Below are 57671 nucleotides of genomic sequence, written 5' to 3' on the forward strand. Positions count from 1 at the left end.
TGTCGTATACAGGATCCTGCCTCTGCAGAAGGTATACCCCAGGATGTCCATCCAGCCTCCAGCCGCTCCGGCGTATTCAAATTCGGTCTTCTTATCATAGAAGCGCAGTTTCGGCTGACAGGCAGCGATACGGTCATCCTCCATCATTTGAGCCACTACCGGCTCTATCCATCCTGGTTCAACTTCGACATCCTGGTTGAGTAATACATATATATCGGCACTGACGTGCTGCAGGGCCATATTATAGCCTCCCGCAAAGCCGTCATTGGCAGGATTCTGAATAATCTTAACTTCCGGAAAATTAGCACGCACAAACGCTACGCTGTCATCTGTCGAAGCATTATCCGCCACATACAGCTGCAGGTTTCCGTAAGTGGAACTACACACTGAAGGCAGGAACTTTTCCAGAAAACTACGTCCATTCCAATTCAAAATAACAACAGCTACCGATGGTAATACAGACAAAAGCACACTCTTTACGCGTGAATAATAATTTTTGCGTTACAAATATGCAACAAATTATAATAGCTTCGGATCAACTTACACTAATTGCGGTTTATGCTTAATTTAGATGCCAGTATGTTTAAACAGGTTATAGGCTGGAAGTTTGTACTGGTATCTACCGCGGTGATCATCATTGTGGGTACGATATGGTATGTAAGCAGCATCGCCAGCAAACTGGAAGAAGAAGAAACTAAAAAAGTAGCTACCTGGGTGGCCGCCAACAGAGAATTGCTCCAGGCTTCCGACGAAGCAAACCTCAACCTGGCAGTCGAGATCATTACAAATAATACCAGCATTCCCGTTATTATCACTAATGAAAACGGTCACATTATAGACTCCCGTAACCTCGATACCACCAGGCTTTCGGGCAATCCCAAATACATGGAAGAGGAACTGGCCACTTTCAAGAACCAGCACCCGCCTTTCATTATGGAGATCGATGCGAAAAACAACCTCTATAATTATATCTATTACGGGGATTCCCTTATCCTTAAGCAGGTGCGCTATTACCCCTATATACAACTCATTGTAGTAGCGCTTTTCATCAGTATTGTACTGGTAGCGCTCTCCAGCTCCAACCGCGCCGTCCAGAACCTCCTATGGGTAGGGATGGCCAAAGAAACTGCCCACCAGCTGGGCACTCCCCTCTCCTCTATAGAGGCATGGATAGAGATCCTCAAGGATAATGAAGCCAATGAACTGGTGGCTACCGAACTGCGAAAAGACGTGGACAGGCTGAAGCTCATCACCGAACGTTTCTCCAAAATAGGCAGCGTGCCACAGCTGGAAGAACGGGATGTAGTCAGCCAGGTGGAATATATGGTGACCTACATCCGGAAAAGAGCGCCGCAAAAAGTAGTGCTGACCATGCACTGCCAGGAACATGAGATCCCCGCCATGATCTCTCCGGCATTATTTGACTGGGTCATTGAAAACCTGTTGAAGAATGCGCTGGATGCCATGGAAGGCAAAGGCACCATTGATATTTATATTGAGAATCACCCGGCCAATATCGTCATAGATATAACCGACAGCGGAAAAGGCATCCCGAAAGCCAACTTTGAAAAGGTCTTCAAACCGGGGTTCAGCACCAAAAAGAGGGGTTGGGGATTGGGCCTTTCACTGGCAAAACGTATTATAGAAGAGTACCATAAAGGCAGGCTGACAGTGCGTTCATCCGAGCTTAACAAGGGTACGACCTTCAGGATTTTACTCAGAAAATGACAATACTTATTAATAAAATTTGTTGGTTATCAAAAAGCGATTAAATTTGCACCCACTTCAGCGCTGCGGAGGTGGCGAAATTGGTAGACGCGCTACTTTGAGGTGGTAGTGCCTGAAAGGGCTTGGGAGTTCGAATCTCCTCTTCCGCACGATTAAAACAAAGGAGTTATTTCTTAACGAAATAACTCCTTTGTTGTTTTATGGGTCTTATTAAATTAAGTCAGGCTAAAGTGGATTAAAGGGGATCAGGTTGAATTTCCGCAAAAAATCTTTCGTTGCGCCATTCATTGCAGTCATTGTGAACTTGACGATTTTACTAAATTTTCTGCATTGTTTATTCAGCAAATCCGCAACATCATTCTCTCCGAAACGCGTCAAAATCATGTCAGAGCAATCTTCCCTTTACATCGGCTTTAATGCACGAACAGAGATGCATACTGCGAATCAATCTGAAAATGCTTTACGCCCGCCGCTTTCAGACGTTCTGCCTGTGCTGTAGCTAGAGATGTTGTTTCTGAGCCATGAAACGCCCAGGCATTGATCACACCTATCACAAGTATATTATGACTACCTGCCCAATCGTTATCATCCTTACTGATCTTATCTGAAAAAAGATAATAGCTGGAAGATTTATAATCATCCCTGCGCATGTTATCCTCTAGCTGCTGGCGGGTACAACTGAGCCTGATCTTCCCTGTAAAAAACTCCGTAGATTCATCAGTACCGATCATCAATGCATTACTGTACAGATCATACTTTTTCAACAGTGAGATCAATTGCATCCAGACAGCGGTATCATTACCACTTAGCTTATTATCGATCATGACACCGAGTTTTCCCTTGCATTGTTGCAATACCTCCTCCAGTTTCAGCACACGGTAACCGTTTGCATTGCGCAGCTTACTGATGTTCTGCCATGTCATGGAAGATACAGCCGAATCGAGTCCGAAAGAGTTTTTGAAGGTCTTATCATGATGAGTTACCAGTACGCTGTCTTTGGTCATACGCATATCAATCTCCACCATCCAGTAACCTTTAGCGATCGCTTTGGTGAGCGCCTGCAGGCTATTCTGGTCTGTCGTACTATCAACAATACCTCCCCGGTGGGCAATCAGGCGGAAGCTTTTAGCTGGTGCAGACTGTGCATTGGAATGTATGCCAGCCAGCAGTAGATAACCAAACAGAATAGATACAATATACTTTTTCATGTTATAATGCTTTATACCCAGTGTTGGTACTACCTTAAAGGTTGTAACATTTTTCTTTCCATGCAAAATTAAAAGCGGTCGCTGAATATGATTCACGATCATTTCGTCTAAATAGATACAATGAAGTTATCAATTAATGCACGTCATATATAGATAAAATATTATATTGGCAGCCAAAATTCAAGGCAATGGAAAAACTATTGGCGAAAAAAGGGATAGAATTTCTATCGTATACCGATGAAGAAGGCTCTCAGATAAGCTACGCCTTCACAAACAACATGCTGAAACAGGGTATTATTGTCGTTTTGTCCGAATGGCAATATGAAGTAGAGGAAGAAGAGGAAGAATCCGAAGAATGGGAAGAAACAGTCGAGACTAACGGAGATGAGCAGGAGGCCTGGGAGGAAGACACTATTGAAGAAGGAGAAGCTGCACCAGATGCGCTTAACGAGACAACGGTTTCAGTAATATTAACTAAAGGCGGTGTTTCTTACGAATTCGGCATTTACGCAGATGACCGTGCAGTTGTACCTGTTATCTACCTCTATAGGGTTATTCTTGATTTGATTGACATTATCTCAGGTAGTGATGCTGACAGTCTGCTGGAAGCTCTCGAATCGGTTTCTACAACAGTTAGTTCATCTGATGATTATGTTGACGAGCCCGAAACCCGGAATCAGCTATATAATCTGACAGTGGAACATCTGGAAAAAGCAGCACGTTTATTAGCAGAAAGATAGTATTTAAAAAGACAGGCGCAACATAAACAAAAATGCCAGGCAGCCTAAACCCTGCCCGGCATTTTCACTTTTTCGCCTTTCTTAGTCACCACAAAGTGATATTCCTACCTAATTCTCACAAATCCCTATCTATTGATCAGTTCTTCTATTTCTTCCCGCGCAGCTGTTAATGCGGCCGACGAAGTCTCTTCACCATGCGCTGCACCATTCATTAAAACTATCTCGACATCATGAATACCCATAATACGGAATACGGTTTTCAGATAATTGGTCTGAAAATTCATGTGTTCAAAATATTCTCCTGGTTCGTAACCTTTATTTCCACGTACGAGTAATAAGAAAGCCTTCTTATTTTTCAAAAGTCCGGTATACGGATCTGGCTTTCCCGGCTCGATCAGTACCGTTTCATTTACACGGAGCACCTGGTCTATATAGGCCTTCAGCGAACTGGGAATTGACCAGTTATACATCGGTGTGCTTAAAACAATAATATCTGCTTCTTTTAATTCGTTGATCAGTATGTTACTAACCCCTAGTGCAGCTACATCTTCTTCTGTGCGTAAGTGCGCAGGTTTAAAAGCACCTGCTATCCATGCTTCAGAAACATGTGGGATATTCTCCTGCCCTACTTCACGATGTACCACACTATCTTCCGGATGCTTCTGCTTCCATTTACCAACGAATATTGCTGCTAAAATCCTGCTAAAAGATCTGTCTGTCCTTGCGCTTGCGTTAATGACCAATATTTTACTCATTCTCCTATATTTTTCTAAGATTTATAAATTCTACTTATTACCGATGCTCCACGCATACGTAGGAGAAGCAGCAAAGCTTGAAAAACTTACTACGTTATCGTCTTAACCGTTTCTCATTTTACGGGCACAAAAGTATAACGGCCCAACATCTGTGAGATGGACCAGAAGGCAATACACAGGTAGTCCAGCAGATATTGAAGTTTCAATGACAATTGTGCATCACTGCGGGTTTCACGATATTTCGCCATTTTGAATTCATCTGTTCCCTGCCTATCTTCGACCTGTGCAACGTGACAGATAAATTTTCAACTATGCTCCCTTACAAGAACCTCATAGTTATAAATAAAAAAAGTAGTGTAGCAGTATACCGGCAGCTTGCGCTTCAATTTATTAACCTGATCCAGGAAGGGAAACTATTGCCAGGCACTGAACTTCCCAGCACCCGTACGCTGGCCAATGACCTCCAGTTACACAGGAAGACTATCATGGCCGCTTACAATGCATTGGTAACGGAAGACTGGGTAGACAATCTGCCTCGTAAAGGTTATGCCGTATCGCCACGTTTACCGGTGGTCAGGCCCAGGTCGTATAATACAAACAGGCTGGGGGCGTATAAAGGGATCAGTGGGTTCATGTTTGAAAAACTTGAAACGGTATTTTACCCTTCTGTATCTCTTGCTAAATCGCGTATCGTTGTAAATGACGGTTTCCCCGATATTTCTCTCCTTCCCACGGAGGCGATCATAAAAGAATACAGGAGCGTCCTGGAGCATGCTACACTAAACAGGATCGGTACAGAATGGAATGCTGAAGGCTCGACCGATTTCAGGAAGTCGCTCTGTTCCTTCCTTAACCAGACACGGGGAATGGACATCGGCATGGAAAACCTGCTTACCTCCCGTGGTGCGCAAATGGCCATTTATGTTGCAGCATCATTGATCATCCAACCGGGAGATAAAGTGGTAGTCTGTGATCCCAGTTATTTACTGGCTAGTATGCTCTTTGAACAACTCGGAGCTGAGCTTATCCGCGTGCCGATAGATGAACAGGGAATGTGTACAGAACCATTGGAAGAGATCCTGAAAAACAATGATGTGCGATTATTGTATGTTATTCCACATCACCACCATCCTACCACTGTTACGTTGAGCGCCCAACGGCGGAATCACTTATTACAGCTGATAAAAGCCCATGATCTTGCCGTGATTGAAGACGACTACGATTATGACTTCCAGTTCCAGTATGATCCCTATTTACCTTTGGCAAGCGGAGATCATGGAGGAAATATCATCTATATCGGATCACTTACAAAAGTGCTGGGTACACCTTTCCGGCTAGGTTACATGATCGCGACACAGGAATTTATTCAGTCCGCAGCTAAGCTAAGAGCATTGATAGATCTGAGAGGGGAAGTGCTCATGGAACAAACTGTTGCCGGTCTTATAGACAATGGGGAACTGGCACGGCATATCAAAAAAGCGAACAGGCTGTATGCAGAGAGGTGCAATTTTCTGTCTGATCTTATCAACAATGAATTAAGTGATGTTGTCGATTTCACGAAGCCTACGGGTGGCATGGCCCTATGGTTAAAGTTCAGGCATGCGTATCCTCTATCTAAGATAATTAAGAAGGCTGGCACTATGGGACTGGCTTTCACAGGCAGTGTTTACAATGAAGAAATCAATGGCGGGCTCAATGCTTGCAGGTTTGGTTTTGCTTCTCTTCAGGACGAAGAAATGAAAGAAGCTGTTTCCATTTTAAGAAAGGCTGCGGATACTATTTAAATTGCCTGGTACATCCAAATAGTAGATATCTGGTCCCTGACGCACCTATTCTGTGCGTCTAAATTTGTGTTGTAAAAATTTAAAAGCAACGCAATATGCAAATTGTAAAAGCACAGACACCAGAAGACATCGAACTCGCAAGGGAAGCGATCCTGCAGTTCCGGCCGAACGTTGATCCGTTAACCCTAGTAGCACAGGTTCAGCAAATGATGCGGGATGAGTCCTTTGAACTTGTTCACATTCTTACAGAAGATGGTAAAAAAGCGGCGGCTTTTACAGGCTTCCGGACCATCCACCACCTCATGACAGGAAAGATAATTTACATTGACGATCTATTTACATTACCTGAATATAGAGGTCATGGTTATGCAGGAGCTTTACTGGACTATGTACATAACCAGGCAAAGGAAAGGGGAATAGAGAATGTTCACCTGGATAGTGGGTATGCGTTACATCCTGCGCACCGGTTATATCTCAGCAAAGGATATGTGATGGCGTGCCATCATCTGGCCAGGAAGACGCAGGCTTAATAATTAGTTTTTAACACACACAGACAGTAAGGAACCTCGTGCGTAAATGCGCGGGGCTTTCCAATTAAAGCAAGCACCATTTATGGGTTTCTTTTCCCACAACGAACGATTTTCAACATACGAGCTATTGGTTGATACCCTAATACCGGCAATAATATCGTTCCTGCCCGGCTTTTCATTGTGATGCAGACAATAGCTGTAAGTTACCCTCCAAAAGATACCTGAATTTTACTCTAATATTTCTTTTTATTAAAATATATAATATATTTGTTTCAGAATGAAAATCAAGTGCCTGTACCCTAAAGGGCCAGCGATTGTAGCGTGCAGGAAGGCGAAGGACATCGTTCATGAGATTTTCATACTATAGTGGAGACTTCCAAACCAATGCGGGCAGCATCCGGAGATGCCGACAGATCAAATCAATAGTTTACTCAGTTGCAATGTTGATATCGCCTCGTGTTCGCACTGAATACGGGGCTTTTTTATTGACAAAAGACTATATTCATACAATATTCCCAATAATACCTACGCTTTATGGCTGTATTTACCTTTATACTTCTGATCGTCATCCTTATAATGGTCTTCATTACCAGGAATGATCTCACAAGTAAAATAGATGAGATGAACCACAAATTGGATCTTCTCATGAGACAGCGGGAAAGAGTTGCCCCAACAACAAAAGAAGAAAAAACTACACCACCTGATTACGCCAGGCAACCAACAATGCAGCCCGAGCCTGCACCGCATATTCCACCGGCAGTGATACCGGAAGCTCCGACGCCTCCCGTTATTGAGGTGATCACTCCACCGCAACCGGAACCAGTGCAACCAGCACCCGTTCCGGAATTACCACAACCGGCAAGAGAGGCAGCATTTACTGCTCCGGTGGCAACACCTATAGCGGTTCGGGAACCGGTAAGACCGAAGGAACCCACCCCTACTTTCTGGGAAAAGAATCCGGATCTGGAAAAGTTCATCGGAGAAAACCTGTTCAACAAGATAGGTATCGCTATTCTCGTTATCGGTATAGGCTTCTTCCTGAAATATGCGATAGACAAGAACTGGATCAACGAGATCGGCAGGACCTTTATAGGTATCGTTTGCGGCGGCATCCTGATCGGTGTTGCACATCGCCTGCGGAAGACATTCACAGCTTTCAGTTCTGTACTGGTAGGTGGCGGTGTGGCAGTTCTGTATTTCAGTATTACCATCGCTTTTCAGCAATATCATCTTATTGGTCAGACACTGGCTTTCATTATGATGGTACTGATCACAGCCTTTACTGTTGTATTATCGCTCAGTTACGACAGGAAAGAGCTGGCCGTTCTGGCAATACTCGGCGGGTTCTCCTCTCCCCTGCTGATCAGCACGGGCGCAGGTAATGCAGCAGTACTGTTTACCTATATCCTGATCCTGAATGTAGGTATGCTGATACTGGCATATTACAAGAAATGGAATATCGTCAATATCATCAGTTATATAGCCACTGTTTTGCTTTTTGGCAGCTGGCTGTCTTTCAGTATTCAACAGGCAGCTACAAAGCCTGTTCCCTACGTTACAGGACTGGTATTTGCCACCTTGTTCTATATAGTGTTCTTCCTGATGAATGTGATCAACAACCTTCGGCAACGTGTCGGCTTTAAGGCAGGTGAGATACTGATCTTACTCAGTAATACCTTCCTTTATTATGCAGCCGGCATGATCATATTATCACATATACATGGAGGGGTTTTCCAGGGATTGTTTACGGCCTGCATGGCAGTATTCAACTTTATCTTCGCTTATTCACTATACCGTAATCAGCATGCTGACAGGAACCTGATCTACCTGTTGATCGGTCTTACGTTGAGTTTCCTGAGCCTTGCCGCACCGGTGCAATTAAAAGGCAATCACATTACGCTCTTCTGGGCTGCGGAATCTGTGCTGCTGCTATGGTTATACCAACGTTCACAAATAAAGCTAATGCAATATGCATCGGGGATTGTCTTCTTCATGATGAGTGTCAGCCTGATGGTAGACTGGCAACAGACATATGACGAATTCCGTTATGCGGGCGGTAGTCATATGTGGCCATTGCTTAACCAGGGATTTATTACCGGAATTGTATGCATCGCTGCCTTGTTCATCATAAGAAGATTACTCAAAAATGACCTGGGTAAGCAATACTTTATCGAGATCCCGGTATCAATGCTAAGGCAGGCGTTGGGGGTTTTTTCCCTTGTTATTATTTATATAGTGGGTGTACTGGAACTATATTATCAATCCCAGATTTACTGGCCTGCCGTTACGATTATTAACACAGGTATTTACAATTACCTTTTCATCTGTATCCTGCTTTACCTCAGCAGGAAAGAACATGTTATATTCAGAATATTCTCTGTAGGACTGTCTGCGGTCTTCATACTGGTATTCATAGTGCTGTATAATGATCAGATCATCGATGTACGGTCTGCATACCTGGAGGAGCACAAACCGCTGACGCATTTCCTGCTTACCTACGTGCTGATCGCTTCGTTGCTGGTCATGCTCTATCAGGCATACCTCACGGTGAAGGTGATCCGTAATAAAAAATACGTGCATATTTTCCAGTGGGTAGCAGCATTTTCGCTGGTGTATGTACTAAGTGCCTCGCTTGATCATATAGTAACACTAAGCACCTGGCAGCCCAATATCCATACCAGCGATATTACAAATAACAGTCAGCGTACAGGGTATACCATCCTCTGGGGTGCGTTTGCCTTTATGCTGATCTATCTTGGCTTCAGATGGCAATCTAAACAGGTGCGTATTATCTCCATCAGCTTATTTGCCCTGACGCTACTGAAGTTGTTCTTATTTGATCTGCACGATCTGTCCGAAGGAGGCAAGATCGCTGCATTTATTTCGCTCGGTGTTATACTGCTGATCATTTCATTTATGTACCAGCGTTTGAAAAAAATATTACTGACAGATGAAAGCCAGACGACCAATTAAGTTTATTCAATTATTCACCTTCCTGTCCATCATAACAGGGATACTGCCCGCCAGCGCACAACAATTTACCTGGCAGGCAGGTTTGCCCGCTATTAATGAAACAGGTCTTTATAATATCACCCTGCACCCGGAGTTCATTGCCAAAAGTGATGATACGGCACTGACAGATATACGGATCTTTGACCGGGAAACAGCCGTTTCTTACATTTTACGGCGTGATACACCATATGTGATGGTGCCCTCTCCGGTTATCACTACCAGGAATGATGCGGCATCCAGGACAACGATTATTCAATTGCAATTCAAAGAGGAATACCTTGTTGAGCAAGTGAAATTGACAGTGGCTATTCCGGCCTATTTCAAACGGTATTTATACGTTACAGAAGATACCAGCGGATTGACGCCTCCGCAAGAATTTGCCCTTGTTTCCGGCCAGCCGGCTGTTTTTAAGTTATATACGCCACTCAAAACAAAGCAGTGTTTTATCATCATCAAAAATGAAGATAACCCTGCCCTGCAAGTGAAAGATATTACTGTCTGGCAGCAGCATATTTATCTGACTGCCTGGCTGGAAAAAGGAAAGAGCTACCTGCTGAAAACAGGTGTTCCTGATCTGCCGGCGCCGGTTTATGACCTGCCATATTTTGCCAATAAGCTGCCGGCTAAAATACCTGTACTCGAAGCAGGCAATATCACAGCTGCTCCGGCCGTTATAAAAAATATGCCTTTACCCGCAGCTGAAACGAATTCTACCGTTTTCACGAGTAAAAGATGGATCTGGACAGGGATAGTCAGCATTATTGTGCTCATCACCCTGCTAAGCATCCGTTTACTCCGGGAAATGAGGGAGCGGAAATAACAAAGAATATCTTCAGATATCTTATTATCTTGCAACAATTTATATTTTTCCTTAATCTGTAAAATAGATATCTTTATCCACATGAAGACTGCTGCTGTTAAAAATTATTCCAATCTCGTGTTTGATCTGGGCGCTGTGCTGATAGACTGGAATCCCCGTTATCTCTACAATAAGATCTTTGCAACAGCTGCAGAAACCGAGTTTTTCCTTACCAATGTCTGTACCTCTGCCTGGAACGAAGAACAGGATGCCGGCAGAAGCCTGCAGGAAGCTACCGAGATGCTAATCTGCCAGTTTCCAAAGTTTGAGGCCGAAATACGGGCTTATTATGGCCGCTGGAAGGAAATGCTAGGTGGGCCAATCCAGGAAACTGTGGATATTTTACAGGAACTGAAAGACAGTAACCAATATAAACTCTACGCGCTGACCAACTGGTCCAACGAGACATTCCCGCTGGCGCTCCTGAATTACCCTTTCCTGAATTGGTTTGATGGTATTGTGGTGTCCGGCAGGGAAAAGATCCGTAAGCCAGACCCGGCGTTTTATAATTTACTGCTCGACCGCTATGAACTGGATGCCTCGTCAACCCTTTTTATTGACGATAATGAGCGCAATATCCGCGGCGCCGCGGCCTGTGGTATAGATGGTATCCATTTTGCCTCTGCGGCGCAATTAAAGGCTATTTTGGGGGAAAAATCAATCCTTCCCACCTCCTTACATCATTCCTGAATTTTTTAAAGGGATTTCCGGTGATGTATAAACACATCTACCAGGGTACCAGCGCTACAAACACGCAGCTCCGGATCCGATCGCGTTTTGTTGCCACATACATTCCCCGGATTATTGCAACACGATAAAACAAGCTGGTGTTGCATACTTCTGTCTGCTTGCTGCATTCCCCTTCTTATTTTAGGAATACCTTAACATTTCACTGATAAACTTCATGTAACATCCCCTGTTCAAATACGTTAAAAGATTGTGCTACTCTGCAACCCGCCGTTGGCACATTTACTGTTATACTGTTAAGTAACAGCCTGTCTCATTTCCCTCCCTCTGCCTGCCTGAAATAGCAACAAAATAAAAACCCGTGAATATGAAAAGAGTAATGTTATTAATGAGCGCAGCATTGGGCATGATACTGTCATTCAGCAGTTGTGGGAAAGATCCACTCAAAGATTTGACAGAAGATGAATCAAGAATCTACGTAACAAACCGTGCAGACAGTGTTGATTTTAGTTCCTACAAGACCTTTAGTATCGTCGACTCCGTAGCAGTAGCCACTAATTCAAATAACGATGAGCGTGCGCTGACGGACTACGACAAAAAACTGATCGCCGACGTCACGCAGTCATTACAGTCAAGAGGGTACACAATGGTGAGCAGGGCTGCGAAACCAGACCTGGCTGTGAATCTTACCCGTATTGACAACACCTACAGCGCTGTTTATTACGATCCCGGTTATTGGAGCGGTATAGGTGGCTATTTTGATCCTTTCTACTGGGGCTACCCAGGTTATGGCTATTACTGGCCGACTTATTACCAGGTATACCAGAAAGAACGCGCAGTATCCATCGACATCGTTGATCTGAAAAACCCGAAGAACAATCAGCTGGTAGCCATATGGAACGCTATGCTGCGTGGCAGCGGTGTATGGAACATCAGCAATGTTGATAGTATGGTATCTGCTGTTTTTGCGCAGTCTACTTACCTGAAGGCAAACAGTTAATGATTCACTTTAAAAGAGACAGAGATGAAAAGTATGAAACTTTGGATACTGACAATGATCGCTTTCCTGGGAGTACAATCTGCTTTTGCACAGGTACGTTCTCCTTTATCCATTAATGTAGATTATTCTATAGGGCAACCTTTCGGTTCGCTGAAAGATTATACTGATAAAACAAGTTTCCGTGGTTGGCGGGCAGGCCTCCAGTATCAGATAAACGACCAGCTGGCCGTTGGCCTACGAAGCGGGTACCAGCAGTTCTATCAAAGACTGCCGCGCGCAGTGTATCCGACAAAGGGTGGAGATATCTCAGCAGTGCAATCCCGTTCACTGGAGGTTACACCGATATTGGCTACAGTCCAGTATCAGCTGACCAAACCCGATCGCGCCATTATTCCATATGTGGGATTAGGTGTGGGTACGGTGAATATGTTGTACAATAAATACTGGGGGGAATTTACTGACAGGGATAACAGCTGGCAATTCGCTGCTTCTCCTGAAGTAGGTATCAATATTCCTTTTGGCAAAGGCTCTCCTCTGTTATTCAATGCCAGTGTGCAGTACACCTATTCGCCCTACAAGCTGCAGGAAATTACAAGCTATAATGTACTGCAGGCCAATGTGGGCCTGAGGGTACACATCAACTAAGTTCTACATATTCTATAAAAAACCACTTTTCCGGTGAAGGTCCTGTCGTAATACAGGGCCTTCTTTTATCTGATCAATAGCTTTTCAAAGCCGGGAGAAAAACGTTCTTGTATTTTACCCTTTTCATCCTTGTAAATGAAATAGGCTTCCAGTCCGTATTCCGGATGTTGCCGGATAAATAACAACCCACGCTCCACTCCCATTAAGATCAGCGCATTGTCAAATCCGTCTGCCGTAATCGCGTCCCTGGCGATGACCGTCACACTCACAATGTTACTATGCAATGCCTCTCCTGTAGCGGGATCTATGCTATGTGCAAAACGGGTGCCTCCCTGGTCGAAGAAACGACGGTAATTACCACTGGTGGTGATGGCTTTGTTGTCCAATGCCAGTAATGCCTGTACGGGATAAGCATTATCTTCTGTTGCAGGACGTTCGATCCCTACTGTCCATATTTTGCCATGCTGGTTATGTCCTTTGCTGCACAATTCACCACCTACATCCACGAGATAATTTCCGATTCCTTTTTGTTCCAGTAAGCGGGCCATTACATCTGAGGTATACCCTTGTGCAATACCATTACAATCAATCTCCACCCCTTTTTTCTTCTTTGTGAGTTGCCGTCCGCGAACCTGTAAATGCCGGTAGCCCACGTACAGCAGGATGTGCTGCAAAGTCCCGGCTGCCGGTATCGTTTGTACTGCAGGTTTGTGCACACCAAATCCCCAGACATCTACCAGGGGCTTTACAGTAATATCAAAAGCGCCATTGGTTGCCTTGCTGATCTGCAATGACCTCGCCACAACTGCCTGCATATGCTGATCCATATGTACAGTAGTACCTTCATTAAAACGATTAATAAGAGAGCCCGGTTTATACAGGGATAGGGACTGGTCTATATCTGCAAAAACGGAATCTATCGCATACTGCAGAGAAGTGGTATCGTCAGAAAGATATTTGATGATGTAATAGGTGCCCTGCGCCTGTCCCTCGACTGTTATCAATCGCTGGGCAAAAGTGGCGGCACTGATGCAGAGGAAAAGCAAGAAAATAACCAGTTGTTTTAGCATCGCCAGTCTATCCCTTATCGTATACATGAACCTTTAGCTGAAATTTTATTCACGGAAAGATAGACAAAGCATCAATGAAATGCATCTAAACCAGTTATATCGTGACCAGTGATCAGCAGGTGAATTTCATGTGTGCCTTCATAGGTGATCACACTTTCCAGGTTCATCATATGGCGCATAATCGGGAACTCTCCGGTGATGCCCATTCCTCCTAATATCCGGCGGGCTTCGCGGGCGATATTTGTAGCTATTTCGCAGGCATTACGTTTGGCCATAGAGATCTGGGCCGGAGTAGCTTTCCCTTCGTTTTTCAGGACGCCCAGGCGCCAGTTCATCAGCTGGGCCTTAGTGATCTCTGTGATCATTTCCGCCAGCTTTTTCTGTGTAAGCTGGAAACCGGCAATGGGTTTATCAAACTGAATACGTTCTTTCGCATATCGCAAAGCGGTGTCATAACAGTCCATGGCAGCCCCTGTTACTCCCCAGGCAATCCCGTAACGGGCAGAAGAAAGACAACTGAGGGGCCCTTTGAGACCTTTTACGTTTGGCAGGATGTTTTCTTTGGGCACCTTTACATTGTCAAATACCAGTTCACCAGTGGCACTGGCCCTGAGGCTCCATTTACCTTTAGTTTCCGGTGTGGAGAATCCTTCCATTCCTCTTTCGACGATGATACCTCTTATAGCACCCTCATCATCTTTTGCCCATACAACTGCAATCTGTGCGAAGGGAGCATTGGAGATCCACATTTTAGAGCCATTCAGAATCACATGGTCGCCGGCATCTTTAAAATGGGTGATCATACCGGAAGGATTGGAACCGAAGTCAGGCTCTGTCAGTCCGAAGCATCCCATCCACTCCCCTGTGGCCAGTTTAGGCAGGTATTTACGCTTCTGCTCTTCACTGCCGAAGGTAAAGATCGGGTACATAACGAGGGAGCCTTGTACGGAGGCGGTAGACCTTATACCACTGTCCCCTCTTTCCAGCTCCTGCATCATCAGTCCGTAGGCGATATGGTCCATACCACCGCCGCCGTATTCCTGTGGAATGGTAGGGCCAAAGCAGCCTAATTCGCCCAGGCCTTTAATAATCTGGGAAGGAAAGGTAGCGTGCTGGCAAGCATCTTCAATAACAGGAGAAACTTCTTTTTTCACCCATTGCCGTACGGCGTCACGCACCATAAGATGTTCTTCGGTCAACAAATCGTCTACGTGGAAATAATCGGGGGATTGAAACAGGTCTTTAAGCATGTGGAACACGTTTTATAAGTCTTTCTCAATTTAAGATTTCATCCACAAAAAAAGTCCATAGTCTGAAGAACATTCCCAAAAGGGACCATTCTACTGACTATGGACTGCATTATGATAGTCAACAACCGGTCAGCTGTTGGCCAATGTCTGTTTTGCTTCCAGGCATTCTGCCATTTCCTGCTGCAACTGGAGGGCGGCAGCGCGGGCATCATTGGCAAAGTCTTCACCGTTACCGGCGTAAATGATTGAACGGCTGGCATTTACCAGCAGGCCGCAGTCTTTGTTCATGGCCTGGGCTGAAATGTCCTGCAGGTTCCCCCCCTGGGCGCCGACACCGGGTACCAGGAAGAAATGGTCAGGCACTAACTGACGGATATAACCCAACTGGGAAGTCTGGGTAGCGCCTACCACAAACATCAGATTATCAGGCGTTCCCCAGCTCATACCGGCTTTCATTACCTTTTCATAGAGGTATTCATCGCCGGACTGCTGTAACTGGAAGTCCTGGCTGCCTTCATTGGAGGTGAGGCCCAGCAGGATGGTCCATTTTTCATTGAAGGACAAGAAAGGCAGTACGCTGTCGCGGCCCATATAAGGCGCCACAGTCACTGCATCGAAATTGTATGTTTCAAAGAATGTTTTGGCGTATTGTGTGGAGGTATTCCCTATGTCACCACGCTTGGCGTCAGCAATGGTAAACAGGCCGGAAGGGATGTACTCAACCGTGCGTTGCAGGCTTTCCCATCCACGGATGCCCATACACTCGTAAAAAGCAGTATTGATCTTGTAGGATACACAAAGATCCTTTGTAGCATCAATGATCGCTTTGTTAAACGCAAATACGGGGTCGGGATGAGAGAGTAAATGGCGGGGAATCTTATGAAGATCTGTGTCTAATCCCACACAGAGATAAGATTGCCTCTCCTTTATCAGATTCACCAGTTCCTGTCTGTTCATAAATGATGGATTTGGGGCGCAAAGTTAAGCAAAACTTAAGCAATGCCGTTTGAAATGAAAATATTAGCAAAATCTGGAATACTGTTTCCGGTCTGATATATAAATATAACAAAAGAATCTGAAAAGTACCTGAAGGTTTACCAAGATACCGTTCAGCCCCGTCCATTTGGATTTTTAAAATAATGTTCCTAACTTTTGACCACCGCGTTTATGAAAAAAATAATATGAAAAACTGTTCCGGATTGATATTTTTAGCCCTCTTCCTTTGTGTTTTGCAATCGAATGCACAAGTGAAGGTCCCCCAGGTCGGCGTTGCTACTTCCCGCATGAATGATAGTCTGTTACATGCTGCCGGTTATGACTACATTGAAGAAAATGTACAGAAACTGTTGTCCCCCGCCATACCGGAGGATACTTTCCGTCTCCATCTGGAGCAATTGCGGAAAATGAAGTGCAAAGTACAGGCATGCAATGTCTTTTTTCCCGGGGAGATCCGGCTCACAGGCAATAACGTCAACGAGCAGCAGGTACTCACTTATGTGGACGGCGTAATGACCAGGGCCAAACAGGCCGGCATTCATGTGATAGTATTAGGCAGTGGCGGTTCCCGTAAACTACCGGATAATTATAATAAAGACACTGCCACATTGCAGTTCATCGGCCTATGCCGCAAAATGGCGGTAGTAGCCGGGAAATATGACTGTGTGATTGCCATTGAAAACCTGAACAGCACAGAGACGAATTTTGTGAATACGCTGGCAGAGGCAGATGCTATTGTCACAGCCGTACACCATCCCAACTTCAAACTGACAGCAGATATTTATCATATGCTGAAGGAGCACGAATCGCCCGATGTGATCAGAAAGGCTGCGAAGAACCTGGTACATTGCCACATTGCGGAAAGAGAGAAAAGAACGGCTCCCGGTTCCACCGGCAATGATATAACGCCTTATATCGCTGCGCTGGCAAGTATTCATTATACAGGCAGGATTTCCCTGGAATGTCGTTGGGAGAATATGTCCCAGCAAGGGAAACCAACACTGGATTATATGCATGACCAGATAAAAACGGCCTATAAACTGTAAACAACTTAAATCTATATAGAAATGAAATCACGTCGTGAATTCCTGAAAGAATCCCTGCTCACCGGCGCAGGTGTTACACTCAGTGCAATGGGACTGCCTGCCAGCAGTTATGCCCGCATTATGGGTGCCAATGACAGGGTCAACGTAGGACTCGTAGGATTTTCTGATCGTGCGAGACAGGCCTTACTTCCCTGTTTTTTCAATAATAACAAGGAGCTGAACTTTGATATTATTGCCGTATCAGATATCTGGAATCGCAGACGTGAGGAAGGAAAAGCATTTCTGCAGGGTAAAGCCGGACATGATATAAAAGCCTGCGTCAATAATGATGAATTATACAAAATGAAGGACCTGGACGCAGTGATCATCGCTACTGCCGATTTCCAGCACGCCTTTCATACTATTGAGGCTGTAGGCAACAGAATGGATGTGTACTGCGAAAAACCATTCGCAGAAACAATGGACGATGCCCGTAAAGCACTGAAAGCAGTGAAAGCTTCAGGAAAAATATTCCAGGTAGGTACGCAACGTCGCAGTGGCGACAGCTACCATGCTGCCAACAATTTCATTAAGGAAGGCAAATTTGGTCCTATCACTATGGTAGAAATGACCTGGAACGTGAATCAGCCCGGACGCTGGCGCAGACCTGCACTGGTAAATGAGATCCGTGAGTCAGATACCGACTGGCAACGTTTCCTGGCTGGCCGTCCGAAAGACAAATGGGATCCGCGCAAATACCTGGAATACCGCCTGTTCTGGCCTTATTCCTCCGGTATTTTCGGTCAGTGGATGACCCACCAGATCGACACCGTACACTGGTTCAGCGGCCTGAAACATCCACGTACTGCGGTGGCCAACGGCGGTATCTACATGTGGAAAGATGGCCGTACCAACGCAGATACTATCACAGCGGTATTTGAATACGGTCCTGAAAATGATCCTACCACCGGTTTCCAGGTAGCCTACAGTTCCAGGTTCTCCAATTCTGCCGGCGGTATCAAGGAAATGTATTATTCCAATGGCGGCACCATCGATATTGACAAAAACAAGATTGCACCTACCGGAGGCCTTACGGAAAGAGAAGCCCAGGAGATGGGGCTTCATGCCAATCTGCTGCCCGATATGACACTGGCATCCAATGAAACCAAGGCAGCGACCAGCGCCAATACAGGTGGCGATCCGCTGACCAATGCCCACGTGCGCAACTGGATGCAGAGCGTACGTGACCGCAAGCCGGCCAATGCGCCTATAGAAGCGGCTTATTCTCACTCCATCGCCCTTATTATGGCGAATGCGGCCTATCGTACCGGTCAGAAAGCTACTTTCGACGAGGCTACCCAGGAAGTAATGGTAGGCGGCAAACCGTTCGTATTATAATTGTCTCTCTTGCTATAATGAAAAAAGCCCTGCGCTGTAGCGCGGGGCTTTTTCTTTTGAATATTTTACTGCTTATACAAAGACCTCTACGATCTTTGTAGGCGGTACATTGGCATTTCTCATTGCAATGTTGCGGGCCACCATGCTGGCGAAGCCCATAAATGCCAGCTGAGTGGCATTATCTCCGCCTACCATAGCCGGAATACCGTCATCGCCACCCTCACGGATGCTCTGCACCAGCGGGATCTGACCCAGGAATGGTATTTCCAGCTGTTCCGCGAGGCGTTTACCACCTTCCTTGCCGAATATGTAGTATTTGTTGTTCGGCAGCTCCGCCGGCGTGAAATAAGACATATTTTCTACCAGCCCCAGGATCGGTACATTGATCTGTGAACCACCAAACATGGCAATACCTTTCTTGGCATCTGCCAGTGCTACATCCTGCGGTGTGGTCACCATTACCACGCCTGTTACCGGTACTGTCTGCACCAGGGTCAGGTGAATATCGCCCGTACCCGGAGGAGTGTCAATAACCAGGTAATCCAGTTCTCCCCAGTTCACGTCTGTGAGGAACTGCTTCAGGGCGCTACTGGCCATAGGGCCACGCCATACAACTGCCTGCTTTTCATCTATCAGCGACCCGATGGACATCAGTTTGATACCGTGTTTCTCCAAAGGGACAATCATGCCTTTACCTTCCACTGTTTCCATCATCGGACGTTCACCGCGTACACCAAACATAATGGGTACGGATGGGCCGTAAATATCTGCATCCATCAGTCCTACCTTGGCGCCGCCTTCAGACAGGGCCAGGGCCAGGTTAGCTGCTACAGTGGATTTACCCACACCTCCTTTACCGGAAGCTACAACGATGATATTTTTCACGTTTGGTAATACACTTCTGCCATCTTTCCTGTTGGAATTTACGTTGGCTGTCATGTTCACCTGAACTTCCGCATCCTTACTAACAAGGTGATGTATTGCATTCACACAGGCATTCCTGATCAGATCTTTCAGCGGGCAGGCGGGGGTAGTCAGGACAACCGTAAATTTCACCTTATTACCATCAATCTCAATATCTTTTACCATATTCAGCGTTACCAGGTCCTTCCCCAGATCAGGCTCTTCCACATTGCTCAAAGCCTTCAATATCTGCTCCGTTGTGATCATAAATAGTTGTTAATTTTAATTCCAGAATGCAAAGTTAACCCAATTGCGACTTAATTTGTCAGCGCTGTCATAGTTTTTGTCGATCTCTCTTCCATTCATCATCTATAATGACTGGAACACAATCCTATGGCCACTGTTTTAAAACAAATAATTTATCTTAGAGGCGGCATGAACAAAAAGAGTACCTACATACTGCTATTTTTCCTGTTTTTTCCTTTCCTGCTGAAAGCCCAACTCTCGCAGTTCAAAGACAGCATTATCCAGATTTCCGGTATTACCATGACGGCAGACAGTTTAAGGGCTGTGCCGGCGGTAAGTATCCTTGTGAAGGGGCAGCGCCGTGGTACTATTTCCAATAGCCAGGGTGTGTTCTCCATTGTTGCCTTTAAAGGGGATACCCTTACTTTCAGTGCTGTGGGTTTCAAGCGTAAAGATTTTAAGATCCCCATGAATCTGCCGGGAAATAATTACTCCATGATACAACTGCTGGTAGACGACACCACCTATCTGCCGGTTACTATCATTAAACCTTACCCGACCAGGGAGGAATTTGAGAAAGCATTCGTCAGTTCGGACATCCCGGACGATGAATACGAACTGGCTCGCAAGAATACGGAAGAGGCCCGTATGCGCGCACTTTCACGTTACATACCTCCGGATGCCCGCGAAGCAACCAACATGTACATGAACAAACAAGCGCAGTCATTGTACTATGCTGGTCAGCAGGCTCCACAAAATATTCTTAATCCTCTTGCCTGGGCCCAGTTCATTCAGGCCTGGAAGCGAGGTGACTTTAAGAGTAAGAATAACAATAACTACAGTTATGGTTATTAACCTGGCTTAGCTCCATCTCTTAAAAATCAATACACCATGCAACAAATTGCTGTCATCGGCGCCGGTACCATGGGAAATGGTATTGCGCATGTATTTGCACAGAACGGTTTTAAAGTCAACCTCATTGATGTTTCTGCCCCGGCACTGGAACGTGCCCTGCAAACAATCGAGAAGAACCTTGACAGGCAACTGGCCAAAGCTTCTATAACAGAAGACGTTAAGCACCAGACCTTACAGCACATTACCACCTTCACCGACTTGCCTGCTGGTGTAAAAACCGCGGAACTGGTGGTGGAGGCAGCCACTGAAAACATAGATCTGAAATTGAAGATCTTCAGGGAACTGGATACTCACACGTCTCCAGACGCCATACTGGCCACCAACACCTCCTCTATTTCCATTACCCGGATTGCTGCGGTTACCCAGAGAGCCAATAAGGTGATCGGTATGCATTTTATGAATCCTGTACCGGTGATGAAGCTGGTAGAGATCATCAATGGTTATGCCACTGAGCAGGCTGTTACTGCTGCCATTGTAACGCTGTCAGAACAACTAGGTAAGGTGCCCTGTGTGGTGAATGATTATCCCGGCTTTATTGCCAACCGCATCCTGATGCCGATGATCAATGAAGCCATTTATTCGCTGTATGAAGGTGTGGCTGGTGTAAACGAAATTGATACTGTCATGAAACTTGGAATGGCGCACCCTATGGGGCCATTACAGCTGGCAGATTTCATAGGCCTGGATGTATGCCTTTCTATTTTACGCGTATTACATGATGGTTTCGGCAATCCTAAATACGCACCTTGTCCCTTACTGGTGAATATGGTCACCGCAGGGTACCTGGGTGTAAAGAGCGGCGAAGGTTTCTATAAGTACGAGAAGGGAAGTAAAGACCTGGTAGTCAGCGAAAGGTTTGCGAGAGAAGTTAATATTTAAGCATCAGGGGTCAGGAATCCGGACAATAACCTTCACATGCGTTTGGTATTACAGTTTATGCTGTATTATCAATTGCATGAAGCAGCGCTACACGGTACGTTTCAATTCCTGACTCCTGATTATATCTTTTTTATCTCCAGCCCCCGGATATCATTCAGCTTCAACAGCGTTAACTCCTGTACTGCTTTGGGAATACCGATTTCCATCTCACAAAACAGCTGCAACTCCTGCATATATATCGTACAATTCTGCTGTTTCAGAACAGTCATGATGTCGTTCATAATGGTGTAGTCAAAGCTCAGTTGATATTTCGTCTCTACATTTTTCTGTACCACAGGAATAAGCTGTAACACCATAGCTGTGGACATTTTATAGGCATTAATAAGCCCCGGCGCCCCCAGCAAGGTGCCTCCAAAATAACGTACCACCACCACCAGTACATCTGTCAGCTGTTTACTGTCTATCTGCCCGAGAATAGGTTTGCCAGCGGTACCCGATGGCTCACCATCATCATTCGCTCTGAACTGCAATCCGTCTGTGCCCAGGCGGTAAGCAAAACAATGATGGGTGGCTTTGGGATGTTCCTTCTTCACTTCCTGCAGACAATCTTTCACCTGATCTGCTGTTTTTACAGGCCAGGCATATGCAAGGAACTTGCTGCCCCTGTCTTTGAATTCTGCGGTTGCTGTTTTCTCTATCGTAAAATAAACTTCCATGCTGTTATTGTTTGCCGGTGGTATCAGCCTCCGGCTCATAAATGATCAGTAGCATATTGTTCTGCTGCAGATCTGTTTTTATTGTCACATATTTCCTCAATGCTCCTGCCACTATCCTCATGACGGCGGTATTCGGAGGAATACTGCCAAGATTATCAGCCAGCATAATCAGCCTGTTTTCGCCTTGTTGCAGGGTTACTTTCAGCTGCTGCCGTTGCCGCTTTACCGGGAAGCCGGTCACTACTTCCAGCCCATTCATTCGTATCGAGATACTATCACCATCTTCTGCAGCATCATCCCACAATTCAAACGTCACGTCGGCCTGTTGTACATTGATCTTCTCCAGCAGGCTTGTATGCCGCTCTGCAATACGTTTGTCATCAACAGGCCTGAGTAAGGAAGTCCTGATGCTATCCTTCACAGGATGACCGGCATTACGCCCCTGAATATGTTTAATATCAGTTTTATCAGCTGCCACCACCTGCTGGCCGGTGGTATTTCCTGTCCCGGATACTGTCACATCTATCCTTCCCGTACCATCTTTTACATCGCTGCCAGTCAGCGGTATGTTATTCCCTTCTCCGGTTGTATTCGCAGCTACCGTTTTCACAGTATCCTTAACGGGTTTGCGTGGCAAACGGTTCAGTTGCGCCACCAGGAAAGTAGCGTACATGTTCGATCTGTCCGTGAAATCAAACATGTATGCTCCCGTAGTCGTCTTTACTTTAAAAGCACCGGTATTGGGTGGCAGACGGCCATAATTATCTGCAAACAGTGTTACAATATTAATACCGCTATCCAGCGGTAATTGCAAAGTCCTTCCTGTTTCACTGATAAATGACTTGTCCAGCAGTTGTTTACCATTCAGCAACAGCGTGACTGTATCTTTATCAATAGCATCCTCATCTCTGATTGACAATGGTACGATAGAATCATAAACATCCACTTTATCATAAATACCGAAGTAGATGGAATCCGCTTCGGGATGTAATATCCGGCGTGTATCCCGGTGTTGCCAGGGGATATTGTTCTGTTTTTTCAGCACAATGTCTTTACGGGAGAGCAGTTCCCGCAGCAGGTCTTTCATGTATGCATACATTTCATCGTCTGCATATAATCCCTGCATGTATAACTCATGGGAGTTGATCCACATTCGTTGCAGGCTCAGCTCCGGCGCCCCTTTCGCCTGGTAGTTTAAAGTACCGTTCAGATAAAGCATCCAGGCGCCCAGGTGAAAAGGGCTCTCCTCCACCGGATATTTTGCCCGGCCAATACCCAACTGGTTATCATTCTTTTTGGCCAATAATACTTCGTAAGTACCTGAGAAGGGAGAATAGATCACTTTCAGTTGCGCCGGATAGAGCATATCCCTTTCCGGTTTACCTATCTGTAACTGCAGTTTGATACCGTTTGTAGTAGGCCATGGCTTGTATTCCATCGTCCAGGTGCCTACCCATTTGTCAGTCTGGCCATAACTGGTCAGAATACAGCAACAGAATACTATCAGTATGCATACAGGACGCCTCAGAAAGTTCATTATACCGTTCCCTCCTTTCTGTTGCGGTAATACAATATCCTGTCACCATCCAGCAATGTCTCTTCCGTTAGTAAGCTGTGTGACAATACCGGCGACTTCACACCGTCCGGCAATGAATGACTCCCAATGATGACACGGGCTTCATCCCAAAGACCTGCTTCGATAAATTTATTCAGCACATAAGGCCCGCCTTCCACCAGTATGCTCAATATGCGTCTTCCATGCAAAAGCTGCATTAACTGCGGAAGAAGTGGCTGTCCAAAGTCGGCAGTGACCGTTTCAGTACCCCCTTGCTCAGCAGCTGCTTCAGCTGTGATGAATAGTGTGGGTGCAGCATCGTTCCACAAATGGTAATGACGGGGAGTTTTCAGCGTACGGTCTATTACAATTCTGACAGGGTCTTTACCTGTCCAATAGCGGTTATTCAGACGGGGATTGTCGGCTACAGCGGTATTAGTACCCACCAGTATTCCCATTTCCTCACTCCGCCAGCGATGTACCAACCTGTCAGTCAGCGGATTTGAAATGCGTACCGGGGATCCATCAGCAGCAGCCATATAACCTGCTGCACTTTGTGCCCATTTCAGTATAATATAAGGGCGTTGCTGCTCATGAAAAGTAAAAAAACGCTCATTCAACTGCCGGCAGGCGGTCTCCAGCACATGTGTCCTCACCCTGATACCGGCTTCTTTTAATATGGCGATACCCCGTCCTGATACCTGGGAAAATGTATCCACGCAACCTATCACCACCTCTCCTATTTTCCGGGCAACGATCAGTTCTGCACAGGGAGGTGTTTTGCCATAGTGGGCACAGGGCTCCAGGCTCACATACATAGTTGAAGCAGGGATCAGCGGTTGGTCTTCCGGCCTGACAGATCTGACACAGTTCACCTCTGCATGCGCATGGCCATACTGCTGGTGATACCCTTCACCAATGATACGGCCCTCATGCACCAATACAGCACCAACCATAGGATTGGGCGCTACATTCCCCGCTCCCAGCTTCGCCAGTTGCAGGCACCGTTGCATATAAAATTCATCAAAAGAGCTGTCCATGATAGCGTCTGATATTATACTTTTGTGTGCAAAAATATCGTTTCAGCAGGGATTTTCCCTGCACAGTACATTTTTATACGCTGCATATGACAATACAGGCCGCCTTCATACAGCTCATCACATCCCTGGCACCTATTCATGACCAGCGGGAAGCCGCCAATATCGCGCATATTGTGATGGAACATGTAACAGGTATGTCAAAGATGGACAGGATCGTTTATAAGGACAAAGAACTGACAGCTCAGCAATCCGCACAATTGCAGCAGGCCCTTACCGCATTACTGGAACACCAGCCGGTGCAATACGTTACCGGTAGCAGCTGGTTCTATGGCATGGAACTGCAGGTAAATGCCAATGTGCTCATTCCCCGGCCGGAAACGGAAGAACTGGTGGAATGGATTGTGCAGGATGTGCGTAACAGTAAGCTACTTAACCGTAAGATACTTGACATAGGTACCGGCAGCGGCGCCATTCCCCTCGCTATTAAGAAAGAATTGCCCACTGCAACTGTCTGGGGCCTTGACGTTAGCACAGGTGCACTGGATACAGCCCGCGGCAATGCGCAGCAGCAGCTGCTGGATGTCCATTTTGAACTGATAGACATTCTTGATGCAACTGCGGCGAAGTCATTACCCATGTTTGATATTATTGTTAGCAATCCTCCGTATATCTGCCAGCGGGAACGTACAGATATGCAGGAACAGGTAGTGGCTTACGAACCATCTATCGCCCTATTTGTTCCGGATGATGATGCTTTGCTGTTTTACCGGCAGATCGGGTTACTGGCCAAAGAGAAACTGAACCCGGGCGGAGTCCTGTACTTTGAGATCAATGAGGCATTTGGAGAAGAGACGGCAGAATTGTTACGCGGACAGGGATATCTCAATGTAGAAGTGAAAAAGGATCTATTTGGAAAGGACAGGATGGTGAAGGCCTTACTATAAAAAGGATCGCGGTTCCACATAACAACTAAGATGTTATAATGAACCGCGATCTATATATTCAAGATATACTATCCTTTACTCTGCGGATTAGCTGTAGCCAACACCACTTTCGCACCTATCTCACGGGCTACCTCCATTACCTTCACCACATCTTCTACAGGCACCGTTTTCTCTGCATTGATCACAATGGTAGGATCTACGGTTTCACGTCCTATAGCAGGTATCAGCATTTGTTTCAGGCTTTCAAAAGGCACCTTGTTAGTACCTACAAAGAACTCCCTTTTATCATTGATGCTGATCACCACTGTCTGTTTGGCTTTGGTATTGCTTTTGGCTTTAGGCAGTGTCAGCTTGATCACGTTAGGATTAGCCAGTGTGGATACGATCAGGAAGAACAGCAGGAGAATGAACAGGATATCATTCAATGCCCCGTTGTGCAACTCTACATGCCGTTTATTTCTTCTATTGCGTAGGTTCATATTTTACAATTACGAATTATCAATAAATTATCTCGTTGGTTCTTGCAAAATATCAATGAACTCAGCTGAAGCTCCTTCCATTTTATTGATAACCTTGTCAATCTGTGCGTTCAGGAAGCTGTAACCGATGTAGGCCACTAACCCGATGATCAGACCTGTAGCGGAAGTGATCATTTTTACATAGATACCACCGGCGATAGTTCCCAAGGTGATATCAGATGTGATAGAGATGTTAAAGAAGGTCTGGATCATACCGGCAATGGTACCGAGAAATCCGAACATAGGCGCGATACCTGCAATAATAGACAGGATCACTAAGTTCTTTTCCATCTTGTAAATTTCCAGTTTGCCTACATTCTCCATAGATTTTTCGATACTCTCAATCGGTTTACCGATACGTTGTACCCCCTTATCGATCATACGTGCGATAGGACTGTTGGTGTTCTTTGACAAAGAACGGGCAGCGGAGATATTGCCGTTGGAGATATGGTCCCTGATCATGGGCATAAAATTATCTTCCAGCTTACCAGCCTTAGAGATAGTAAGATACCTTTCCACGAAAGCAAAAACAGCGATCACGGAAAGTATCCCCAATGGGATCATCAGTACGCCCCCTTTCATCAGCAGGTCGAGTAATTGAATATGCTGGTCAGCAGCTGCAACATTTGCAGCCGCACTGGCAACCGTATCTGCCTTTGGCTGTAATAGAGAATCCTGTAATAATGTAACGAGTCCTAAGAGCATGAAAAAAATTTTAACCTTGCAAAAGTATTAAATTCAGATGCAACAAGGCCGGAAGATACCAATAATATGGTAAACATTTAACGTATGTTCTGGCAAATTATTGCCAATCAACCAACTAAATCAGCTACGTTCCTCCCAAACCTGTGCCAGATGTACAATAGTCTGCACGGCTTTTTGCATGTCCTGGATACTTACGTACTCGTATTTGCTATGCAGGGCCATTTCTCCTGTGAAGATATTAGGGCAGGGTAATCCCATAAAAGAGAGCCTGGAACCATCTGTTCCTCCCCTGATAATCAGTCTTAAAGGTTCTACGCCGGCACGGCGGATGGCTTCTTCTGCATTGGCAGTCACCTGTGGATGCAGGTCCAGCACTTCTTTCATATTCCGGTATTGCTGTGTGATGGTCAGCGTTGCACTGGCCTGCGGATGACGGGCCAGGACCATATTCATAATATTCCGGAGAAAAGCCGCATGCTCGTCCAGCTTTGCAGTAATAAAATCACGGAGAATAAAGTCTATCTCTGCGTGTTCGACAATACCCTGCATCCTTACAGGATGAATGAAACCCTGGCGGTCTTCCGTTGTTTCGGGAGATAAGCCGTCTTTCGGCAGGGCATCTACAATCTCGCTGGCTATTTTGATGGCACTTACAAGTTTATTCTTCGCAGCACCCGGATGCACGCTCACCCCTTGTATAATGATCTTGGCAGCATCAGCGGAAAAACTTTCCTCTTCCAGAGAACCACGTTCTCCTCCATCCATTGTATAGCCAAACTGTGCTCCCAATCTTTTCATGTCGAGTTTTTCAACACCACGGCCTACTTCTTCATCCGGTGTGAAAAGGATACGGATATCGCCATGTTTGATCTCAGGATGTGCCAGCAGAAAGTGCGCAGCATCCATGATCTCGGCAACACCGGCTTTATCGTCTGCGCCTAACAGGGTGGTACCGCTGGCGGTAATAACGTCATCACCTTTTTTCGATTGCAGGTATGGGTGTTCGGCAGCCCTGATCACTGTTCCTTCTTCCGGCAGCGTAATATCACCTCCATCATATTGCTCGTGAATAATAGGCTTCACGTTTTTACCACTACAATCGCTGGAAGTATCCATGTGTGAACAGAAGCAGATCACCGGTACGGATTTGTCAGTGTTGCCGGGAATGGTCGCATAAACATATCCATGCTCGTCCATCACAGCATCTTTGATGCCCATTTCCTGCAATTCCTGTACTAACAGCTTTCCCAGGTCCTTTTGCTTTTCTGTGGAAGGGAAGCTTTTACTCAGCGGATCTGATTGTGTATCGATCTGTACGTAGCGCATAAAGCGCTCTGTTACCGTGTATTTGTAATTGTTGAACATAGTGCAAACGTAAGGAATTTAGAACTCCGGGGAATAAGCATCAGATGATTTCCATGTTCAACAGAAAAAAACACTGTTTACGCCTCACTTTCAATCCAAAACAGGATATTTATCTTTATATCCTAAAGATTAAGAACAAACAACCAAATAAAAATATATTATCCATAATTTGTTCCACAATTATAAGTTTGCATAGAAAAGACACAGGGTTATTATCGTTAAAATCAGTAAGTATGCAAACCAACATTCTTGGCTATCCGCGTATTGGTAGCAACCGGGAATTGAAGAAGGCAAACGAAGCCTATTGGGCGGGAAAGATCTCGTTAGAAAAGTTACAACTCACCGCCAGGCAACTCCGTCGCCAGAACTGGGAGACGCTCCACAATGCAGGCATAGACCTGATCCCTTCCAATGATTTCTCTTATTACGACCAGATACTGGATATGTGTATCATGACAGGTACTATTCCGGCCCGCTTTAAGGCTTTGATGGAAAGTCTTGTAACACCCAGCAGTCCTGAGTTATATTTTGCTATGGCCCGCGGTTATCAAAAGAATGGAATTGATGCTACCGCCATGGAGATGACCAAATGGTTTGATACCAATTATCATTACCTGGTGCCGGAATTCGATAGCTCTCAAAAATACAGACTACTGTACAACAAATGCCTTGAGGAATTCAGAGAAGCCCTTTCCCTTGGTATACATACCAAACCTGTACTGATAGGACCTGTCAGCTTCCTGCTGTTAGGTAAGATCAAGGAAGAAGGACTACAGGAGGCTAAACTGCTGGATCAGTTGTTGCCTGTTTATATAACATTGCTGCAATCACTCCAACAGGCAGGCGCTACCTGGGTACAGCTTGATGAACCTACGCTGGTACTCGATCTCACACCAGCACAGCAGGAGCTGTTCCATCATGCGTATACACAGATCCGGGAAGCCGTTCCTGCATTGAAAATACTCCTGACCACCTACTTTGGCGGACTACAGGACAATGCACCATTAGCAATACAGCTCCCCGTGGATGCTTTACACATAGATCTGGTACGCGCGCCGGAACAACTGGACGCAATGCTGGCTTCCTTTCCAGAGAACCTGCAACTCTCTGTGGGTGTAGTGAATGGCCGTAACATCTGGAAGAACAATTATGAACAATCGCTGCAGCTGATAAATAAAGCCATCGCTGCGCTGGGAGAAGAACGGATATTGTTAGCTACCTCCTGCTCACTGTTGCATACGCCTTATGACCTTGACCTGGAAACCGACGAAACGGTACTTACTCCGCAGATCAAGAACTGGATGGCCTTTGCTAAGCAGAAAGTACATGAAGTGATTGCGCTCAGGGACATCATCGTCGGGGACGAAGCTTTGCTCAAAGCGAACCAGGAGATCATGAAAGAGAAGAGCACCGCTGCCATCATCCATAAACCTGCAGTGAAAGCAAGGCTGGCAGCATTAACAGCGGCTGATGCTGAACGTAATAGCGCATTTCCTATCAGGCAGAAGGCACAGGAAGAGATATTAAAACTGCCGTTATTTCCTACTACTACGATAGGCTCTTTCCCTCAGACAGAAGATATCAGGAAACTGCGTGCCGATTTCAAAAAAGGAGCTATTATCCGGGAAGAATATGAAACCGCTATCCGTACTGCTATACAGGATGCTGTACAACTACAGGAGACGCTGCGCATAGATGTATTGGTACACGGAGAATTTGAGCGTAATGACATGGTTGAATATTTCGGGGAACAACTGGAAGGATTTGTATTTACGAAAAATGGATGGGTGCAGAGCTATGGTTCAAGATGCGTGAAACCTCCTGTGATCTATGGCGATGTGCAACGCAGTGCACCTATGACCGTTGAATGGAGCAGCTATGCACAATCATTGACAGAAAAGCCAATGAAAGGTATGCTGACAGGTCCGGTTACCATTCTGCAATGGTCATTCGTACGTGATGATCAGCCACGTGCCGACACCACTCTCCAGATAGCGCTGGCCATCCGTGATGAAGTGGTGGATCTTGAAAAAGCAGGCATCCGGGTAATACAAGTCGATGAACCAGCTATCAGGGAAGGTTTGCCACTACGTGAGGCTGACTGGCCGTCTTACCTGGACTGGTCGGTAAAAGCATTCCGTGTATCAGTATCCGGCGTGGAAGATGCTACACAGATCCACACGCATATGTGTTATTCAGAGTTCAACGATATTATCAGCAATATTGCCGCCATGGACGCAGATGTGATCACCATAGAGACCTCCCGCTCACAGATGGAATTACTGGAAGTGTTCTCCACCTTCCGATATCCGTATGAGATCGGCCCTGGCGTGTATGATATACATTCGCCACGGGTGCCTACGGTAGCTGAAATGACATCACTGCTGGAAAAAGCAATACAGCTGCTGCCAGCGCGTAGTATCTGGGTAAATCCTGACTGCGGACTGAAAACGCGCAAATGGCCTGAAACAGAACAGGCATTGCGAAACATGGTGGCCGCTGCCCACAACATGCGCATGGCCGTTACAGCAACAGTATAACCATACCCTCAATATACATTTATCCGCCATTCAAAAACCAGGAAGTGTGGCAGAAGCATTTGCTTTTGCTGCACTTTCCGTATTACAACCAGCACACGTCCAGTTGTTTAGGAAACAAATCCTGTTTCGTGCTATCTGATTCGTAACTTTACTTTATGGCTTGTCATGAAACCATCAACTGTCCCCGCTGTAATACAGCTTTTGAGTGCCGTGTTGGTTCTATCCTCCGCTGCCAGTGCCAGCAGGTAAAGCTGACAGAAGAAGAGCGTACATTCATAGCCGGCACTTATACCGGATGCCTTTGCGCTGAATGCCTGAACGACATGAAAATTTCCTACCGACAGACACAATTTAAACAACGCCTGCTGCAACTGCATATCCTGCGCTTAAAAGATAAAAACAGTAAATCAACAATATGGCATACGAAAAACAGATAGCCGATTCCGTTACACGGATCTTCAAAGCGGTATTTCCTAACACAGTGAACCATTATGACACCCTTTTTGGTGGTACAGCTATGCAACTCATGGACGAAGCAGCTTTTATCACTGCCACCCGTTTCAGCCGTATGCGTATGGTGACAGTATCAAGCGACAAAATAGATTTCAAGATGGCCATCCCGCATGGCACTATTATAGAACTGGTAGGAAAGGTAGTACATGTAGGTACTACGAGCTTAAAGGTGGAGGTAGATATTTATGTGGAGCAGATGTATAATACACACCGGGAAAAAGCGATCTCGGGCTCATTTACCTTTGTGGCTATCGATGAACAGAAAAAACCAACCAGGATTGTATTAGCAGAGGAATAGTGCAATATTATGACATGGTTTTAAATGCAAAACGCTGATTGCCCTTTAGGTAATCAGCGTTTTACTTTAAGAATTTCGGTTTCTGTTTATTTGATCTCTACCAGTTCGATGTCAAATATCAAAGCTTCACCGGCCAGTGGATGGTTAGCATCCAAAGTGATGAATTCGCTGCTTATAGCCGCTACTTTTACAGGGAATACCTGTCCCTGCGGATTGCTCATCTGCAGATCCATCCCTACCTGAGGGTTCAGATCAGCCGGAATATTTTCTTTTGGAAATTCCATGATCAGCTCATCATTTTTCGGACCGTATGCTTCTTCTACAGGAATATTCAGTGTTCTTTTCTCACCTACTTTCATGTCCACCACACCATTGTCAAAGCCTTTAATAACCATACCGGCGCCAACCTTGAACTCCAGTGGATCCCTGCCCTCGGAAGAATCAAATGTTGTTCCGTTGGTCAGGCGGCCATGATAATGCACACGCACCGTATCTCCGTTTTTAACTGCTTGCATAAGAATTTAATTATAAGTGTTACAGGATTTAATTGTTGCAAGGTAAGAAAATAGTAAATAGGTATTCAATTTAGCATAATTCCTGAAAACTACCAATCCTGATCTATCTTATTTAAACTATTTTTACGTTATGTATAAGATCATAATTCCTCTCTTATTATGGCTGGCAGTCACTACTGCTGCATGTGCCCAGGTAATGACAGGAGCTGAAAGGACCAGCGAATACCTGCCACTGCTAAAAGACAAAAGAGTAGCATTGCTTGTTAATCAGACGGCTATACTAGGCGATACACACCTGGTGGATTCACTGCTGAAACGGCACGTGCGTATTCAGAAAATATTCAGCCCTGAACATGGTTTCAGGGGCAATGCTGATGCAGGCGAGAAAATCGGCAACACCAAAGACGAGCGTACAGGACTACCCATCGTTTCTCTCTACGGCAAGCACCGCAAGGCAGATGCAAATGACCTGAAGGATGTGGACATTCTCATCTTTGATATACAGGATGTAGGCGCCCGCTTTTACACCTATATTTCCTCTCTGCAGGAGATCATGGAATCTGCTGCAGAAAACCATAAGCCGCTTATCGTGCTGGACCGTCCCAATCCCAACGGACACTATGTTGACGGTCCGGTATTACTGGATACAACGTTGCGCTCCTTTATCGGTATGCAGGCTATTCCCATTGTGCATGGCATGACCGTTGGGGAATATGCTAAAATGCTGAATGGAGAAAAATGGCTGAAAAATGGCGTCCAGTGCGAGCTGACAGTGATCACCTGCCAGCATTATGATCATCATACTTACTATCAGCTACCGGTGAAACCTTCACCTAACCTGCCTAATATGGCAGCTATCTATCTGTATCCTGCTACCTGTTTATTTGAAGGAACAGCATTGAGCCTGGGACGTGGCACAGATCTCCCTTTCCAGGTATTCGGACACCCCTCCTACCCGAAAAATCTGTATTCCTTCACGCCACACAGCACTCCAGGAGCAAAGGAACCGCCATTGAAAGATGTGACTTGCTATGGCTATAATCTCACAGGCACACCCGCTGCAGTAAGGAAGGAAATGAATGACAGGATACAGCTGAAATGGCTGATACAGGCATATCAGCTATTCCCTGAAAAGGATAAATTCTTTATTCCTTTTTTCAATAAACTGGCTGGCAATACTATTTTACAGCAACAAATAAAAAAAGGCCTCAGCGAGGCAGAAATACGCAAAAGCTGGGAACCTGCTTTGACTCAATTCAAAACTATCAGGAAGAAATATTTATTATATGCAGAGTGAGTTAACGGATCAAAAGAATATCAGAATTGTTTTCATGGGAACACCGGATTTTGCAGTGGCATCACTGGATATCCTGGTGCAGAATGGATACAATGTAGTAGGCGTGATCACCGCACCTGACAAGCCTGCCGGAAGGGGATTACAGTTGCAACAAAGCGCTGTTAAGCAATACGCCGTATCAAAAGGCTTGCGGGTGCTGCAGCCTGAAAAGCTGAAGAACCCGGAGTTTCTGGAAGAACTGCGTACACTGAAAGCAGACCTACAGGTGGTGGTAGCCTTCCGTATGCTGCCGGAACTTGTATGGGATATGCCACCATTAGGCACTATCAACGTCCATGCCTCCTTGCTGCCCAATTACAGAGGAGCCGCTCCTATCAACTGGGCGATCATCAACGGAGAAAAGCAGTCGGGTGTAACCACTTTCAAGCTACAGCATGAAATCGATACCGGCGACATTCTTTTCAGTCAGTCAGTAGACATCCGCGATGATGAAACTGCCGGAGAACTGCACGACGACCTGATGGCCACCGGCGCCGGCTTGTTATTAAAGACAGTACAGGCACTGGCTTCCAACAATGCCAAGGGAACGCCACAGGCGCATATCAAGGCGGAAGATATCAAACATGCTCCCAAGATCTTTAAAGATGATTGCCAGATTAAATGGGAACAGCCTGTAGAACAGATCTACAACCTGGTACGCGGCCTCAGTCCCTATCCTACTGCCTGGACAACATTCAATGGCAAAGGACTGAAAATTTTCAGGGCAGGCAGAGAACATACCGCACCCAGTGTAGCACCCGGACAAGTGATCAGTGACAATAAAACTTACCTGAAAATTGCAGCAGCAGACGGCTATCTTTCTTTACTGGAGATCCAATTGGAAGGGAAGAAACGAATGGATATCGAGGCTTTCTTAAGAGGTAACAAGATCAATTAACGGAAACCGGATAATATTTAATCAGGAATTAAGCATCAGGAGAAATTATTCATTAACCTGATACTTAATTCCTGATTTTTTTATTTAGTCTTCATAACTCAGCTGGCAATAGAACTTCGCTTCATTAGTTCCTAATGCCTCCAATGCTGAATCACTCAGTTTAATGATCAGCCCTTCATTTTGCTTAATCTGTGGAATGGCTTCCAACACTTTTGCATAGATAAACTTACCATTCAGCGGATTGGTCACCTTGATAATGGTACCTCTCGGTGCGGTATTGTGCAGCGCATAATACTTGCCGGGGCTCGCATTGCTCTTGAACCAGCCTCCCGGGCCCTTTTCAGAACTTACGTTCTTACCGTTGCCTGTCTGCTGGTTGTATAACTGCTCAAAGGAGGATCCTGCCGGTGCTGAAGTAACCGGTGGTTTACTGCCAGTATTATTGCTATCGGGAGTCTTTGCTGGTTCTGCAGGCGTTGCCGGCTGATCCGGTTTTGTAACCGGAGGCGGTGGCGTTGTGCTTGCCGGAGGCGTTGCAACAGGAGTTGAAGGTGCCGGGTTTGACGGCGCCGGATTAGACGGTGCAGGTGTTGAAGCAGGTGGTGTAGCTGCCGGATGATTTGCCGGAGGCGTAGCTGCCGGTACACTCGCTACTGGTGTTGAGGGAGCAGTGATACCACCACCACTCTTCAGCCATCCAACTATCACATAACTATCTTTTTGTAAACCATCACCGGTCATATTGTTCCAATGGCGGATATTGTCCAGGGGCACCTTGTTATGATTAACACTCAGACGGTAAAGGGTTTCTTTTTCCTCTACCTTATGAAATACAGGCGTACCATGAGGATCTGGTTCTGATTTCTGTGAAAAATTGGTGTTGTTCAGCGGGATCTTTACCTGTTGCCCTAATTGCAAACCTTGTTCAAACGAAATATTATTCTCACTTGCTATTTGTTTTGGAGGCAAACTGTAGGACCTGCCCAGACTGTAAAAGGTTTCCCCTTTCTTTACAGTGTGCAATACATACAGATCAGGAGAGGTACCTTGTACCTGCAACCTGTCCTGTGCCTGTATTCCACCGGCTACACATAATACAAGTCCTGCAATTGTCATGAACGTTTTTACCATTACTACGCTGTTTATACCTTTCGGGTAACTAAATTAAAAATTATTTGCCTACACTTCTTTTAGAATACGGAGTTCTTTAGGATAGTAATTGTTGATACGGTTCGGTAATATTTTTGCCCATCCGAGCGCCATCCCTTCATACATCATCAGTGCCCAGCCCTTCACATTTGTTGATATCTCCGGATCTTCTTTTCTCAGATAACGCAAGGCCTGTTCTCGGGTCAACCCTATCTGCGGGATCGTTTCACTCGTCATAGTACTCATCGCCAGCTGGTGATCAGGTATCAATTCCTTTGCTGCCAGCTGACCGGCCTTTATGCCAGCTTTCCGCAAATATAAGTGCTGTTGTAATAAAGAAACAACAGGCGCCATATTTTCCGGAAATATTAATACCTCTCCCTGATGGTCCATCAGGAAAAGGTTGTCCATGTTTCTCACCCATTGTGCTACCTTTCCTTCGTCTTTTTTAGCGACCGCCGGAAGCGTATCACGTTGCCTTCTAGCAGTGTATACATCACCTGCTGTCTTACGGAAACAGGTAATAAAAAAGCCCTCCCCTTTTACTTTATCAGGGTAAAAACGATACCCTTCTGCTGCCTGGGGCCCTGCTTTAGTTTGTACGATATGCCAGCGATCATCAACCGGTATTGCAATATTCTCTACTGCAAAGTTTTCCTGTATCCATTCCATGATCGCTTCATCTTCCTCCCTTGAATAGGAACAGGTGGCGTAGATCATGATACCGTCCTCTTTTAACGCATTCCATACATCCGCCAGTATACGTTGCTGCCGCTGGCTGCACAGGATCACATTTTCAGGCGACCACTCTTCCACAGCTTCCGGTTCACGACGGAAAAGACCGGACCCGGAACAGGGCGCATCCACTACCATCACATCAAAATATCCCGGCAGTTTCGCGAAGTCCCTGGGATCATTGTTCGTAACAACAACATTGGCAGCTCCCCATTTGGTGATATTATCCGCCAGCAATGCAGCTCTGCTCTTGATCACCTCATTGGAAACCAGCACACTGTCAGGGCTAAGCAGGGATTGCAGCAGGGTCGATTTACCTCCCGGTGCGGCACACAGGTCCAGCACTTTCAATGGTGCACTCAGGTCACAGACATAGCGCATCACATGTTCCAGGAACATAGAAGAGGCTTCCTGTACATAGTAAGCACCCCCATGAAAAAAAGGACTGAAGGTAAACGAAGGCCTTGAAGGCAGGTAATATCCATATTGCGACCATGGCACCCGGCTTACGGATTCTTCTGTCAGCGAGGCAAGTACCTTTTGTACTGTGCCTTCATCCTGTATTTTGTTTGGATTGATCCTGAGAGAAGTAACCTTTTCGCCTGCCTCATGTATACGCAAAAAGGCTGCCAAATCCATGCCTGGCAGTCCTGTGAGTGTATCTGTAAATTTTTTTGGTAAGAAATCCACCCCCTTATTTTTGCGGCAAAATACTGAAAAAAAGGGGGATGACCGATAATGTGGCACCGCGGCTATCGATTCAATAAGAGCGGCAGAACCTTGCCGGAAGGCTGCGTTGTTAGAGGGAGTTAACTATTTCGGCCACCAGTTGCTGCAAGACATGCTTTGCATCTCCAAACAACATAGAGGTCTTTGGCTGGAAGAACAGATCGTTCTCAATACCGGCATATCCGGGTTTCATACTTCGTTTATTAACAATCACGCTCCTGGCGTTTTCTACTTCCAGTATCGGCATTCCGTAAATAGGGCTGGCAGGATCATTTTTGGCGGCGGGGTTCACCACATCGTTAGCTCCCAGCACCAATACTACGTCAGTTGTGTTAAACTGTCCGTTAGCCTGCTCCATTTCCAGCAGTTTTTCATAGGGCACATCTGCTTCCGCCAGCAGCACATTCATATGTCCCGGCATACGTCCGGCCACAGGGTGAATGGCATATTTCACTTCTACGCCCCTTGCTTCCAGCAAGTTTTCCAGTTCATGACAGGCATGTTGTGCCTGGGCCACCGCCAGGCCATATCCCGGCACGATCATCACTTTCTGGGCGTATGCCATTATAACAGCGGTATCCGACAAAGAGATCTCCTTGTATGCCCCCTGTTCCTTGCTGGTCCCTGCTACTTTCGGTCCGCCGAAAGACCCGATCAGTACATTCTTCAGGGAACGGTTCATCGCCTTACACATCAGGATCGTGAGGATAGTACCAGCCGAACCTACCAGTATTCCCCCTGTCAGCATCACCGGATTGTTATACAGAAAACCGCCGCAGGCAGCTGCTACACCTGTAAATGAGTTCAACAGTGAGATCACTACCGGCATATCAGCCCCGCCTATGGGCAATACAAAACATACTCCGTATAAAAGCGACAATAAGAGTATTACTACAAAAAGTATAACCGTTGCTGCTGGCAGGGTAATGGTTACAACCACTGCAAGCAGCAGTATGACAGCCAGTACAATCAGATTGAAAATATGCTGGCCTTTAAAGGAAATATCTTTTATACTGCCGTTCAGTTTTCCCCAGGCAATGACAGAACCGGCAAAAGACACTGAGCCTATCACCATACCTGCCAGGATGATCACCAGTTGCATTCTGACCGGCGCCCCTGTGAAAATCACTTCTGTCATATATTCAAACTCTACAACAGAGATTAAAGCCGCACAGGCTCCTCCCATACCGTTGAAAAGGCTGACCATTTCCGGCATAGCCGTCATCTTCACCCTCCTGGCCGATACCAGCCCTATAACACCGCCAATGAACAAACCTGCCACAATCCATCCATAATTATGCAATCCCTGCCCATGGTGTTTGTAGAGAAAAATAGTGCCCAGTATGGCTAATGTCATACCTCCCGCGGCAATGGCGTTACCTTTCCGGGCCGTAGCGGGATTACTTAACATCTTTAATCCTACGATAAATGTAACAGAGCCTATCAGATAGATCAGCGATAACATAGTGTAATGATTAGATACAATTATTTGGTCTTCTTTGACTTGAACATTTCAAGCATTCTGTCTGTCACTACAAAACCACCCACTACATTGATGGTACCTAGTATAACGGCCAGGAATCCCAGTACCAACGCCAGGTAATTATCTGGTTCGGCTTCTCCCATCACAATGATAGCACCGATGATCACAACACCATGAATGGCATTAGCGCCACTCATCAATGGAGTATGTAATACGGAAGGCACACGCGATATAACCTCTACTCCCAGGAAGACAGAAAGAATAACTATGTACACCGCTTCCAGGTGCTGCTGTAAAAATGAAAAAATAACATCCATTATTGGGGATCGTTGATTTCAGGAATAGATGAACAGCCTTTATAACTTCACACTATCCGCTTGTCTGAGCCGTTCATTGGTAACATTACCACTATGGGTGATACAGGCGCCCTGCACGATATCATCAGAAAAATTCAATACCAGGTCGCCATCTTTTACCAGCAATTGCAAAAAATTAAAAATGTTCTTTGCATATAGTTTGCTGGCGTCTGAGGGCATGGAAGACTGTAGATTGGAATCTCCGATAATGGTAATGCCTTTATGCACAACAGTCTTATTGTTCTCGGTAAGCGCGGTATTTCCTCCGGAAGCTGCCGCCAGATCAACAATCACCGCTCCGGGGCGCATTCTGTCAAGCATTTCTGCAGGGATCAGGATGGGGGCCTTTTTGCCAGGTATCTGTGCCGTTGTAATCACAATATCCGATTTGGCGATACTTTCTGCGATCTTTTCCTGCTGCTGCTGTTTATATACCTCCGTCTGCTCCACGGCATATCCGCCTGCAGCGGATGCATCTGCTGCGCCCTCCACTTCTATAAACCTGGCGCCCAGACTCATTACTTCTTCCTTCACCGCCGGCCGGGTATCAAATACTTCCACCACAGCGCCGAGGCGTCTGGCGGTAGCAATTGCCTGTAATCCGGCAACGCCGGCTCCCAGTATCAGCACCTTTGCCGGCGCAATACTGCCCGCCGCTGTCATGAACATAGGAAAATAGCGGCTGTAACTCCATGCCGCCAGTAATACGGCCTTATATCCCGCTATATTCGCCTGTGAGCTTAACACATCCATACTTTGTGCACGGGTGGTACGGGGTATACTATCAAGACTGAAAGTAGTAAGCTGCCTGTCAGCCCATTGCTGCATGATTGCAGTATTACTGAATGGCTGGTAGATCCCGGTCAGTACTTTGCCCGCCGGTATAGCCTTCCAGGATTGCTCATCGGGGATCTGGATGCAGAGGATGATGTCTGCCTGTTGCAGGATTTCAGCGGCAGGCTTTACAACAGCACCTGCCTGTATATAGGATTCATCAGGATAATATGCCCGGGTCCCGGCATCCGGTTCTATCCAAACCGTTACTCCTTGTTTTCCTAACTGCTTAACAATGTCCGGCACTAAAGAAACCCTGTTTTCTCCTGGCTGCTCTTTTAGGATGCCTGCAATCATCTAATGGAATTTATAATCTGAATTTACGGTAGTTTTTTTAAATATAACGCTTAACGGCAAGTTGAACAAAAAACTCCTTCCGGCTCATCAGAACACGCTTGGCAGGATATTGGTGCGCTGAAAATAATATCAGTCCTTATTCAGGCTGAGTTTGTTTTAGCAGAAATCTAAACTTATATATTATGCCAAAAGATCAAAAGGGAAAATTTACGCCAATTAAGGGGAAACCTTCCGGTAGTGGGAAAGAAGGCCTGGGATTAAGAAGACTGACCAGCAATAACCTGGTCAGTCTTTATTTTGCCATATATGCCTGTTATGTGGATTACGTCTTATTCGAATAACTCCTGTTCATCAGTATAATAAGTCTTCCTGCCATTCAATTCCTTCTGTGCTATTTCTCCTCCCGTAGGGCTATGGGTTTCCTTAGGCTGATGGATCTTTAAGAAATCCCGTATCTCTCCCGCAATGATATCAGGATGTTCCTTTCGGATGTTCTTCTCTGCTTCTTTCAACACCTTATGCATAGCACTATGCAAGGCCTTGATCCTGGCCGCAGGTATCTTATTGCTGACAGAAAACGGAGAGATCCCGGCCTCCCAAAGGATCTCGTCGGCGTAAGCATTTCCTATACCACGAATAATATGCTGATCAAGTAATATCTTTTTAATAACAGTTCTCTTCTTACCTAATTGTTCTTCCAGGTATTTCACCGTTAATTCGTCTGACAAGGCATCAGGAACATCTGTCTCCTCAGGATTGAGTGAAGGTAGCGCGATACCCTGATAGTCGGTCAGTGCAAGCCCTGTTCCGTCTTCAAACAACAATTCCAGGATGGTATGTTTATTTGTATTCTTTTCTTCAAAGAAATAGAGTTTGCCGTGTAACATCAGATGCATTCCCAGCACCACATCATTTTTAAATCTGAAGCGCAGTTCCTTCCCTTCCCGGTATACTTTCTCCAGCTTCTCCCCTTTAATGGCTTTCTTAAATGCGGCAGGCGTATCTTTTGCTTTTTGGGTATTCTCTAACGCCACATCTTTTACAACCTTCCCTGACAGCTTCTTATCAAGGTTATGGCTGAATACCTGCAGATCTGGTAATTCCGGCATATGTAATATTATTTGTGTGATGATTCTGCTATCGCATCTCCTATCGCACCGACAAATTTCTTGTCTTCCACACCATTATTTTCCATCCTTTCTTCATTCGCCTGATAATGCCCATACTCGCGTTATTGAATGCAAGCGTAACTGCATGGGCTTTAAAAGCCATTAACATAACAATGGAACATCCCATATGACAATCAGATATTGAATTAGCAGACAATAACCTGACTAATATAACTCAAATACAAATATTGACAATATTCATTCTCAACTATACCCCTTCGCAGCCTGTATAATTGCCGGCACAGCCACTCCCGTAACATAATTCCCTGCCAGTCTTATTCCCGGATACCGCTGCTCAAAAAAGCGTATCTGCTGTCTTATCTGTGCATGTCCTACATTCAATTGCGGTATAGCCCTGTTCCATTGACTAAACCGCTGCATTTCCGGCGGTGTCTTCAATCCTAATAATTCCATCAGCTCTTTCACTACTGTTTGCTGCAACTTCTCTGCTCCTAACTGGTCAAACAATTGTTCCTGCCGGGCGCCACCTACGAAAACGGTGAACAAGGTCTTTCCTTCCGGTACACGGGACGGGAACACTGCCGTATTACAGAGCGCTCCCAGAAAATGCTTGCCTGCGGCATGCGGCACAAGGAAGCCAAAACCTGCCGGCGCTTTCTCCTGTGCTTCGGCTCCAAATCCCAGGTGTAACACGCCCATGCGGGGATAGTGAATATCATGCAGTTGTGATGCCAGGGAGGCATCCAGGCCTTGTATAGCAACAGCGGTACTGTAGGCAGGAGTAGCAAATATTACCCGTTCTGCATTCAGCATACCGGTGCTACCGTTTTCATTGTATTGTACGATATAATCTGACGCACCACGGGTAACGCCTGTTACAGCACAGTTTAGCCTTATCTTACCAGTTAGCAGGGATAACAGTTTTTCTGTCAGCACCGCGTTCCCGCCTTTAAAAGCAATGATCTTACGGCCGCCCATTGCCTTCATATTCTTCATGAGCCCCTTTGTTACGCTGCCGTACTTTTTCTCCCACTGCGGCAGCATAGGTAATACCTCCGAAATAGACATCAGATCAGGATTACCGGCATAGATACCTGACAAAATAGGTTCAAACAAATACTCATTAATCTCACGTCCGAAGCGGCGGCTCACAAAAGAAGTCACCGATTCTTCACCCTCAGCAGGATGAGGACTGCGGAACCTTTCGGTAAAGAGACGCCATTTGGCTGCCCCACTTATATAGTTTGATTTCAGTATTTTAAGCGGATGAGGGGATACCGCGTGCAGCTGATTATTTCTGACCAGGAAACGGTTCTTACTGGCGGCTGATGCTTCCAGCACCTGGTCCTGCAATCCCAGTTGATCAATGTAAGCCATTATTTCCGGCGAAGCAGCCAGAGAATTCGGTCCCGCATCCAGTTCATATCCATCCACATGTAGTGATTTTATCACACCACCTGCATGAGATCCTGCTTCCAGTATCTCATAGGGAATGCCTTTCTGCTGTAATTCATAAGCAATGCTCAAACCGGCGATACCGGCTCCGGCAATGATAACGGGCTGTGTTTTCATGGTAATGGCTATTTGTAGAATAAATAACTCCGGTCAGGATTGCAGACTCGTCATCCATTTCACGACTGCCTGCACCCATAAAGGATGCACGTTCATACAGGGGATCATCGTAAAACTGTCGCCTCCACTGTTGATAAATGTATGCTTACCCTCTACTGCTATCTCTTCCAGCGTTTCAAGACAATCAGAAACGAACGCAGGACAGGCTACCAGCAACCGCTTCACACCTTTCTTCGGCAATTCTTCCAACGTTGCGGCAGTATAAGGCTTCAACCACTCTTCCCTTCCCAGTCGGGACTGGAAGGTCACACTCCACTTCTCCCTCGGTATATTGAGTTTCTCCGCTACCAGCTCCGACGTCACATGTACCTGGTGACGGTAACAGAATTCATGGGCGGGAGAATCTACCTTACAACAATTTTCGACCTGCATACAATGCTTTCCGGTGATGTCGCCCTTTCGTATATGCCTTTCAGGTACACCATGATAGCTGAACAACAGGTGATCATACTCCTGTGCCAGATAGGGACGCATACTTTCTGCCAGCGCATTGATATAATCAGGTTCACTATAGTAAGGAGGAACTATTGATAAATTGAATGTGTAGCCTTTCTTTTTATGTACCGCTTTGGCATGTTCTACCGCTGTTTCATAAGAAGACATGGCATAATGCGGATACAAAGGCAACAGGATCACCTCTTTCAGATCAGGATTCTGTTTCAGCAGATTGTTATAGGCGGCCTCCTGCGACGGATTACCATAACGCATGGAGATCTCCACCGGCATCTGCAGGTCATGTTGCACCGCGTTTTGTAATTGTTTTGTCAGCACGACCAATGGAGAACCCTCTTCCCACCAGATGGATTTGTATGCTTCAGCCGATTTGGGAGCGCGTTTAGGCACGATGATACCTTTTATCAATAATAAACGGAACAGATACGGATAATCAATCACCCGTTTATCCATCAAAAACTCATTAAGATAACGCTTAACATCAGGTACAGCCGTAGAATCCGGCGAACCCAGGTTCATCAGAATAATTCCTTTATCAGATTTCGCTTCCATCCTTTACTTTAAATTGTTGCAAATGTAATAGCTTATCCAAGCTGCAAATGTCATACAATTGTTGAAATAAATTAATTATTAGCTATCAGGCAATAGATAATACCTATCAGTATGTAAACTGACAAAAGTCATTTTTCTGCACGCCTTGATACCAGCTGTAGAAATGACACACTAATGACAGCCTCTTGCCCTTTCTTGCGGTCTATGCGAGTATTTTTGCACCCGGAAGCTTATAAGAATAAAATGCAGGGTAGTCATTCAAAAGATATAGCCCATTTTCATATCGTTGGTATCAACTATAAGAAAACAGATGCTGCTATAAGAGGATCGTTCGCTATTAACCAGGTACAATACCAGCACTTACTTGACAGTGCAAAGTCCCAACACCTGGATGATATATTTGTGCTCTCAACTTGTAACAGAACTGAGATCTATGGGTTTGCCGATGATCCGCAACAGCTGGTAGAACTGGTGTGTCATGAAACCGAAGGAGATTGTAATATGTTCAGCCAGTTGTCGTACGTGAAATCCGGCGAAGATGCCATTAAACACCTATACCAGGTAGGAACAGGACTTGACTCACAGATCCTTGGCGACTATGAGATCATTGGCCAGATACGTACCGCCACCAAATTCGCTAAAGCGAACGGATGTTTTGGCGGTTTCCAGGAAAGGCTTGTCAACAGCGTCCTGCAGGTATCTAAACTCATTAAGAATGAAACAGGCCTCAGCTCCGGTACCGTATCTGTAGCATTTGCTGCCGTACGTTTGCTGGAACATAAAGTGCCTGACATCCTCAATAAAAAAATCCTGCTGGTGGGCGTTGGCAAAATAGGACGTAACACCTGCAAGAACATGATGGACTACCTGGGCGTAAACCAGGTAACACTCGTGAACCGCACAACCTCAGTAGCAGAGGAATTCGCAGCGCAGCACGGCCTCCGTTATGCGCCATATGAGCAACTGGCGGAAGAGTTACAGGCGGCTGATATCGTTCTGGTAGCTTCCAATGCACCGGAGCCCAACATCTTACCTGCTCACTTTCAGCAGTCTTCTCCTAAACTGATCATCGACCTGTCTATCCCTTTCAACGTGGCGCCTGAAGTAAAAGAGTTGCCGCATATTGAACTGGTGAACGTCGATGAACTGTCCAAAATACAGGATGAGACATTACAGATGCGCCTGCAGGAAGTGCCTAAAGCATTAACCATTATTGAAGAACACATGAATGAGTTCCTCTACTGGTACAAAATGCGTAAACACGCCGTGGTGCTCAAAGCAGTGAAAGATAAGCTGACGGAGATACACACCAGGGAAATACAACAACAGAAGAACGGCAACCAGTACAACCTGGAAGATATTGAAGCAGTATCTTCCCGCATCATCCAGAAGATGATCAACCTGATGGCTGGAAAAGTACGCCGGGAAACAGATAAAAGTGATCAATATATCGCCATGATCAATGATATCTTTGAGACGGGCGTTAACCAGGAATAATTCATGAACAGAGAAATACGGATAGGTACAAGAGAAAGCCAGCTGGCACTATGGCAGGCTAACAAGGTAAAAGGCCTGCTGGAAGCGCAGGGATATACAACAACACTGGTACCTATCAAAAGCGAGGGAGATATCGACCTCGTCACTCCACTTTACGAAATAGGCGTTCAGGGTATTTTCACCAAGAGCCTGGACATCGCTCTCCTCAATGGCCGTATTGATATTGCGGTTCACTCACTCAAAGACGTTCCGACACAATTACCTAAAAATATAATACAGGCTGCTGTCCTGGAAAGAGGTCCCGTAAAGGACCTGCTGGTATACAAACAAGATACCTCCTTTCTTGACCAGCCCGGATATATTGCTAATATCGCTACCAGCAGCGTAAGACGCAAAGCTCAGTGGCTGCGCAAATATCCGCATCACCAGCTGCACAACCTGCGTGGCAATGTGAATACCCGCCTGCAAAAGCTGGCGGCTGAAAACTGGGACGGAGCTATCTTCGCGGCTGCCGGACTGGAAAGGATAGGTATACGTCCTGCTACCTCCATAGAGCTGGACTGGATGCTGCCCGCCCCCGCCCAAGGCGCCGTGGTAGCTGTATGCCGGGAAGATGATAATTTCTGTCAGCAGGCATGCTCGCCACTAAACGACCTGGCTACAGCCCTCTGTACCCGTATAGAGCGCGACTTCCTGCGTACGCTCATGGGTGGCTGTACCACTCCCATCAGTGCTTACGCTACTGTAAGCGATGAAACCCTGCATTTCAGCGGAGAGCTGTGCAGCCTTGATGGCCAGCAGCTGTTCACTATCACAGAACAGGCGCCGTTACAGGATGCAGGCCATATTGGTAAAAGAGCCGCAGAAAAGATCCTCGCTCAGGGCGGCGATAAAATTGTTGCACAAATAAGGGATGCCATCAAATAAAAGATATCGCATATTAAGCACGAAAGCGGTCGACCAGGCACTGGTCACAATGGCTGCGGAGCAGAATATCGATATCGTGGCAAAAGCATTCATCAGCATACAACCGTTGATCACAGACAGCCTGAAACAACGTATACACCAGCTGTTTCAGGAAAAAGTAACTGTCATCTTCACCAGCGCAAATGCAGTAGAAGCGCTGCGCGATCACTACCTGCATCCGGAAGAGTATTATTATTACGGCACCTGGATAGCCTTTCCTCCCAATGTAACAGACGAGGAGGTTGACGCATACAAAAGAGGAGGTTTCTTCTCCCCCGGCTGGAATGTATACTGCCTGGAAGGAGCTACACAACAGGCTTTGAAACAACGTGGCAATGGGTTTAGGCACACGATAACCGGTACCGCAGCTAATGCGGCCTCATTGGCAGAAACGATCATCAAAAACGGAGAAAAAGGCCCGCTGGTCTTCTTCTGCGGCGATAAACGAAGAGATGAACTGCCAGACCTGCTAGGACAGCATAACATCATTTTAGAAGAACTGATCGTATATGAAACAACGGAAACCCCTGCCCTCACAGGACAGGAGTATGATGGGATCCTCTTCCTCAGTCCCAGCGCTGTCCATAGTTTCTTTTCAGTGAACAGCCTGCCGCCTCATACTGTTTGCTTCTCGATAGGCCCAACCACGGCCAGGGCCCTGCAGGAACATACCAACAACAAGATCATTACAAGTCCCAGTCCGGGCATGGACCAGCTGGTACAGACAACGATATTTTACTTTAACAACATCAACTGACAAAGAATGAGCGCCTTAAAGAATGACCTTTTACTGAGAGCCTTACGCGGAGAAACAACAGAACGTGTCCCTGTATGGATGATGCGCCAGGCCGGCCGTTACCTGCCAGACTACATCAAACTGCGGGAGAAATACTCTTTCTTTGAACGCTGCATGAACCCTGAACTGGCCACCGAGATCACCGTGATGCCGGTTCACCAGGTAGGTGTGGATGCAGCTATCATCTTCTCTGACATTCTCGTGGTACCACAGGCAATGGGCATGGAAGTACAGCTGATAGAAAAGATCGGTCCCGTATTGCCTGACCCCGTAAAAGGTGCGGATGATCTGAAGAAACTCCGCGTACCCGACGTGAAGGATACGCTCAACTATGTCTTTGAAGCACTCGCATTAACAAAGAAAACACTGGATGGCGCCGTTCCATTGATCGGCTTTGCAGGCGCTCCCTGGACCCTCCTTTGTTATATGGTACAGGGCAAAGGCTCTAAAACCTTTGACAGTGCCAAAGCATTCTGCTATCAACAACCAGAAGTAGCTCACCAGCTGCTGCAGATGATCACAGATACTACTATTGCTTATCTGAAAGAACAGGTAAAAGCAGGTGCTGACTGCTTACAGCTGTTCGATTCCTGGGGCGGTTTATTAAGTCCTCAGGATTTCGAAACCCTCTCTCTCCGGTATATGCGCCAGATCGTGGCTGCACTGAAAGACGTGTGCCCGGTTACTGTATTTGCTAAAGGCGCATGGTTTGCACTGGAAGAAATGGCCGCTACCGGCGCCAATTGCCTGGGTGTTGACTGGTGTATCCAACCTGCCCGTGCAAGACAGTTTGCAGGCAATAACGTGACCCTGCAGGGTAATTTTGATCCTGCCAAACTGCTCGCGCCTATTCCTGAAATCAAAAAAGCAGTGAAGGAAATGCTGAACGGCTTTGGCAAACATCGCTATATTGCGAACCTGGGCCATGGCATCCTGCCAAACGTGCCTGTTGATCATGCCAAAGCTTTCATTGAGACAGTAAAGGAATTCTAAAGGAAACCAGCCATGAACATTAAAGACAACTTTATTTCCCTCATACATCGTCTGCAGAATGAGATCTGTACGGCGCTGGAAGATATTGACGGTAAAGCCAAATTCCGTGAGGACCTCTGGGAACGTCCCGGTGGCGGAGGCGGTAAATCCCGCGTCATTGCCGACGGTAATGTATTCGAAAAAGGCGGTGTGAGCACGTCCATAGTATACGGCGAACTACCAGAACTGATGGCCAAACAGTTTGGTGTAGGCCAGGCACAGTTCATGGCCTGCGGCATCTCCCTCGTCATCCATCCGGTAAATCCCTTTGTACCCACTGTACATGCCAATTTCCGTTACTTTGAGCTGTATGATGACAATGGTACACTGAAAGACTCCTGGTTTGGCGGCGGAGCAGATCTGACGCCCTACTACCTGGATGAGCAGGATGGTATCCATTTCCATCAGACATTCAAAAATGCCTGCGATCCTTTCGGTACGGAACTTTATCCGCTGTTTAAAAAACATTGCGACGAGTATTTTGTCAATAAACACAGGAACAACGAAGCCCGCGGCATTGGCGGTATTTTCTACGACTACCAGCGCCCTGGTGAAAAAATGAGTGCTGAACAGTTGTACAATCTGGCGAAAGCTAACGGCGAAGCTTTCCTGGAGGCCTATCTGCCTATTGTAAGGAAAACTAAAGACCTTCCATATACCGACGCCCAGAGAGACTGGCAGGAATATAGGCGCGGACGCTATGTGGAGTTTAATCTGATCCACGACAGGGGCACATTGTTCGGCCTGAAAACCAACGGACGGACAGAATCCATTCTGATGAGCCTTCCGCCCCGGGCCCGCTGGGAATATGACTATCACCCCACCCCGGGCAGCCCGGAAGCCGAACTGGTTGAATTCCTAAAACCCAGAGACTGGGTCATCTGAACACATTAAAACACATTTACCATGATACGTAGAAACAGGATATTGAGAACTTCCCCTGCCATCCGTGCGATGGTTGCAGAAACAATACTGACGCCCAGCGACTTTATTGCACCGTTATTCATTGTGGAAGGACAAAATGTGAAAGAAGAGATCATTTCAATGCCCGGCTATTTCCGCTATTCACTGGATCTCACTGTAAAAGAAGTGAAAGAGCTGTGGAACATGGGTATCAAGAGTGTATTGCTATTCATCAAATGCGCTGATGAATTGAAAGATAATAAAGGTACTGAGGCAGTGAATCCCAACGGCTTGATGCAACGCGCCATCAAAGCGATCAAAGACGCTGTTCCGGAAATAGTAGTGATGACTGACATCGCGCTGGACCCCTACTCTTCCTACGGCCATGACGGTATTGTTGAGAACGGGGAGATTGTGAATGACATCACGGTAGAAGTATTGTCCCGCATGAGCCTCAGTCATGCAGAAGCAGGCGCTGATTTTGTAGCGCCGAGCGATAAAATGGATGGCCGTATCCTTGCTATCCGCACCATCCTCGAGCAGCACAGCTTTCATAAAGTGGGTATTATGGCCTACAGTTCCAAATATGCTTCCTGCCTGTACGGTCCTTTCCGCGATGCGCTGGACTCAGCACCGGGCTTCGGCGATAAAAAGACTTATCAGCTGGATTTTGCAAACAGCGACCAGGCCCTGAAAGAGACCCTGATGGACGTGGAAGAAGGAGCTGATATTGTAATGGTAAAACCAGCGCTGTATTACCTGGATGTGATCAGGAAGATCAAAGATCATGTACACGTACCTGTAAGCGCCTATCACGTAAGCGGAGAATATTCCATGATCAAGGCTGCAGCTAAAATGGGCTGGCTCAACGAAGAAAAAGCCATTATTGAAGCGCTCACCAGCATCAAACGTGCAGGGGCAGATCTGATCGCTACCTATTTTGCAAAAGATGCGGTGCGATTATTGTAAATAACAGCACATGCTTTTCAGTTAAAAATATTATCACTACCACCATGTACACGCAAAGCAGATCATTATTTGAAAGAGCGAAACAGCTCATTCCAGGCGGTGTAAACTCACCCGTTCGCGCATTCAAAGGTGTAGGCGGCTCACCCATATTCATGAAAAACGCCAAAGGCGCTTATATGTATGATGTGGATGGGAACCGCTACATAGATTATATTAATTCATGGGGGCCAATGATCATGGGACATGCCTATGAACCGGTAGTGAAAGCCATCCAGGAATATGCCACCTACTCCACCTCCTTCGGAGCGCCTACGGAGCTGGAAATCGACATTGCAGAGCTGATTATCAGCATGGTACCCAACATTGAACAGGTACGTATGGTGAATTCCGGTACGGAAGCCTGTATGTCAGCCCTGAGGCTGGCCAGAGGATACACCGGTCGTAATAAGTTCATCAAATTTGAAGGTAATTACCACGGTCACGCAGACCCGTTCCTCGTAAGTGCAGGTAGCGGAGTAGCCACATTAGACATACAATCTGTCCCTGGCGTTACGCAAACCGTCGCAGCCGATACACTTACCGCTCCCTACAACAATTTACCGGCTGTGGAAAAGCTGATTGCAGCACATCCTGACCAGATAGCCGCAATCATCGTTGAACCTGTTGCCGGTAATATGGGCTGTATCCTGCCACAGGAGGGATTCTTACAAGGTTTGCGCAATCTCTGCGATGAACATAACATCCTTCTGATCTTCGACGAAGTAATGACAGGTTTCAGATTGGCACGCGGAGGTGCACAGGAACTGTTCAATATTAAAGCAGATTTGGTTACCTTTGGCAAGATTATTGGCGCAGGTATGCCGGTAGGCGCCTTCGCAGGAAGTAAAGAGATCATGGAACATATCGCCCCTGCCGGGAAAATTTATCAGGCAGGAACATTGAGTGGTAACCCGATTGCAATGATTGCTGGCTATACGCTGCTGAAAACACTGAACGAGAATCCGGATATTTACCGGCAACTCGCAGAAAAAGCTGCTTACCTGTCCGGAGGATTGCAATCTGTACTGAGCGCGGCCGGGATTGTTCATCAGGTCAACAATCTGGGCTCTATGATGAGTGTTCACTTTGCAGAGTATCCTATCATTAATTTTGAAGCTGCTTCGGGTGCCAACAATGAGTTGTTCAAACATTTCTTCCATGCTATGCTGGAACGCGGTATATATCTGCCACCTTCCGCTTTTGAAAGCTGGTTCCTCAGTACTGCACTGACAATAGAAGATCTCGACACGACAGTAGAGGCTGCAAAATCAGCCATACAGTCTATACATAGTTAACAATTCAAATCCTGTGCAGAGTGGAAAAACGCCCCGGTCATGTGTCGGGGCGTTTTTAGTTAGTTTTTTTTGGAAGGAAATCTTGCATTGATTACCCGTCTCCCCATTATCATTATACTTTCAGCTCATTGTAGCCGTAATCCTTTTACTTTTTGTGAGAAAACAACCATGGCAACAGATCGGGTTCAGCAAAAGCATTGTCCCAACTGTTATGCCCTACTCCCGGATATTCTGAATATTTTACATTCGCCTTCAGCTTTTTCAGCGCCTCCACATAATCTCTTGATCCTGAAACAGGTACCACATTATCAGCACCTCCGTGGAAGATCCATAAAGGTACTTTTGCGAATTTCGCTGCAGTGTTAACATTCCCTATCCCACAAATTGGAAAGGCGGCCGCCCACATCTTCGGATAACGGGCCAGCAGATCATAAGTGCCAATACCTCCCAGTGATAAACCACCGAGATATATTTGTTTACTGTTCACTTTCTCAATCTTTATCAGACTATCTACCAGCAGCTTCACCAGTAGCCCCGGCGTGGATTGTCTGTCAGTGCCATCTGAAAACTCCCGTTTTATGGCCTTTCCGGTACTATCCCTGGTCACTTTCATTGATGACCACATAGAGTCCGGCGGACACTGTGGAAATATAACAAAGGAAGGGAACCGCTGACGCAGGGAATCCTTCAGGAACAGGCTGCCGCCATGCAGCAACTGGGCAGCATTGTCAGTTCCCCTCTCGCCTGAACCATGCAGGAATACTATCAGGGGATAAGGCTTCTGCGAATCATACCCTTCCGGCTGTAACATGCGGTAACGCAATGTATCGCCATTGTGTATGAATGTTTCGTAACTATAAGCGCTGAAATCAGGATTTGTCTGCGCACCTGCATACAAGCAGAAAAACTGTACAATCAACAGTACTGCCAGGGTCCGGAATATTTTCATAATGGAATGTTTGGGTGTATACAAAAATAAAAATTCCGGAGAAAAACTCACGTTTCATCCGGAATCCCTTATTTATGTCAGTCAATGATGTTTAATACTTCAGTATAAAATGCTGTTTCACCTTCATACCAGGACGGAAAAACACCAAACCGATGAAAAACAGATCTACTGTAAAAGTGACTCTTGGATGTTGCTGGATAGTATGCCAGGCAGCCTCCATATCCGGAGTCCAGTGAATATCATCAAAGATGAACAATGATTCATCATGCGCTTTTGCCAGGCATTGCTCAAAATAGTCCAGAGTAGGCACAGAACGGTGATTCCCATCAATATACACATAGTCCAGCCGGGGTAACTCTTTCAGCAAAGCTGGTAATACCGTATCAAAGTTTCCCACATGCTGTTTGATATTATGCAGCTGCAAAACCTCAAAATTACGGGCGGCACGGGCGGCAATATTTGGACATCCTTCAATGGTATGCACGGTAGCAGACGGCGCTGCTTTGGCCATATAAGCTGTGGACATTCCCATAGAGGTACCTAATTCAAGCAGGTATTCCGGTTGGAAGTATTGTATCAGACGATAGAATAGCTGCCCGAATTTAGGCGGTTTGGCCGCATGACGGGTTATATCGCTCACCTTACGTTCCCTCCCCGCATTGGTGAGAGAGCCCGCTCCCAGGTCGGTGACCTGCAGGGTTTCCGTGCTGCGCAATAAAGATTTCCGTACCTGTTCAATTTCCCGGAATACTACCGGCTTTTTCTTATCCCTTAACACTTTCTCCACAAGGTCAAATACGAAGGGAGAATGTACATCATGCCGGTTGCCCGCTGTGAAATGATAATGCAGGTATTTTTTAGCTAATTCCCACTGTAGGCCCAAAATAGACAGTTTAATCAGTTATTTATCAGTTATATATTTTCGATTTAATCCATCCCCACATATGCAGCCGGTGTTGCAGGGATACCCGCAATACGCCAAAACCATAGATACTGCTGCGTTTAAAGTTAATACTTGAGGCTTCCTCGAAGTATTTGGTGGGGCAAGTTACTTCACCTATTTCATAACCCTTCATAAAAATCTGGGAAACCACTTCATTATCAAAAATGAAATCGTCGTCATTGGCCATATAATTAATATTTTTCAGCACTGCTCCTGAAAATGCCCTGTAACCAGTATGGTATTCACTGAGTTTCTGTCCGATGGCCAGGTTCTGCACCAGTGTCAGAAAACGGTTGGCAACATACTTATAGAGCGGCATTCCTCCGTTCAGCGCGCCGTTCCCAAGTATTCGGGAGCCGAACACTACAGGGTATACATCGTTCGCTATAATACTACTCATGGCGGTAATGAGCTTCGGAGTATACTGATAATCAGGATGTAACATAATCACAATATCCGCCCCGAGCTCAAGTGCTTTGTTATAGCAGGATTTCTGGTTTCCTCCATACCCTTTGTTTTTATCATGGCGGATAATGTGTCTGATTCCCAGTTGCTTTCCGACAGCAACTGTCTCATCTTTGCTGGCGTCGTCTACCAGTACGACTTCATCAACAATATCAAAAGGAATCTCATTGTAGGTTTTTTCGAGAGTCAGAGCTGCGTTGTAGGCTGGTAGTACCACCACTATCTTTTTATTATTTAACATGAAAGTGGGTAAATTTGCGACTAAAGGTAATAAAGTGGTTGAAAGACTGGCAATTTCAACTTATCATAAATTGTTATCTTTGTGTAAACTCGTTTTTTGGCACCATATTTTCATGGGTTGCTAATGAAACGCAAACGCAAATTTTGCATGCAAAAACAATTACAGGTCGCAACTGAAAGCGGACATCCTGACTGTCGGCTTTGTGGGAAGTATGTATCCTACTGTGAATGTTTTGCTTTTTTTAAATCAGTCAAGATCACGCATTTAAATTCTATGAGATATCTGACACTACTACTGATTTTACTTTCAAGTTTCCATTATGTGCAGGCACAGGAACCAGAAAAACCGAAGCCGCCAACCGAACAACCTAAAGGCGATCCAAATTCAGAACTAAAGAATGTGGTAATGCCTCAGGTAAGAACTCAGGACACTACCATCCGCAGGATCATGGAAGAACTGCAGCGTATTAACGACAGTGACAAACAGAATTCCAATGCCATCCAGGGCTTGCTGCAGGGACGTGAGATTGATAACATTACCAAATATGAACTGATCCGTAACAACATCGTATTTGCAAGTGAAACTTATTACCTCCTCAATAAAAAGATCATTGACCTGAAGTCACGTACTACTACCAATAATCTCGATGTATTTATCACTTCATTAAACAACCCGGAAAGTAAAGAGCTGGGCTTCTCTCTGAGTGACCGTATTGTGGAACTGGTAGAGAAAGTAGTATTAAAAGGCAAGGCTGACAAGAACGAGAAGAACAGTAAGATCGTTGAATCTACCAAATCCATCATTGCCAGCCCTATCTTCCAGAGCTTCACCTCTTTAACTCCGCCGCTGGCAATCGCTAACTCTGTAATGAACTTTCTGCACAGCATCAGCGTGAACAATAAAGAGATCAATCAGAACACACTGAAAGAGTTCGAAAAAGAGCTGAACAAATATGTAGTTTACTATACTGCATTGAACGATGCAAACCAGAAATTCGAATATGGTCTGAACTTCAACAAAGATCAGCTGAACCTACTGCAGGACAACCTGTACGATCACCTCATGTTCACCGCAAGTGCCCTGAAATATCAGCTGCCACAGCGTGGCAACAAATCACTTGGAGAAACAATGAATGACTTCTTCTTCGACTTCAAAAGAGACAGAGTTGTGACGTTCTTCAGCGATCTGGAAGTGAAATACACCAAAGGCAAAAAGATTGATTATGAGGCATTGCTGCGTGAGAATCCAAACCTGAAAGAAGTGAACAATCAGCTGGAAGATCTGATTCTGCAGACCAAGCGTTTCGAGAATCTGTACAACGAATACTTTACCCTGCTGGATTCTTATTACGGTAAAGTGAACAATTCCCTGAAGATCGCTCAGGACAATGGTTTGGCTGATAAGAACACCATTGATACCAAACAGGCGGAGTTCCGTAATCTGAAAGATGAAGCTGTGAAAGAGATACAGGCTTCTATCAATATCAAGGAACTGTACAATAATACTGACAAGATCAAATACAGATACAGAATATTCTAGCAGGTCATTTTCTGCGTAAATAAAAAGGACGGATTACATTGTAGTTCGTCCTTTTTATTTTTATTATTATCCACGCGAAGTAGCCCGGTTTAAAGCCGCATGGAATTCCTGACCTGGATCATACACAATTCGTCATTCAAATTCGTAATTTTGACGCATGACCACTGTTCAATTAGAATATATCGTTGCGGTCGACACCTACCGAAGCTTCGTCATTGCAGCCGAAAAATGCTTCGTCACGCAACCTACACTCAGCATGCAGATACAGAAGCTGGAAGACGAGCTGGGGGTCAAGATCTTCGACAGGAGCAAGTTACCTGTGATCCCAACGGAAATAGGTATAGAGATCATAGCACAATCCCGCATCATTCTGAAAGAGAACGGGAAAATTAAAGAGATCATTGGAGAGCATAAAAAAGAAGTACAGGGCCACCTGCGGGTAGGTATTATCCCAACACTGGCGCCTTATCTCCTGCCCCGCATCCTGACGGGTTTCATGAAGAAATACCCAAAAGTGAAACTGGAAATCTGGGAATATCCTACAGAACAGATCATACAGCTACTAAAGCAGGAACAGCTGGACTGCGGACTGCTGGCGACACCACTGCATAATCCTAACCTGGATGAACAACCAATGTTCTACGAGTCTTTTGTAGTATACGCAGCAAAGACCAACAGCCTGTTTGAAAAGAAATATATTAAACCGGAAGATATAGATGTACGTGAAGTATGGTTGCTGAATGAAGGACACTGCATGCGTAACCAGGTATTGAACATCTGTCGTGATAAATTTACAATGGGCGAATATAAGAACCTGGAATATAACACCGGCAGTGTGGAGACATTGAAAAGAATGGTAGACCTGAACGCAGGGTATACAATTTTACCGGAACTCTCCCTCCAGGAGATGTCTGCCCGGCAAATGAATATGGTCCGTTATTTCAAGGCGCCGGAGCCGGTAAGAGAGATCAGCATAGTAACACACCGGTTCTTCATTAAACAGGCCTTAATTGCTGCCTTTAAGAAGGAAATACTGGCACATGTACCGGAGAAGATGAAGATCCAGAAGAACAAAAAGGTAGTGGAAATAACAGTGGATAAATAATACATTAGATAAGTTATAAAAGAAAAAGCATCCGTTCATAGCGGATGCTTTTTCTTTTGATATGTACTATCAGGTTATTTCTTGATAGGCGTATAATATTTCATCGCCTCAGGCATGAGCTTTTGCAGCTCTGATACACGACGCTCATCACTAGGGTGCGTGCTCACCAGCTCAGGAGGTTTACTACCGCCACCTGCGGATGCCATACGCTGCCAGAAAGGAATAGCTTCCTGAGGATTATATCCGGCCATCGCCATGAAGATAACACCCAGGTGATCCGCTTCCAGCTCGTTCTTACGGGAGTACGCCAGCATACCGAGGTTACCACCTATACCGAAGGATTGCAGGAAGATGTTCTGCGCCTGTGGATTACGGTTAAGCGCTACGGAACCAGCTACCTGAATACCCTGTGCTACTACCTGCTGACTCATACGCTCGTTACCATGACGGGCAATAGCATGGGCAATTTCATGTCCCATTACGCAGGCAAGCGCAGTCTCATTCTGTGTTACAGGCAATAAACCGGTATACACCACTACCTTACCACCTGGCATGCACCAGGCATTCACTTCTTTACTATCTACCAGGTTAAATTCCCATTTGTAATTCGCTACCTCGCTGCCCAGTTTATTCTCGGTCATGTAACGGGTAACCGCAGAAGCAATACGCTGTCCTACCCTTTTTACCATTTCAGCATCTTTGCTGGTTGTAGCGGCAATCGTTTTATTCTGGGAAAGGAAAGTCTGATATTCCTGCAGCGCCATAGATTGCATAGTGCTTTCAGGGATCAGGTTTAACTGGCTGCGGCCAGTGATAGGTACTTTGGCGCATGCAGTGATAAGCGCAAGGCCGGTACCGATAAGAAGAAGTTTCTTTTGCATCTGACAATTTGTTTTTGACGGATGTTACCCGTCCGAAAAGTGCTACTACAGTTGTTTTAAACTACTTTGATCGTCACCCAATAAAGCATCTGAACACTCTATGGCGCGACAATCAAAATCCGAGGAAA

The 57671-nt window shown here is 45.9% G+C and carries 56 protein-coding genes and 1 tRNA gene (1 of these 57 only partly in view); 30 read left to right on the forward strand and 27 right to left on the reverse strand.

Features of this window, described 5'->3' with window-relative positions; genetic code table 11:
- Positions 1 to 465, reverse strand: the 5' end (the start) of a protein-coding gene (locus F3I09_RS00245; RefSeq protein WP_149693037.1) for a glycosyltransferase family 2 protein. 561 nt of this gene lie to the left of the window's left edge; only the first 465 of its 1026 coding nucleotides appear in the window; its start codon is at positions 463 to 465; its stop codon lies beyond the left edge, outside the window.
- Positions 466 to 558: 93 nt separating this feature from the next.
- Here F3I09_RS00245 and F3I09_RS00250 point away from each other — a divergent pair, with 93 nt between their 5' ends.
- Entirely contained in the window at positions 559 to 1728 is a 1170-nt protein-coding gene (locus F3I09_RS00250; protein WP_223233088.1) for a HAMP domain-containing sensor histidine kinase, read from the forward strand.
- A 65-nt stretch (positions 1729 to 1793) separates the two neighbouring features.
- Positions 1794 to 1877: transfer RNA gene (locus F3I09_RS00255), tRNA-Leu, on the forward strand.
- Between the two features lie 264 nt (positions 1878 to 2141).
- Here F3I09_RS00255 and F3I09_RS00260 read toward each other — a convergent pair.
- Positions 2142 to 2936 carry a glycerophosphodiester phosphodiesterase family protein gene (locus F3I09_RS00260; RefSeq protein ID WP_188133628.1) on the reverse strand — a complete coding sequence of 265 codons (795 nt, stop codon included), beginning with the start codon at positions 2934 to 2936 and terminating at the stop codon, positions 2142 to 2144.
- A 188-nt stretch (positions 2937 to 3124) separates the two neighbouring features.
- On the opposite strand from F3I09_RS00260, the gene F3I09_RS00265 reads away from it, so the two are divergent.
- Positions 3125 to 3676 carry a hypothetical protein gene (locus tag F3I09_RS00265; protein ID WP_149693039.1) on the forward strand — a complete coding sequence of 184 codons (552 nt, stop codon included), beginning with the start codon at positions 3125 to 3127 and terminating at the stop codon, positions 3674 to 3676.
- Positions 3677 to 3801: 125 nt separating this feature from the next.
- Here the strand turns inward: F3I09_RS00265 and F3I09_RS00270 are convergent, their stop codons facing one another.
- On the reverse strand, positions 3802 to 4431 hold the full coding sequence (locus tag F3I09_RS00270) for an FMN-dependent NADH-azoreductase (protein ID WP_149693040.1): 630 nt from the start codon (positions 4429 to 4431) through the stop codon (positions 3802 to 3804).
- 113 nt (positions 4432 to 4544) lie between these two features.
- On the reverse strand, positions 4545 to 4679 hold the full coding sequence (locus tag F3I09_RS34550; RefSeq protein ID WP_255479267.1) for a hypothetical protein: 135 nt from the start codon (positions 4677 to 4679) through the stop codon (positions 4545 to 4547).
- 63 nt (positions 4680 to 4742) lie between these two features.
- Here F3I09_RS34550 and F3I09_RS00275 point away from each other — a divergent pair, with 63 nt between their 5' ends.
- The 7 genes from F3I09_RS00275 to F3I09_RS00305 all read left to right on the forward strand — a co-directional run bounded on the left by F3I09_RS00275 (position 4743) and on the right by F3I09_RS00305 (position 12948).
- Positions 4743 to 6215 (forward strand): PLP-dependent aminotransferase family protein, encoded by a 1473-nt coding sequence (locus tag F3I09_RS00275; protein ID WP_149693041.1) that lies wholly within the window; start codon positions 4743 to 4745, stop codon positions 6213 to 6215.
- Between the two features lie 95 nt (positions 6216 to 6310).
- Positions 6311 to 6745 (forward strand): GNAT family N-acetyltransferase, encoded by a 435-nt coding sequence (locus tag F3I09_RS00280; RefSeq protein WP_149693042.1) that lies wholly within the window; start codon positions 6311 to 6313, stop codon positions 6743 to 6745.
- 621 nt (positions 6746 to 7366) lie between these two features.
- Complete coding sequence (locus tag F3I09_RS00285) at positions 7367 to 9718, forward strand: DUF2339 domain-containing protein (protein ID WP_149693043.1); 2352 nt, start codon at positions 7367 to 7369, stop codon at positions 9716 to 9718.
- Complete coding sequence (locus F3I09_RS00290) at positions 9696 to 10577, forward strand: hypothetical protein (protein WP_149693044.1); 882 nt, start codon at positions 9696 to 9698, stop codon at positions 10575 to 10577. Before F3I09_RS00285 ends, F3I09_RS00290 begins: the two co-directional genes overlap by 23 nt.
- Positions 10578 to 10658: 81 nt before the next feature.
- Positions 10659 to 11306, forward strand: coding sequence for an HAD family phosphatase (locus F3I09_RS00295; protein ID WP_149693045.1), 648 nt, complete (start codon positions 10659 to 10661; stop codon positions 11304 to 11306).
- Positions 11307 to 11670: 364 nt separating this feature from the next.
- Positions 11671 to 12303 carry a DUF4136 domain-containing protein gene (locus tag F3I09_RS00300; protein WP_149693046.1) on the forward strand — a complete coding sequence of 211 codons (633 nt, stop codon included), beginning with the start codon at positions 11671 to 11673 and terminating at the stop codon, positions 12301 to 12303.
- Between the two features lie 24 nt (positions 12304 to 12327).
- Complete coding sequence (locus F3I09_RS00305) at positions 12328 to 12948, forward strand: OmpW family outer membrane protein (RefSeq protein WP_149693047.1); 621 nt, start codon at positions 12328 to 12330, stop codon at positions 12946 to 12948.
- A gap of 65 nt (positions 12949 to 13013) precedes the next feature.
- Here F3I09_RS00305 and F3I09_RS00310 read toward each other — a convergent pair whose 3' ends face one another.
- The 3 genes from F3I09_RS00310 to pyrF form a co-directional block, all read right to left on the reverse strand.
- Positions 13014 to 14045, reverse strand: a complete 1032-nt coding sequence (locus F3I09_RS00310; protein ID WP_149693048.1) for an FAD:protein FMN transferase — start codon at positions 14043 to 14045, stop codon at positions 13014 to 13016.
- A gap of 44 nt (positions 14046 to 14089) precedes the next feature.
- Entirely contained in the window at positions 14090 to 15268 is a 1179-nt protein-coding gene (locus F3I09_RS00315; protein ID WP_149693049.1) for an acyl-CoA dehydrogenase family protein, read from the reverse strand.
- A 129-nt stretch (positions 15269 to 15397) separates the two neighbouring features.
- The gene (gene pyrF, locus F3I09_RS00320; RefSeq protein WP_149693050.1) at positions 15398 to 16225 is read right to left on the reverse strand and encodes an orotidine-5'-phosphate decarboxylase; all 828 of its coding nucleotides are present in this window, start codon (positions 16223 to 16225) and stop codon (positions 15398 to 15400) included.
- A gap of 224 nt (positions 16226 to 16449) precedes the next feature.
- Here pyrF and F3I09_RS00325 point away from each other — a divergent pair, with 224 nt between their 5' ends.
- Both F3I09_RS00325 and F3I09_RS00330 read left to right on the forward strand, forming a co-directional pair.
- Positions 16450 to 17310, forward strand: coding sequence for a sugar phosphate isomerase/epimerase (locus F3I09_RS00325; RefSeq protein ID WP_188133629.1), 861 nt, complete (start codon positions 16450 to 16452; stop codon positions 17308 to 17310).
- Positions 17311 to 17331: 21 nt separating this feature from the next.
- Positions 17332 to 18687 carry a Gfo/Idh/MocA family protein gene (locus F3I09_RS00330; RefSeq protein ID WP_149693052.1) on the forward strand — a complete coding sequence of 452 codons (1356 nt, stop codon included), beginning with the start codon at positions 17332 to 17334 and terminating at the stop codon, positions 18685 to 18687.
- 72 nt (positions 18688 to 18759) lie between these two features.
- Here the strand turns inward: F3I09_RS00330 and F3I09_RS00335 are convergent, their stop codons facing one another.
- Positions 18760 to 19857 (reverse strand): Mrp/NBP35 family ATP-binding protein, encoded by a 1098-nt coding sequence (locus F3I09_RS00335; RefSeq protein ID WP_106602116.1) that lies wholly within the window; start codon positions 19855 to 19857, stop codon positions 18760 to 18762.
- A 168-nt stretch (positions 19858 to 20025) separates the two neighbouring features.
- Between F3I09_RS00335 and F3I09_RS00340 the strand changes: the two genes are divergently transcribed.
- Both F3I09_RS00340 and F3I09_RS00345 read left to right on the forward strand, forming a co-directional pair.
- Positions 20026 to 20691, forward strand: a complete 666-nt coding sequence (locus F3I09_RS00340; protein ID WP_223233089.1) for a carboxypeptidase-like regulatory domain-containing protein — start codon at positions 20026 to 20028, stop codon at positions 20689 to 20691.
- A gap of 36 nt (positions 20692 to 20727) precedes the next feature.
- Positions 20728 to 21630 carry a 3-hydroxyacyl-CoA dehydrogenase family protein gene (locus F3I09_RS00345; protein WP_149693054.1) on the forward strand — a complete coding sequence of 301 codons (903 nt, stop codon included), beginning with the start codon at positions 20728 to 20730 and terminating at the stop codon, positions 21628 to 21630.
- Between the two features lie 119 nt (positions 21631 to 21749).
- Here F3I09_RS00345 and F3I09_RS00350 read toward each other — a convergent pair whose 3' ends face one another.
- The 3 genes from F3I09_RS00350 to ribD are packed head-to-tail and all read right to left on the reverse strand — an operon-like array spanning position 21750 to position 24941.
- Positions 21750 to 22346 carry a YigZ family protein gene (locus F3I09_RS00350; RefSeq protein ID WP_149693055.1) on the reverse strand — a complete coding sequence of 199 codons (597 nt, stop codon included), beginning with the start codon at positions 22344 to 22346 and terminating at the stop codon, positions 21750 to 21752.
- Positions 22347 to 22350: 4 nt separating this feature from the next.
- Complete coding sequence (locus tag F3I09_RS00355; protein ID WP_149693056.1) at positions 22351 to 23883, reverse strand: hypothetical protein; 1533 nt, start codon at positions 23881 to 23883, stop codon at positions 22351 to 22353.
- Positions 23883 to 24941 (reverse strand): bifunctional diaminohydroxyphosphoribosylaminopyrimidine deaminase/5-amino-6-(5-phosphoribosylamino)uracil reductase RibD, encoded by a 1059-nt coding sequence (gene ribD / locus F3I09_RS00360; protein WP_149693057.1) that lies wholly within the window; start codon positions 24939 to 24941, stop codon positions 23883 to 23885. Before ribD ends, F3I09_RS00355 begins: the two co-directional genes overlap by 1 nt.
- A gap of 86 nt (positions 24942 to 25027) precedes the next feature.
- On the opposite strand from ribD, the gene prmC reads away from it, so the two are divergent.
- Positions 25028 to 25885, forward strand: coding sequence for a peptide chain release factor N(5)-glutamine methyltransferase (prmC, locus tag F3I09_RS00365; RefSeq protein WP_149693058.1), 858 nt, complete (start codon positions 25028 to 25030; stop codon positions 25883 to 25885).
- A gap of 68 nt (positions 25886 to 25953) precedes the next feature.
- On the opposite strand, the gene F3I09_RS00370 is transcribed toward prmC, so the two are convergent.
- The 3 genes from F3I09_RS00370 to pepT form a co-directional block, all read right to left on the reverse strand.
- The gene (locus tag F3I09_RS00370) at positions 25954 to 26364 is read right to left on the reverse strand and encodes a biopolymer transporter ExbD (RefSeq protein ID WP_149693059.1); all 411 of its coding nucleotides are present in this window, start codon (positions 26362 to 26364) and stop codon (positions 25954 to 25956) included.
- A 27-nt stretch (positions 26365 to 26391) separates the two neighbouring features.
- On the reverse strand, positions 26392 to 27108 hold the full coding sequence (locus tag F3I09_RS00375) for a MotA/TolQ/ExbB proton channel family protein (RefSeq protein ID WP_149693060.1): 717 nt from the start codon (positions 27106 to 27108) through the stop codon (positions 26392 to 26394).
- Positions 27109 to 27228: 120 nt separating this feature from the next.
- Positions 27229 to 28473, reverse strand: a complete 1245-nt coding sequence (gene pepT, locus F3I09_RS00380) for a peptidase T (RefSeq protein ID WP_149693061.1) — start codon at positions 28471 to 28473, stop codon at positions 27229 to 27231.
- Between the two features lie 233 nt (positions 28474 to 28706).
- Here pepT and metE point away from each other — a divergent pair, with 233 nt between their 5' ends.
- From metE to F3I09_RS00395, 3 genes are all read left to right on the forward strand, one after another.
- A complete protein-coding gene (metE, locus tag F3I09_RS00385) occupies positions 28707 to 31013 on the forward strand; it encodes a 5-methyltetrahydropteroyltriglutamate--homocysteine S-methyltransferase (RefSeq protein WP_149693062.1) in 2307 nt (768 codons plus the stop codon).
- A 155-nt stretch (positions 31014 to 31168) separates the two neighbouring features.
- Positions 31169 to 31450, forward strand: coding sequence for a cysteine-rich CWC family protein (locus tag F3I09_RS00390; RefSeq protein ID WP_149693063.1), 282 nt, complete (start codon positions 31169 to 31171; stop codon positions 31448 to 31450).
- On the forward strand, positions 31429 to 31824 hold the full coding sequence (locus F3I09_RS00395) for an acyl-CoA thioesterase (protein WP_149693064.1): 396 nt from the start codon (positions 31429 to 31431) through the stop codon (positions 31822 to 31824). Before F3I09_RS00390 ends, F3I09_RS00395 begins: the two co-directional genes overlap by 22 nt.
- An 86-nt stretch (positions 31825 to 31910) precedes the next feature.
- Here F3I09_RS00395 and F3I09_RS00400 read toward each other — a convergent pair whose 3' ends face one another.
- Positions 31911 to 32339 (reverse strand): peptidylprolyl isomerase, encoded by a 429-nt coding sequence (locus F3I09_RS00400; protein ID WP_149693065.1) that lies wholly within the window; start codon positions 32337 to 32339, stop codon positions 31911 to 31913.
- A gap of 130 nt (positions 32340 to 32469) precedes the next feature.
- Between F3I09_RS00400 and F3I09_RS00405 the strand changes: the two genes are divergently transcribed.
- On the forward strand, positions 32470 to 33636 hold the full coding sequence (locus tag F3I09_RS00405) for an exo-beta-N-acetylmuramidase NamZ domain-containing protein (RefSeq protein WP_149693066.1): 1167 nt from the start codon (positions 32470 to 32472) through the stop codon (positions 33634 to 33636).
- Complete coding sequence (fmt, locus tag F3I09_RS00410) at positions 33626 to 34573, forward strand: methionyl-tRNA formyltransferase (protein WP_149693067.1); 948 nt, start codon at positions 33626 to 33628, stop codon at positions 34571 to 34573. Before F3I09_RS00405 ends, fmt begins: the two co-directional genes overlap by 11 nt.
- Before the next feature lie 84 nt (positions 34574 to 34657).
- On the opposite strand, the gene F3I09_RS00415 is transcribed toward fmt, so the two are convergent.
- The 5 genes from F3I09_RS00415 to F3I09_RS00435 form a co-directional block, all read right to left on the reverse strand.
- A complete protein-coding gene (locus F3I09_RS00415) occupies positions 34658 to 35704 on the reverse strand; it encodes a LysM peptidoglycan-binding domain-containing protein (protein WP_149693068.1) in 1047 nt (348 codons plus the stop codon).
- A 48-nt stretch (positions 35705 to 35752) separates the two neighbouring features.
- The gene (locus tag F3I09_RS00420; protein WP_149693069.1) at positions 35753 to 37147 is read right to left on the reverse strand and encodes an RNA methyltransferase; all 1395 of its coding nucleotides are present in this window, start codon (positions 37145 to 37147) and stop codon (positions 35753 to 35755) included.
- Positions 37148 to 37256: 109 nt separating this feature from the next.
- Positions 37257 to 38651: an NAD(P)(+) transhydrogenase (Re/Si-specific) subunit beta gene (locus F3I09_RS00425; RefSeq protein ID WP_149693070.1), complete on the reverse strand. Its 1395-nt coding sequence runs from the start codon at positions 38649 to 38651 to the stop codon at positions 37257 to 37259.
- Between the two features lie 20 nt (positions 38652 to 38671).
- Positions 38672 to 38986: an NAD(P) transhydrogenase subunit alpha gene (locus F3I09_RS00430; protein WP_149693071.1), complete on the reverse strand. Its 315-nt coding sequence runs from the start codon at positions 38984 to 38986 to the stop codon at positions 38672 to 38674.
- A 39-nt stretch (positions 38987 to 39025) separates the two neighbouring features.
- On the reverse strand, positions 39026 to 40156 hold the full coding sequence (locus F3I09_RS00435) for a Re/Si-specific NAD(P)(+) transhydrogenase subunit alpha (RefSeq protein ID WP_149693072.1): 1131 nt from the start codon (positions 40154 to 40156) through the stop codon (positions 39026 to 39028).
- 182 nt (positions 40157 to 40338) lie between these two features.
- Here F3I09_RS00435 and F3I09_RS33935 point away from each other — a divergent pair, with 182 nt between their 5' ends.
- Positions 40339 to 40497 carry a hypothetical protein gene (locus F3I09_RS33935; RefSeq protein ID WP_188133630.1) on the forward strand — a complete coding sequence of 53 codons (159 nt, stop codon included), beginning with the start codon at positions 40339 to 40341 and terminating at the stop codon, positions 40495 to 40497.
- Here F3I09_RS33935 and F3I09_RS00440 read toward each other — a convergent pair.
- The 3 genes from F3I09_RS00440 to hemH all read right to left on the reverse strand — a co-directional run bounded on the left by F3I09_RS00440 (position 40486) and on the right by hemH (position 43923).
- Positions 40486 to 41265, reverse strand: coding sequence for an Fpg/Nei family DNA glycosylase (locus tag F3I09_RS00440; RefSeq protein ID WP_149693073.1), 780 nt, complete (start codon positions 41263 to 41265; stop codon positions 40486 to 40488). The two genes, F3I09_RS33935 and F3I09_RS00440, sit on opposite strands and share 12 nt — an antisense overlap.
- A gap of 264 nt (positions 41266 to 41529) precedes the next feature.
- A complete protein-coding gene (gene hemG / locus F3I09_RS00445; RefSeq protein ID WP_149693074.1) occupies positions 41530 to 42858 on the reverse strand; it encodes a protoporphyrinogen oxidase in 1329 nt (442 codons plus the stop codon).
- Positions 42859 to 42891: 33 nt separating this feature from the next.
- Positions 42892 to 43923, reverse strand: coding sequence for a ferrochelatase (gene hemH, locus F3I09_RS00450; RefSeq protein WP_149693075.1), 1032 nt, complete (start codon positions 43921 to 43923; stop codon positions 42892 to 42894).
- A gap of 204 nt (positions 43924 to 44127) precedes the next feature.
- Between hemH and hemA the strand changes: the two genes are divergently transcribed.
- Genes hemA through hemL form a run of 7 tightly spaced genes read left to right on the forward strand, consistent with a single transcriptional unit; the run spans position 44128 to position 51420 of the window.
- Positions 44128 to 45420 (forward strand): glutamyl-tRNA reductase, encoded by a 1293-nt coding sequence (hemA, locus tag F3I09_RS00455; RefSeq protein WP_223233090.1) that lies wholly within the window; start codon positions 44128 to 44130, stop codon positions 45418 to 45420.
- A gap of 3 nt (positions 45421 to 45423) precedes the next feature.
- Positions 45424 to 46347 carry a hydroxymethylbilane synthase gene (gene hemC, locus F3I09_RS00460; protein WP_149693077.1) on the forward strand — a complete coding sequence of 308 codons (924 nt, stop codon included), beginning with the start codon at positions 45424 to 45426 and terminating at the stop codon, positions 46345 to 46347.
- The gene (locus F3I09_RS00465) at positions 46334 to 47143 is read left to right on the forward strand and encodes a uroporphyrinogen-III synthase (RefSeq protein WP_149693078.1); all 810 of its coding nucleotides are present in this window, start codon (positions 46334 to 46336) and stop codon (positions 47141 to 47143) included. The genes hemC and F3I09_RS00465 overlap by 14 nt, the downstream gene beginning before the upstream one ends.
- 6 nt (positions 47144 to 47149) lie before the next feature.
- Positions 47150 to 48175: a uroporphyrinogen decarboxylase gene (gene hemE / locus F3I09_RS00470; protein WP_149693079.1), complete on the forward strand. Its 1026-nt coding sequence runs from the start codon at positions 47150 to 47152 to the stop codon at positions 48173 to 48175.
- 12 nt (positions 48176 to 48187) lie between these two features.
- Positions 48188 to 49099 carry an oxygen-dependent coproporphyrinogen oxidase gene (gene hemF / locus F3I09_RS00475; RefSeq protein ID WP_149693080.1) on the forward strand — a complete coding sequence of 304 codons (912 nt, stop codon included), beginning with the start codon at positions 48188 to 48190 and terminating at the stop codon, positions 49097 to 49099.
- 21 nt (positions 49100 to 49120) lie between these two features.
- Positions 49121 to 50086, forward strand: a complete 966-nt coding sequence (gene hemB / locus F3I09_RS00480) for a porphobilinogen synthase (protein WP_149693081.1) — start codon at positions 49121 to 49123, stop codon at positions 50084 to 50086.
- Positions 50087 to 50130: 44 nt separating this feature from the next.
- Positions 50131 to 51420, forward strand: a complete 1290-nt coding sequence (gene hemL / locus F3I09_RS00485; protein ID WP_149693082.1) for a glutamate-1-semialdehyde 2,1-aminomutase — start codon at positions 50131 to 50133, stop codon at positions 51418 to 51420.
- A gap of 145 nt (positions 51421 to 51565) precedes the next feature.
- Here the strand turns inward: hemL and F3I09_RS00490 are convergent, their stop codons facing one another.
- From F3I09_RS00490 to F3I09_RS00500, 3 genes are all read right to left on the reverse strand, one after another.
- The gene (locus F3I09_RS00490) at positions 51566 to 52369 is read right to left on the reverse strand and encodes a dienelactone hydrolase family protein (RefSeq protein ID WP_149693083.1); all 804 of its coding nucleotides are present in this window, start codon (positions 52367 to 52369) and stop codon (positions 51566 to 51568) included.
- Positions 52370 to 52460: 91 nt separating this feature from the next.
- Positions 52461 to 53252 (reverse strand): O-methyltransferase, encoded by a 792-nt coding sequence (locus F3I09_RS00495; RefSeq protein ID WP_149693084.1) that lies wholly within the window; start codon positions 53250 to 53252, stop codon positions 52461 to 52463.
- A 25-nt stretch (positions 53253 to 53277) separates the two neighbouring features.
- On the reverse strand, positions 53278 to 54018 hold the full coding sequence (locus F3I09_RS00500; RefSeq protein WP_149693085.1) for a glycosyltransferase family 2 protein: 741 nt from the start codon (positions 54016 to 54018) through the stop codon (positions 53278 to 53280).
- A 273-nt stretch (positions 54019 to 54291) separates the two neighbouring features.
- Here F3I09_RS00500 and F3I09_RS00505 point away from each other — a divergent pair, with 273 nt between their 5' ends.
- Positions 54292 to 55557 carry a hypothetical protein gene (locus tag F3I09_RS00505; RefSeq protein ID WP_149693086.1) on the forward strand — a complete coding sequence of 422 codons (1266 nt, stop codon included), beginning with the start codon at positions 54292 to 54294 and terminating at the stop codon, positions 55555 to 55557.
- Positions 55558 to 55714: 157 nt separating this feature from the next.
- Positions 55715 to 56662 carry a hydrogen peroxide-inducible genes activator gene (locus tag F3I09_RS00510; protein WP_149693087.1) on the forward strand — a complete coding sequence of 316 codons (948 nt, stop codon included), beginning with the start codon at positions 55715 to 55717 and terminating at the stop codon, positions 56660 to 56662.
- A gap of 74 nt (positions 56663 to 56736) precedes the next feature.
- Here F3I09_RS00510 and F3I09_RS00515 read toward each other — a convergent pair whose 3' ends face one another.
- Complete coding sequence (locus tag F3I09_RS00515) at positions 56737 to 57543, reverse strand: M48 family metallopeptidase (RefSeq protein ID WP_149693088.1); 807 nt, start codon at positions 57541 to 57543, stop codon at positions 56737 to 56739.
- Positions 57544 to 57671: the final 128 nt, after the last annotated feature.

It is taken from the genome of Chitinophaga sp. CF418 (assembly GCF_900142925.1).
In the GTDB taxonomy this organism is placed as follows: domain Bacteria; phylum Bacteroidota; class Bacteroidia; order Chitinophagales; family Chitinophagaceae; genus Chitinophaga.

Excerpts from the sequence above, each read along its gene's own strand:
- F3I09_RS00250 (WP_223233088.1), top strand. The coding sequence starts at position 559 with ATGCTTAATTTAGATGCCAGTATGTTTAAACAGGTTATAGGCTGGAAG.
- F3I09_RS00260 (WP_188133628.1), bottom strand. The coding sequence starts at position 2,936 with ATGAAAAAGTATATTGTATCTATTCTGTTTGGTTATCTACTGCTGGCT.
- F3I09_RS00265 (WP_149693039.1), top strand. The coding sequence starts at position 3,125 with ATGGAAAAACTATTGGCGAAAAAAGGGATAGAATTTCTATCGTATACC.
- F3I09_RS00270 (WP_149693040.1), bottom strand. The coding sequence starts at position 4,431 with ATGAGTAAAATATTGGTCATTAACGCAAGCGCAAGGACAGACAGATCT.
- F3I09_RS34550 (WP_255479267.1), bottom strand. The coding sequence starts at position 4,679 with ATGGCGAAATATCGTGAAACCCGCAGTGATGCACAATTGTCATTGAAA.
- F3I09_RS00275 (WP_149693041.1), top strand. The coding sequence starts at position 4,743 with ATGCTCCCTTACAAGAACCTCATAGTTATAAATAAAAAAAGTAGTGTA.
- F3I09_RS00280 (WP_149693042.1), top strand. The coding sequence starts at position 6,311 with ATGCAAATTGTAAAAGCACAGACACCAGAAGACATCGAACTCGCAAGG.
- F3I09_RS00285 (WP_149693043.1), top strand. The coding sequence starts at position 7,367 with ATGAACCACAAATTGGATCTTCTCATGAGACAGCGGGAAAGAGTTGCC.
- F3I09_RS00290 (WP_149693044.1), top strand. The coding sequence starts at position 9,696 with ATGAAAGCCAGACGACCAATTAAGTTTATTCAATTATTCACCTTCCTG.
- F3I09_RS00295 (WP_149693045.1), top strand. The coding sequence starts at position 10,659 with ATGAAGACTGCTGCTGTTAAAAATTATTCCAATCTCGTGTTTGATCTG.
- F3I09_RS00300 (WP_149693046.1), top strand. The coding sequence starts at position 11,671 with ATGAAAAGAGTAATGTTATTAATGAGCGCAGCATTGGGCATGATACTG.
- F3I09_RS00305 (WP_149693047.1), top strand. The coding sequence starts at position 12,328 with ATGAAAAGTATGAAACTTTGGATACTGACAATGATCGCTTTCCTGGGA.
- F3I09_RS00310 (WP_149693048.1), bottom strand. The coding sequence starts at position 14,045 with ATGTATACGATAAGGGATAGACTGGCGATGCTAAAACAACTGGTTATT.
- F3I09_RS00315 (WP_149693049.1), bottom strand. The coding sequence starts at position 15,268 with ATGCTTAAAGACCTGTTTCAATCCCCCGATTATTTCCACGTAGACGAT.
- pyrF (WP_149693050.1), bottom strand. The coding sequence starts at position 16,225 with ATGAACAGACAGGAACTGGTGAATCTGATAAAGGAGAGGCAATCTTAT.
- F3I09_RS00325 (WP_188133629.1), top strand. The coding sequence starts at position 16,450 with ATGAAAAACTGTTCCGGATTGATATTTTTAGCCCTCTTCCTTTGTGTT.
- F3I09_RS00330 (WP_149693052.1), top strand. The coding sequence starts at position 17,332 with ATGAAATCACGTCGTGAATTCCTGAAAGAATCCCTGCTCACCGGCGCA.
- F3I09_RS00335 (WP_106602116.1), bottom strand. The coding sequence starts at position 19,857 with ATGATCACAACGGAGCAGATATTGAAGGCTTTGAGCAATGTGGAAGAG.
- F3I09_RS00340 (WP_223233089.1), top strand. The coding sequence starts at position 20,026 with ATGAACAAAAAGAGTACCTACATACTGCTATTTTTCCTGTTTTTTCCT.
- F3I09_RS00345 (WP_149693054.1), top strand. The coding sequence starts at position 20,728 with ATGCAACAAATTGCTGTCATCGGCGCCGGTACCATGGGAAATGGTATT.
- F3I09_RS00350 (WP_149693055.1), bottom strand. The coding sequence starts at position 22,346 with ATGGAAGTTTATTTTACGATAGAGAAAACAGCAACCGCAGAATTCAAA.
- F3I09_RS00355 (WP_149693056.1), bottom strand. The coding sequence starts at position 23,883 with ATGAACTTTCTGAGGCGTCCTGTATGCATACTGATAGTATTCTGTTGC.
- ribD (WP_149693057.1), bottom strand. The coding sequence starts at position 24,941 with ATGGACAGCTCTTTTGATGAATTTTATATGCAACGGTGCCTGCAACTG.
- prmC (WP_149693058.1), top strand. The coding sequence starts at position 25,028 with ATGACAATACAGGCCGCCTTCATACAGCTCATCACATCCCTGGCACCT.
- F3I09_RS00370 (WP_149693059.1), bottom strand. The coding sequence starts at position 26,364 with ATGAACCTACGCAATAGAAGAAATAAACGGCATGTAGAGTTGCACAAC.
- F3I09_RS00375 (WP_149693060.1), bottom strand. The coding sequence starts at position 27,108 with ATGCTCTTAGGACTCGTTACATTATTACAGGATTCTCTATTACAGCCA.
- pepT (WP_149693061.1), bottom strand. The coding sequence starts at position 28,473 with ATGTTCAACAATTACAAATACACGGTAACAGAGCGCTTTATGCGCTAC.
- metE (WP_149693062.1), top strand. The coding sequence starts at position 28,707 with ATGCAAACCAACATTCTTGGCTATCCGCGTATTGGTAGCAACCGGGAA.
- F3I09_RS00390 (WP_149693063.1), top strand. The coding sequence starts at position 31,169 with ATGGCTTGTCATGAAACCATCAACTGTCCCCGCTGTAATACAGCTTTT.
- F3I09_RS00395 (WP_149693064.1), top strand. The coding sequence starts at position 31,429 with ATGGCATACGAAAAACAGATAGCCGATTCCGTTACACGGATCTTCAAA.
- F3I09_RS00400 (WP_149693065.1), bottom strand. The coding sequence starts at position 32,339 with ATGCAAGCAGTTAAAAACGGAGATACGGTGCGTGTGCATTATCATGGC.
- F3I09_RS00405 (WP_149693066.1), top strand. The coding sequence starts at position 32,470 with ATGTATAAGATCATAATTCCTCTCTTATTATGGCTGGCAGTCACTACT.
- fmt (WP_149693067.1), top strand. The coding sequence starts at position 33,626 with ATGCAGAGTGAGTTAACGGATCAAAAGAATATCAGAATTGTTTTCATG.
- F3I09_RS00415 (WP_149693068.1), bottom strand. The coding sequence starts at position 35,704 with ATGGTAAAAACGTTCATGACAATTGCAGGACTTGTATTATGTGTAGCC.
- F3I09_RS00425 (WP_149693070.1), bottom strand. The coding sequence starts at position 38,651 with ATGTTATCGCTGATCTATCTGATAGGCTCTGTTACATTTATCGTAGGA.
- F3I09_RS00430 (WP_149693071.1), bottom strand. The coding sequence starts at position 38,986 with ATGGATGTTATTTTTTCATTTTTACAGCAGCACCTGGAAGCGGTGTAC.
- F3I09_RS00435 (WP_149693072.1), bottom strand. The coding sequence starts at position 40,156 with ATGATTGCAGGCATCCTAAAAGAGCAGCCAGGAGAAAACAGGGTTTCT.
- F3I09_RS33935 (WP_188133630.1), top strand. The coding sequence starts at position 40,339 with ATGCCAAAAGATCAAAAGGGAAAATTTACGCCAATTAAGGGGAAACCT.
- F3I09_RS00440 (WP_149693073.1), bottom strand. The coding sequence starts at position 41,265 with ATGCCGGAATTACCAGATCTGCAGGTATTCAGCCATAACCTTGATAAG.
- hemG (WP_149693074.1), bottom strand. The coding sequence starts at position 42,858 with ATGAAAACACAGCCCGTTATCATTGCCGGAGCCGGTATCGCCGGTTTG.
- hemH (WP_149693075.1), bottom strand. The coding sequence starts at position 43,923 with ATGGAAGCGAAATCTGATAAAGGAATTATTCTGATGAACCTGGGTTCG.
- hemA (WP_223233090.1), top strand. The coding sequence starts at position 44,128 with ATGCGAGTATTTTTGCACCCGGAAGCTTATAAGAATAAAATGCAGGGT.
- hemC (WP_149693077.1), top strand. The coding sequence starts at position 45,424 with ATGAACAGAGAAATACGGATAGGTACAAGAGAAAGCCAGCTGGCACTA.
- F3I09_RS00465 (WP_149693078.1), top strand. The coding sequence starts at position 46,334 with ATGCCATCAAATAAAAGATATCGCATATTAAGCACGAAAGCGGTCGAC.
- hemE (WP_149693079.1), top strand. The coding sequence starts at position 47,150 with ATGAGCGCCTTAAAGAATGACCTTTTACTGAGAGCCTTACGCGGAGAA.
- hemF (WP_149693080.1), top strand. The coding sequence starts at position 48,188 with ATGAACATTAAAGACAACTTTATTTCCCTCATACATCGTCTGCAGAAT.
- hemB (WP_149693081.1), top strand. The coding sequence starts at position 49,121 with ATGATACGTAGAAACAGGATATTGAGAACTTCCCCTGCCATCCGTGCG.
- hemL (WP_149693082.1), top strand. The coding sequence starts at position 50,131 with ATGTACACGCAAAGCAGATCATTATTTGAAAGAGCGAAACAGCTCATT.
- F3I09_RS00490 (WP_149693083.1), bottom strand. The coding sequence starts at position 52,369 with ATGAAAATATTCCGGACCCTGGCAGTACTGTTGATTGTACAGTTTTTC.
- F3I09_RS00500 (WP_149693085.1), bottom strand. The coding sequence starts at position 54,018 with ATGTTAAATAATAAAAAGATAGTGGTGGTACTACCAGCCTACAACGCA.
- F3I09_RS00505 (WP_149693086.1), top strand. The coding sequence starts at position 54,292 with ATGAGATATCTGACACTACTACTGATTTTACTTTCAAGTTTCCATTAT.
- F3I09_RS00510 (WP_149693087.1), top strand. The coding sequence starts at position 55,715 with ATGACCACTGTTCAATTAGAATATATCGTTGCGGTCGACACCTACCGA.
- F3I09_RS00515 (WP_149693088.1), bottom strand. The coding sequence starts at position 57,543 with ATGCAAAAGAAACTTCTTCTTATCGGTACCGGCCTTGCGCTTATCACT.